The 54,255-nt window shown below is 74.4% G+C and carries 58 protein-coding genes and 1 tRNA gene (2 of these 59 running past the window's edge); 33 read left to right on the forward strand and 26 right to left on the reverse strand.

Features of this window, described 5'->3' with window-relative positions:
- Positions 1 to 929 carry the 5' portion of an FAD-binding oxidoreductase gene (locus ACFPBZ_RS03480; RefSeq protein WP_378034608.1) on the reverse strand. It extends 457 nt beyond the left edge of the window, so the window shows 929 of its 1,386 coding nt (coding positions 1–929); the start codon lies at positions 927 to 929; the stop codon falls past the left edge of the window.
- A gap of 29 nt (positions 930 to 958) precedes the next feature.
- Here ACFPBZ_RS03480 and ACFPBZ_RS03485 point away from each other — a divergent pair, with 29 nt between their 5' ends.
- Positions 959 to 2,230 carry a CoA transferase gene (locus ACFPBZ_RS03485; RefSeq protein WP_378034609.1) on the forward strand — a complete coding sequence of 424 codons (1,272 nt, stop codon included), beginning with the start codon at positions 959 to 961 and terminating at the stop codon, positions 2,228 to 2,230.
- A gap of 42 nt (positions 2,231 to 2,272) precedes the next feature.
- Here ACFPBZ_RS03485 and ACFPBZ_RS03490 read toward each other — a convergent pair whose 3' ends face one another.
- Genes ACFPBZ_RS03490 through ACFPBZ_RS03505 form a run of 4 tightly spaced genes read right to left on the reverse strand, consistent with a single transcriptional unit; the run spans position 2,273 to position 5,590 of the window.
- Entirely contained in the window at positions 2,273 to 2,695 is a 423-nt protein-coding gene (locus ACFPBZ_RS03490) for a nitrile hydratase accessory protein (protein WP_378034610.1), read from the reverse strand.
- Entirely contained in the window at positions 2,692 to 3,312 is a 621-nt protein-coding gene (gene nthA / locus ACFPBZ_RS03495) for a nitrile hydratase subunit alpha (protein ID WP_378034611.1), read from the reverse strand. Before nthA ends, ACFPBZ_RS03490 begins: the two co-directional genes overlap by 4 nt.
- Complete coding sequence (gene nthB / locus ACFPBZ_RS03500; RefSeq protein ID WP_378034612.1) at positions 3,309 to 4,013, reverse strand: nitrile hydratase subunit beta; 705 nt, start codon at positions 4,011 to 4,013, stop codon at positions 3,309 to 3,311. The genes nthA and nthB overlap by 4 nt, the downstream gene beginning before the upstream one ends.
- Before the next feature lie 35 nt (positions 4,014 to 4,048).
- A complete protein-coding gene (locus ACFPBZ_RS03505) occupies positions 4,049 to 5,590 on the reverse strand; it encodes an amidase (RefSeq protein WP_378034613.1) in 1,542 nt (513 codons plus the stop codon).
- Positions 5,591 to 5,809: 219 nt separating this feature from the next.
- Here ACFPBZ_RS03505 and ACFPBZ_RS03510 point away from each other — a divergent pair, with 219 nt between their 5' ends.
- Positions 5,810 to 6,931, forward strand: a complete 1,122-nt coding sequence (locus tag ACFPBZ_RS03510) for a HoxN/HupN/NixA family nickel/cobalt transporter (RefSeq protein WP_378034614.1) — start codon at positions 5,810 to 5,812, stop codon at positions 6,929 to 6,931.
- Here ACFPBZ_RS03510 and ACFPBZ_RS03515 read toward each other — a convergent pair.
- Together ACFPBZ_RS03515 and ACFPBZ_RS03520 are read right to left on the reverse strand one after the other, a co-directional pair.
- A complete protein-coding gene (locus ACFPBZ_RS03515) occupies positions 6,877 to 8,301 on the reverse strand; it encodes an ABC transporter substrate-binding protein (protein WP_378034615.1) in 1,425 nt (474 codons plus the stop codon). The genes ACFPBZ_RS03510 and ACFPBZ_RS03515 overlap by 55 nt on opposite strands.
- A 21-nt stretch (positions 8,302 to 8,322) precedes the next feature.
- Positions 8,323 to 8,679 carry an ArsR/SmtB family transcription factor gene (locus tag ACFPBZ_RS03520; RefSeq protein WP_378034616.1) on the reverse strand — a complete coding sequence of 119 codons (357 nt, stop codon included), beginning with the start codon at positions 8,677 to 8,679 and terminating at the stop codon, positions 8,323 to 8,325.
- 83 nt (positions 8,680 to 8,762) lie between these two features.
- Here ACFPBZ_RS03520 and ACFPBZ_RS03525 point away from each other — a divergent pair, with 83 nt between their 5' ends.
- Positions 8,763 to 9,551 (forward strand): siderophore-interacting protein, encoded by a 789-nt coding sequence (locus ACFPBZ_RS03525; protein WP_378034617.1) that lies wholly within the window; start codon positions 8,763 to 8,765, stop codon positions 9,549 to 9,551.
- Positions 9,552 to 9,944: 393 nt separating this feature from the next.
- Here ACFPBZ_RS03525 and ACFPBZ_RS03530 read toward each other — a convergent pair whose 3' ends face one another.
- Genes ACFPBZ_RS03530 through ACFPBZ_RS03540 form a run of 3 tightly spaced genes read right to left on the reverse strand, consistent with a single transcriptional unit; the run spans position 9,945 to position 11,571 of the window.
- Entirely contained in the window at positions 9,945 to 10,796 is an 852-nt protein-coding gene (locus tag ACFPBZ_RS03530) for an alpha/beta fold hydrolase (RefSeq protein ID WP_378034618.1), read from the reverse strand.
- Positions 10,797 to 10,820: 24 nt separating this feature from the next.
- Positions 10,821 to 11,207, reverse strand: a complete 387-nt coding sequence (locus ACFPBZ_RS03535) for a hypothetical protein (RefSeq protein ID WP_378034619.1) — start codon at positions 11,205 to 11,207, stop codon at positions 10,821 to 10,823.
- A complete protein-coding gene (locus ACFPBZ_RS03540) occupies positions 11,200 to 11,571 on the reverse strand; it encodes a hypothetical protein (RefSeq protein WP_378034620.1) in 372 nt (123 codons plus the stop codon). The genes ACFPBZ_RS03535 and ACFPBZ_RS03540 overlap by 8 nt, the downstream gene beginning before the upstream one ends.
- Positions 11,572 to 11,645: 74 nt before the next feature.
- Between ACFPBZ_RS03540 and ACFPBZ_RS03545 the strand changes: the two genes are divergently transcribed.
- Entirely contained in the window at positions 11,646 to 13,349 is a 1,704-nt protein-coding gene (locus ACFPBZ_RS03545) for a P-loop domain-containing protein (protein WP_378034621.1), read from the forward strand.
- 158 nt (positions 13,350 to 13,507) lie between these two features.
- Entirely contained in the window at positions 13,508 to 13,654 is a 147-nt protein-coding gene (locus tag ACFPBZ_RS03550; protein ID WP_378034622.1) for a hypothetical protein, read from the forward strand.
- Positions 13,655 to 13,658: 4 nt separating this feature from the next.
- Here the strand turns inward: ACFPBZ_RS03550 and ACFPBZ_RS03555 are convergent, their stop codons facing one another.
- Entirely contained in the window at positions 13,659 to 14,837 is a 1,179-nt protein-coding gene (locus ACFPBZ_RS03555; RefSeq protein ID WP_378034623.1) for a CaiB/BaiF CoA transferase family protein, read from the reverse strand.
- Between the two features lie 18 nt (positions 14,838 to 14,855).
- On the opposite strand from ACFPBZ_RS03555, the gene ACFPBZ_RS03560 reads away from it, so the two are divergent.
- On the forward strand, positions 14,856 to 15,857 hold the full coding sequence (locus ACFPBZ_RS03560) for a CobW family GTP-binding protein (protein ID WP_378034624.1): 1,002 nt from the start codon (positions 14,856 to 14,858) through the stop codon (positions 15,855 to 15,857).
- Positions 15,858 to 15,867: 10 nt separating this feature from the next.
- Here the strand turns inward: ACFPBZ_RS03560 and ACFPBZ_RS03565 are convergent, their stop codons facing one another.
- From ACFPBZ_RS03565 to ACFPBZ_RS03575, 3 genes are read right to left on the reverse strand one after another with little or no spacing between them, the layout of a single operon-like run.
- The gene (locus ACFPBZ_RS03565; protein WP_378034625.1) at positions 15,868 to 16,644 is read right to left on the reverse strand and encodes a pirin family protein; all 777 of its coding nucleotides are present in this window, start codon (positions 16,642 to 16,644) and stop codon (positions 15,868 to 15,870) included.
- Positions 16,641 to 17,606, reverse strand: a complete 966-nt coding sequence (locus ACFPBZ_RS03570; RefSeq protein WP_378034626.1) for a DUF5996 family protein — start codon at positions 17,604 to 17,606, stop codon at positions 16,641 to 16,643. The genes ACFPBZ_RS03565 and ACFPBZ_RS03570 overlap by 4 nt, the downstream gene beginning before the upstream one ends.
- A gap of 28 nt (positions 17,607 to 17,634) precedes the next feature.
- Positions 17,635 to 18,165, reverse strand: coding sequence for a VOC family protein (locus ACFPBZ_RS03575; RefSeq protein ID WP_378034627.1), 531 nt, complete (start codon positions 18,163 to 18,165; stop codon positions 17,635 to 17,637).
- A gap of 115 nt (positions 18,166 to 18,280) precedes the next feature.
- Between ACFPBZ_RS03575 and ACFPBZ_RS03580 the strand changes: the two genes are divergently transcribed.
- The 4 genes from ACFPBZ_RS03580 to ACFPBZ_RS03595 all read left to right on the forward strand — a co-directional run bounded on the left by ACFPBZ_RS03580 (position 18,281) and on the right by ACFPBZ_RS03595 (position 20,560).
- Positions 18,281 to 18,691, forward strand: coding sequence for a MarR family winged helix-turn-helix transcriptional regulator (locus ACFPBZ_RS03580; RefSeq protein ID WP_378034834.1), 411 nt, complete (start codon positions 18,281 to 18,283; stop codon positions 18,689 to 18,691).
- Between the two features lie 51 nt (positions 18,692 to 18,742).
- Entirely contained in the window at positions 18,743 to 19,705 is a 963-nt protein-coding gene (locus ACFPBZ_RS03585) for a DNA polymerase domain-containing protein (RefSeq protein WP_378034628.1), read from the forward strand.
- Between the two features lie 177 nt (positions 19,706 to 19,882).
- On the forward strand, positions 19,883 to 20,083 hold the full coding sequence (locus ACFPBZ_RS03590) for a hypothetical protein (RefSeq protein ID WP_378034629.1): 201 nt from the start codon (positions 19,883 to 19,885) through the stop codon (positions 20,081 to 20,083).
- Between the two features lie 42 nt (positions 20,084 to 20,125).
- The gene (locus ACFPBZ_RS03595; RefSeq protein ID WP_378034630.1) at positions 20,126 to 20,560 is read left to right on the forward strand and encodes a PPOX class F420-dependent oxidoreductase; all 435 of its coding nucleotides are present in this window, start codon (positions 20,126 to 20,128) and stop codon (positions 20,558 to 20,560) included.
- Between the two features lie 6 nt (positions 20,561 to 20,566).
- On the opposite strand, the gene ACFPBZ_RS03600 is transcribed toward ACFPBZ_RS03595, so the two are convergent.
- Entirely contained in the window at positions 20,567 to 20,854 is a 288-nt protein-coding gene (locus ACFPBZ_RS03600; RefSeq protein ID WP_378034631.1) for a hypothetical protein, read from the reverse strand.
- Between the two features lie 134 nt (positions 20,855 to 20,988).
- Between ACFPBZ_RS03600 and ACFPBZ_RS03605 the strand changes: the two genes are divergently transcribed.
- From ACFPBZ_RS03605 to ACFPBZ_RS03615, 3 genes are read left to right on the forward strand one after another with little or no spacing between them, the layout of a single operon-like run.
- Complete coding sequence (locus ACFPBZ_RS03605; protein ID WP_378034632.1) at positions 20,989 to 21,600, forward strand: chemotaxis protein CheB; 612 nt, start codon at positions 20,989 to 20,991, stop codon at positions 21,598 to 21,600.
- The gene (locus tag ACFPBZ_RS03610; protein ID WP_378034633.1) at positions 21,597 to 23,453 is read left to right on the forward strand and encodes a CheR family methyltransferase; all 1,857 of its coding nucleotides are present in this window, start codon (positions 21,597 to 21,599) and stop codon (positions 23,451 to 23,453) included. The genes ACFPBZ_RS03605 and ACFPBZ_RS03610 overlap by 4 nt, the downstream gene beginning before the upstream one ends.
- The gene (locus ACFPBZ_RS03615; RefSeq protein ID WP_378034634.1) at positions 23,450 to 23,839 is read left to right on the forward strand and encodes a hypothetical protein; all 390 of its coding nucleotides are present in this window, start codon (positions 23,450 to 23,452) and stop codon (positions 23,837 to 23,839) included. The genes ACFPBZ_RS03610 and ACFPBZ_RS03615 overlap by 4 nt, the downstream gene beginning before the upstream one ends.
- A gap of 25 nt (positions 23,840 to 23,864) precedes the next feature.
- On the opposite strand, the gene ACFPBZ_RS03620 is transcribed toward ACFPBZ_RS03615, so the two are convergent.
- On the reverse strand, positions 23,865 to 24,662 hold the full coding sequence (locus ACFPBZ_RS03620; protein WP_378034635.1) for an SDR family NAD(P)-dependent oxidoreductase: 798 nt from the start codon (positions 24,660 to 24,662) through the stop codon (positions 23,865 to 23,867).
- 84 nt (positions 24,663 to 24,746) lie between these two features.
- Between ACFPBZ_RS03620 and ACFPBZ_RS03625 the strand changes: the two genes are divergently transcribed.
- On the forward strand, positions 24,747 to 25,157 hold the full coding sequence (locus tag ACFPBZ_RS03625) for an AAA family ATPase (protein WP_378034636.1): 411 nt from the start codon (positions 24,747 to 24,749) through the stop codon (positions 25,155 to 25,157).
- 4 nt (positions 25,158 to 25,161) lie between these two features.
- Here the strand turns inward: ACFPBZ_RS03625 and ACFPBZ_RS03630 are convergent, their stop codons facing one another.
- Positions 25,162 to 25,419, reverse strand: coding sequence for a DUF2795 domain-containing protein (locus ACFPBZ_RS03630; protein ID WP_378034637.1), 258 nt, complete (start codon positions 25,417 to 25,419; stop codon positions 25,162 to 25,164).
- 107 nt (positions 25,420 to 25,526) lie between these two features.
- On the opposite strand from ACFPBZ_RS03630, the gene ACFPBZ_RS03635 reads away from it, so the two are divergent.
- From ACFPBZ_RS03635 to cydC, 5 genes are read left to right on the forward strand one after another with little or no spacing between them, the layout of a single operon-like run.
- On the forward strand, positions 25,527 to 25,700 hold the full coding sequence (locus ACFPBZ_RS03635) for a cytochrome ubiquinol oxidase subunit I (RefSeq protein WP_378034638.1): 174 nt from the start codon (positions 25,527 to 25,529) through the stop codon (positions 25,698 to 25,700).
- On the forward strand, positions 25,697 to 26,959 hold the full coding sequence (locus ACFPBZ_RS03640; RefSeq protein ID WP_378034639.1) for a cytochrome ubiquinol oxidase subunit I: 1,263 nt from the start codon (positions 25,697 to 25,699) through the stop codon (positions 26,957 to 26,959). Before ACFPBZ_RS03635 ends, ACFPBZ_RS03640 begins: the two co-directional genes overlap by 4 nt.
- A gap of 3 nt (positions 26,960 to 26,962) precedes the next feature.
- Positions 26,963 to 27,997: a cytochrome d ubiquinol oxidase subunit II gene (gene cydB / locus ACFPBZ_RS03645; RefSeq protein WP_378034640.1), complete on the forward strand. Its 1,035-nt coding sequence runs from the start codon at positions 26,963 to 26,965 to the stop codon at positions 27,995 to 27,997.
- 2 nt (positions 27,998 to 27,999) lie between these two features.
- Positions 28,000 to 29,646 carry a thiol reductant ABC exporter subunit CydD gene (gene cydD, locus ACFPBZ_RS03650; protein WP_378034641.1) on the forward strand — a complete coding sequence of 549 codons (1,647 nt, stop codon included), beginning with the start codon at positions 28,000 to 28,002 and terminating at the stop codon, positions 29,644 to 29,646.
- On the forward strand, positions 29,643 to 31,268 hold the full coding sequence (gene cydC, locus ACFPBZ_RS03655) for a thiol reductant ABC exporter subunit CydC (RefSeq protein WP_378034642.1): 1,626 nt from the start codon (positions 29,643 to 29,645) through the stop codon (positions 31,266 to 31,268). The genes cydD and cydC overlap by 4 nt, the downstream gene beginning before the upstream one ends.
- A gap of 23 nt (positions 31,269 to 31,291) precedes the next feature.
- Here cydC and ACFPBZ_RS03660 read toward each other — a convergent pair whose 3' ends face one another.
- Both ACFPBZ_RS03660 and ACFPBZ_RS03665 read right to left on the reverse strand, forming a co-directional pair.
- A complete protein-coding gene (locus ACFPBZ_RS03660; protein WP_378034643.1) occupies positions 31,292 to 31,750 on the reverse strand; it encodes a nitroreductase/quinone reductase family protein in 459 nt (152 codons plus the stop codon).
- Positions 31,751 to 31,804: 54 nt separating this feature from the next.
- Positions 31,805 to 32,590 carry a zinc-binding dehydrogenase gene (locus tag ACFPBZ_RS03665; RefSeq protein ID WP_378034644.1) on the reverse strand — a complete coding sequence of 262 codons (786 nt, stop codon included), beginning with the start codon at positions 32,588 to 32,590 and terminating at the stop codon, positions 31,805 to 31,807.
- A gap of 362 nt (positions 32,591 to 32,952) precedes the next feature.
- Between ACFPBZ_RS03665 and ACFPBZ_RS03670 the strand changes: the two genes are divergently transcribed.
- Complete coding sequence (locus ACFPBZ_RS03670) at positions 32,953 to 33,564, forward strand: TetR/AcrR family transcriptional regulator (RefSeq protein WP_378034645.1); 612 nt, start codon at positions 32,953 to 32,955, stop codon at positions 33,562 to 33,564.
- 21 nt (positions 33,565 to 33,585) lie between these two features.
- Here the strand turns inward: ACFPBZ_RS03670 and ACFPBZ_RS03675 are convergent.
- The 3 genes from ACFPBZ_RS03675 to ACFPBZ_RS03685 form a co-directional block, all read right to left on the reverse strand.
- Positions 33,586 to 33,660: transfer RNA gene (locus ACFPBZ_RS03675), tRNA-Arg, on the reverse strand.
- A gap of 42 nt (positions 33,661 to 33,702) precedes the next feature.
- Positions 33,703 to 35,076, reverse strand: coding sequence for a glycosyltransferase (locus tag ACFPBZ_RS03680; RefSeq protein WP_378034646.1), 1,374 nt, complete (start codon positions 35,074 to 35,076; stop codon positions 33,703 to 33,705).
- Positions 35,077 to 35,114: 38 nt separating this feature from the next.
- The gene (locus ACFPBZ_RS03685; protein WP_378034647.1) at positions 35,115 to 36,356 is read right to left on the reverse strand and encodes a PP2C family protein-serine/threonine phosphatase; all 1,242 of its coding nucleotides are present in this window, start codon (positions 36,354 to 36,356) and stop codon (positions 35,115 to 35,117) included.
- An 85-nt stretch (positions 36,357 to 36,441) separates the two neighbouring features.
- On the opposite strand from ACFPBZ_RS03685, the gene ACFPBZ_RS03690 reads away from it, so the two are divergent.
- Positions 36,442 to 37,149: a spermine/spermidine synthase domain-containing protein gene (locus ACFPBZ_RS03690; RefSeq protein WP_378034648.1), complete on the forward strand. Its 708-nt coding sequence runs from the start codon at positions 36,442 to 36,444 to the stop codon at positions 37,147 to 37,149.
- Here ACFPBZ_RS03690 and ACFPBZ_RS03695 read toward each other — a convergent pair.
- On the reverse strand, positions 37,146 to 37,850 hold the full coding sequence (locus ACFPBZ_RS03695; RefSeq protein WP_378034649.1) for a DUF305 domain-containing protein: 705 nt from the start codon (positions 37,848 to 37,850) through the stop codon (positions 37,146 to 37,148). The two genes, ACFPBZ_RS03690 and ACFPBZ_RS03695, sit on opposite strands and share 4 nt — an antisense overlap.
- On the reverse strand, positions 37,847 to 38,602 hold the full coding sequence (locus ACFPBZ_RS03700) for a DUF3105 domain-containing protein (protein WP_378034650.1): 756 nt from the start codon (positions 38,600 to 38,602) through the stop codon (positions 37,847 to 37,849). The genes ACFPBZ_RS03695 and ACFPBZ_RS03700 overlap by 4 nt, the downstream gene beginning before the upstream one ends.
- Positions 38,603 to 38,779: 177 nt before the next feature.
- Here ACFPBZ_RS03700 and argS point away from each other — a divergent pair, with 177 nt between their 5' ends.
- The 6 genes from argS to rho all read left to right on the forward strand — a co-directional run bounded on the left by argS (position 38,780) and on the right by rho (position 47,972).
- Positions 38,780 to 40,432 carry an arginine--tRNA ligase gene (gene argS, locus ACFPBZ_RS03705; protein ID WP_378034651.1) on the forward strand — a complete coding sequence of 551 codons (1,653 nt, stop codon included), beginning with the start codon at positions 38,780 to 38,782 and terminating at the stop codon, positions 40,430 to 40,432.
- Between the two features lie 4 nt (positions 40,433 to 40,436).
- Complete coding sequence (gene lysA, locus ACFPBZ_RS03710; protein WP_378034652.1) at positions 40,437 to 41,891, forward strand: diaminopimelate decarboxylase; 1,455 nt, start codon at positions 40,437 to 40,439, stop codon at positions 41,889 to 41,891.
- A complete protein-coding gene (locus ACFPBZ_RS03715) occupies positions 41,888 to 43,264 on the forward strand; it encodes a homoserine dehydrogenase (RefSeq protein WP_378034653.1) in 1,377 nt (458 codons plus the stop codon). The genes lysA and ACFPBZ_RS03715 overlap by 4 nt, the downstream gene beginning before the upstream one ends.
- A gap of 65 nt (positions 43,265 to 43,329) precedes the next feature.
- Positions 43,330 to 44,346 (forward strand): threonine synthase, encoded by a 1,017-nt coding sequence (thrC, locus tag ACFPBZ_RS03720; RefSeq protein ID WP_378034835.1) that lies wholly within the window; start codon positions 43,330 to 43,332, stop codon positions 44,344 to 44,346.
- Entirely contained in the window at positions 44,346 to 45,248 is a 903-nt protein-coding gene (gene thrB, locus ACFPBZ_RS03725) for a homoserine kinase (RefSeq protein ID WP_378034654.1), read from the forward strand. The genes thrC and thrB overlap by 1 nt, the downstream gene beginning before the upstream one ends.
- Positions 45,249 to 45,656: 408 nt before the next feature.
- Entirely contained in the window at positions 45,657 to 47,972 is a 2,316-nt protein-coding gene (rho, locus tag ACFPBZ_RS03730) for a transcription termination factor Rho (protein ID WP_378034836.1), read from the forward strand.
- Between the two features lie 78 nt (positions 47,973 to 48,050).
- Here rho and ACFPBZ_RS03735 read toward each other — a convergent pair whose 3' ends face one another.
- Together ACFPBZ_RS03735 and ACFPBZ_RS03740 are read right to left on the reverse strand one after the other, a co-directional pair.
- Positions 48,051 to 48,686, reverse strand: coding sequence for a class F sortase (locus tag ACFPBZ_RS03735; RefSeq protein ID WP_378034655.1), 636 nt, complete (start codon positions 48,684 to 48,686; stop codon positions 48,051 to 48,053).
- A gap of 70 nt (positions 48,687 to 48,756) precedes the next feature.
- A complete protein-coding gene (locus ACFPBZ_RS03740) occupies positions 48,757 to 49,572 on the reverse strand; it encodes a hypothetical protein (protein ID WP_378034656.1) in 816 nt (271 codons plus the stop codon).
- 255 nt (positions 49,573 to 49,827) lie between these two features.
- On the opposite strand from ACFPBZ_RS03740, the gene rpmE reads away from it, so the two are divergent.
- The 6 genes from rpmE to ACFPBZ_RS03770 form a co-directional block, all read left to right on the forward strand.
- Positions 49,828 to 50,046: a 50S ribosomal protein L31 gene (rpmE, locus tag ACFPBZ_RS03745; protein ID WP_378034657.1), complete on the forward strand. Its 219-nt coding sequence runs from the start codon at positions 49,828 to 49,830 to the stop codon at positions 50,044 to 50,046.
- 109 nt (positions 50,047 to 50,155) lie between these two features.
- Complete coding sequence (prfA, locus tag ACFPBZ_RS03750) at positions 50,156 to 51,253, forward strand: peptide chain release factor 1 (protein WP_378034658.1); 1,098 nt, start codon at positions 50,156 to 50,158, stop codon at positions 51,251 to 51,253.
- Positions 51,250 to 52,089: a peptide chain release factor N(5)-glutamine methyltransferase gene (gene prmC, locus ACFPBZ_RS03755; protein ID WP_378034659.1), complete on the forward strand. Its 840-nt coding sequence runs from the start codon at positions 51,250 to 51,252 to the stop codon at positions 52,087 to 52,089. Before prfA ends, prmC begins: the two co-directional genes overlap by 4 nt.
- 11 nt (positions 52,090 to 52,100) lie before the next feature.
- A complete protein-coding gene (locus tag ACFPBZ_RS03760) occupies positions 52,101 to 52,745 on the forward strand; it encodes an L-threonylcarbamoyladenylate synthase (RefSeq protein WP_378034660.1) in 645 nt (214 codons plus the stop codon).
- 24 nt (positions 52,746 to 52,769) lie between these two features.
- Positions 52,770 to 53,267: a tRNA (adenosine(37)-N6)-threonylcarbamoyltransferase complex ATPase subunit type 1 TsaE gene (gene tsaE, locus ACFPBZ_RS03765; RefSeq protein ID WP_378034661.1), complete on the forward strand. Its 498-nt coding sequence runs from the start codon at positions 52,770 to 52,772 to the stop codon at positions 53,265 to 53,267.
- Positions 53,264 to 54,255, forward strand: partial view of an L-threonylcarbamoyladenylate synthase gene (locus ACFPBZ_RS03770; protein ID WP_378034662.1) — the 5' portion only. 316 nt of this gene lie beyond the right edge of the window; the window shows 992 of its 1,308 coding nt (coding positions 1–992); the start codon lies at positions 53,264 to 53,266; the stop codon falls past the right edge of the window. Before tsaE ends, ACFPBZ_RS03770 begins: the two co-directional genes overlap by 4 nt.

Below are 54,255 nucleotides of genomic sequence, written 5' to 3' on the forward strand. Positions count from 1 at the left end.
TCGGGCGCCCCGAGCTCGGTGAGCAGTTCGCCCAGCTCGGCCAGGTCCTCCTCGACCCGCTCGGCCCGCCGCCCCACCAGCTCGACGACGAGGTAGGCGTCGGCCGCGCCCCGGACCTCGTCGGGAATCCCCAGCGACAGGTCGGCCGCGGCGCAGATCGCGTCCATCGTCGGGTCGTCGAGGTACTCGCACAGCGCCGGCGCGAGCCCGCTGCCGACGATCCGGGCGACGGCGGCGGTCGTCGTGGCCAGGTCGCCGAACGGCGCGAGGACGGTGCGCCGCACGGGCATGCGCGGCTGCAGGCGCACGGTGACCTCCGTGACGAGCGCCAACGTCCCCTCCGAGCCGGTCAGCAGCTGGACGACGTCGTAGCCGCTCGACACCTTCGCGAGCCGCCCGCCCGCGCGCACCACCGTCCCGTCGACCAGGACCGCCTCCAGCCCGACGACGTGCGCCCGCGTCACCCCGTAGCGCACCGCGTGCATCCCGCCGGCGTTCGTCGCGACGGTCCCGCCGAGCGACGCCGACTGCTCGCCGGGCCGCACGGGGTAGGTCAGCCCGTGCTCGCGGACGGCCGCGTCGAGCGCCTCCAGCGTGACCCCGGGCCCGACGACCGCCACGTGGTCGACGTCGTCGATCGCGTGGATCGTGTCCATGCGGTCGAAGCACACGACCACCGCGCCCTCGGGCGCCGCCGCCCCGCCCGAGAGGCCGGTGCCCGAGCCGCGCGCGACGACCGGGGTCGCGGCGGCCCGGCACGCCTCGACGATCCCGACGACGTCGGACGTGTCGCCCGGGTGCACGACGAACGCCGGGACGCCGTGCTCGACCGCGAGGGCCTCGTCGTGCGCGAGGTCGAGGGCGGTGTCGCCGTCCGAGACGTGCCCGCCCCCGAGCAGCGCGGCCAGCCGGTCACCGAGGTCACTCATCCTCCGATGGTCGCACCCCCCGGAGCACCATGACCCCGGTGAGCACCGCGGCCCTGCACGACCTCTGGACCCGCCTCGACGCCCCCGGCCCGCCGCCCGCGATGACGTGGCGCGGCCGGTCGACCGGGCTGGCGTCGCCGCTGCCCGTCGAGGCGCTGGCCCTCGGGTCGGTCGGCGCGGCGGTCGCGCTCGCGGGCGGGTCGGAGGTCGACCTCGCCCGCGTCGGCAGCTCCCTCCGCGCCGACCAGCTCCTGCGCGTCGACGGGGAGAACCCCGGCGGCTTCGCGCGGCTGTCCGGCTTCTGGGCCACCACCGACGGATGGCTCCGCACCCACGCCAACTACCCGCACCACCGCGCCCGGCTCCTCGCGGCCCTGGACCTTCCCGACGATGCCGGCCGGGAGGACCTGGCTGCGGCGCTGGCCGGGCGCGGCGCGCTCGAGGTGGAGGAGGCGGTCGTCGGGACCGGGGGGATCGGGGTCGCCGTGCGCGACCGGGCGACGTGGCTCGACACCCCGCAGGGCGCGGCCGTCGCCGCGGAGCCGCTGGTGGACGTGCGCCGGACCGACGTCCCGGTCGATCCGCCGCAGAGACGTCCCCGCGTCCTCGACCTCACCCGCGTCCTCGCCGGCCCCGTCGCCACCCGGACCCTCGCCCTCGCAGGCGCCGACGTCCTGCGCGTCGACCCGCCGGGGATACCGGAGATCGCTGCCCAGCACGTCGACACCGGGCTCGGGAAGCGCACGACGATCCTCGACGCGGCCGACCCGCGGCTGCGCGAGCTGGCCGACGCCGCCGACGTGGTGGTCACCGCCTACCGCCCGGGCGCGCTCGACCGCTTCGGTCTCGGGCCCGACGACCTGCTCGCCCGCCACCCCGGCCTCGTCGTCGTGCGGCTCGACGCGTGGGGCTGGACCGGGCCGTGGGCGGGTCGTCGCGGGTTCGACAGCATCGTGCAGGCGGCCGGCGGGATCGCCGTCGCGTCCAGCACCGGGGAGAGGCCGGGCGCGCTGCCCGCCCAGGCGCTCGACCACGCGACCGGCTACCTCGCGGCCGCCTCCGCGCTGCTGGGCCTGCGCGAGCGGTCGAGCCGCGGGGGGTCGGTGCGCGACCTGGCGCTGGCCCGCACCGCGGAGTGGCTGTGGGCGCACCCGGAGCTGGTCACCGAGGCGCCGCCCGTGGAGCCGGTGCGCCAGACGATGGGCCGGGTCGAGGTGCCGCCGCCGGTGCTCGGGGACGCGTGGGCGGGGCCGGCGCACGAGCTGGGTGCCGACGCTCCGAGGTGGGCGGAGCCCCTGTGAGCACTAATCCGCCTCCAGACACGGATTAGTGCTCACAGGTGTTCACCTCGCCGGGTCGATCGCGACCGGCTCGCGGTGCGCCTCGTGGTGGTTCGCCGTGCGCGGGGTGGCCAGCACGGCCTTCGTGCGCTCGTCGAGGTTCGCCTCGGACAGCAGGCCGCTGCCGGCGAGGACGGTCTCGAGCGCCGTCAGCCAGTGCTCGTAGTAGCTCCACGGCTCCTGGCCCTCGTGGGCCCCGTCGGCCTCCCAACGCCGGATCGAGGCGATGAGCGAGAGCTGGAACTCCGACCACTCGTACTGGCCCGCGTGGTACGCCGCGACGGCCAGGGCGAAGGCCCGGAGCTCCCACGGCTCGCGGAAGGCCTGCTCGGCGTCGGCCGGGCTGCCCGGGGTCTGCGCGATGAGGGTCTCGACCCGGCGGCGGGCGTCGCCGAGCTCGGTCGCCTCGCGGATCGGGGTGCTCATGCGGCCGCCACCGGCCCGACCCCGATCATGGAGTCGCGGGTGACCAACGCCGCGAGCTCCTCTTCGCCCAGGCCGTCGGTGCCGGCGGGGCGCTGGGGGAGCACCCAGTACCGCAGCTCCGAGCTGGAGTCCCAGACGCGGACCTCGGTGCTGTCGGGGACGTCGTAGCCGAACTCCTCGCGGAGCACCTTGCGGGGCTCGCGGACCATCCGGGCGCGGTAGGCCGGCTGCTTGTACCAGTTCGGGGGCAGCCCGAGCACCGGCCACGGGTAGCAGGAGCAGAGGGTGCAGACGATGACGTGGTGGACGTCGTCGGTGTCCTCGACGGCCACCATCTCCTCGCCCTGCAGGCCGCCGATGCCGAACTCGGCGCACGCCGCGGTGGCGTTGTCGAGCAGGCGGGCCTTGAACTCGGGGTCGACCCAGGCCCGCGCGACGACCTTCGCGCCCAGCTGGGGCCCGACCTCCTTCTCGTAGATCTCGGCGACCCGGTCGACCGCCTCGGTCGACATGAGCCCCTTCTCGATCATGATGGCCTCGACGGCCTTCACGCGGGCGGCGACCCGGGCCTGGTGCTCCGCGGTCGCGGCGGCGGCGACGGTGAAGGGCACGGTCATGCGGCACTCTCCTGCGCGGCGGGGACGATGTAGGGCTCCCAGACGTCGAAGGTGACCGAGCCGTTCGGCTCGGCCGCCTCCTCGCCCCAGAGCTCGGTGTTGGTGAACAGCACGCTGTAGACGTGCTCGGGGGCCTCGCCCCGGCCGTTGCCGGCCGCGTCGGGGTAGATCATCTCGCCGTGGGCGAGCACGATCTCGCCGGTCTTCCCGCGGATGTACGAGGCCTTGCGGGTGTGTCCGCGCGGGGCGTCGGCGACGACGGTGACGCGGTCGCCCACGGCGAACCTCGCGACCTTGCCGGTGTCCCGGCTCGCGTTCAGGCCGGTGGCGACGGCGGCGTCGATGAACTCGACGAGGGCCGGGTCCTGGGTGTCGGGCAGCGGGGCGTCCGGGTTGTCGAGGTAGTGCTGCGTGCGCCGCTCGATGTCGTCGGGGTCGAACGCGCCGGCCCGGACGCCGTAGTGCTCGACGGCGTGCAGCCAGTGCTCGTAGTAGGCCGAGGTCAGGTACTCGACGGGCTCCATCTGCTCCATCGCGGAGCGGAACTCGTCGAGCCCGAAGTGCCCGGCCCGGAAGGCCAGCGGGAACATCGCGTGGGCGGCCTTCTCCCACTCGGCCTTCCACACCGGCTCGGCGCCGGGCGGGGGCGGGTCGACGGCGCCGAGCCCGTCCTTGCCGCCGAGATCGTGGATGCCGTTCATGGAACCTCCGGGGATCGGGCCGAGGGGGAGGGCGCTCAGGCGGCGGCGGTCGCCGCGGCGGGGGCGGGGAAGCCGCCGACGGCCTGCTCGTAGGCGTGCGCGGCGCGCAGCACGGTGGCGTCGTCGAACTGGCGGCCGACGATCGACATGCCGACCGGCACCCCGTCGACGAGCCCGGCCGGCACCGAGCAGACCGGGTGCCCGGTGACGTCGAACGGGCTGGTGTTGGCGAGCATCTCCAGCGCCCGCCCGAGCCGCTCGACGACGGGCGCGTCGCGGCCGGGGCGCACGCTGGCCCGCATCGCCATCGTCGGGAGCACGAGCAGGTCGACCTCGGCGAACCGGGCGTCGTAGGCGGCGGCCAACTTCGGGGCGAGGTTGCGGGCCATCGCGTAGTGCCGGCCGTGGGTGGTGTTCAGCCCGTACTTCCCGGCCAGCAGGACGAGCTTGACGGTGTCGGGGAACCGGGCGCCGTCCTCGGACCAGCGCCGCCCGTACTGCTCCATGAGCTCCGGGTCGTAGAGGCCCTTCCAGTTCAGGCCGTACCCGGAGTTCTCGATCATCTGCGAGGCGGCGCCCTCGGTGGCGATGACGTCCCAGATCTTCGAGCCGTGCAGGTGCCAGGGCACCGACACCTCGCGCACGTCCATCCCCGCGTCGGCGAGCCCGCTGACGGCGGCGCGCACGGCGTCGTCGACCTCGGGCTCGGACTCGGGGAGACCGAAGCCCTCGCGGAGCACGCCGACCCGCAGCCCGGCCGCGTCCCGGGAGAGCGCGCCGAGGTAGTCGTCGGCCGCGATGCCGGTGGGCTGGCGGGGATCGTGCCCGTCGGCCCCGGCGATCACCGAGAGCATGAGGGCGGCGTCGGTGACGGTCCGCGTGATGGGGCCGAGGTGGTCGATGCTGGCCTCGATGGGGAACGCCCCGGTGTAGGGCACCAGGCCCCACGTCGGCTTGTGCCCGACGAGGCCGCAGTTCGCGGCGGGCATCCGGATCGACCCGCCCTGGTCGCCGCCGGTGGCCATGTCGACGATGCCGCCCGCGACGAGGGCCGCGCTGCCGCCCGACGATCCGCCGGCGCTGCGCGTCGCGTCCCAGGGGTTCTCCACGTCGCCGGTGTTGGCGGTGATCGAGGCCCCGGAGAAGCACAGGTCCTCGCACACGGCCTTGCCGGCGATCGTCGCGCCCGCGTCGAGCAGCCGCCGGACGATCGTCGCGTCGGTGCTCGGGACGTACCCGTCGAAGGTGTCCGAGCCGTTGGTCATCGGGACGCCCGCGACCGCGGTGTTGTCCTTGACCGCCACGGTGCGCCCGGCGAGCGGCCCGTCGGAGGCCTCGGTGATCGAGGTCGTCACGTACCAGGCGTTGTAGGGGTTCTCCGCGCCCTCGGGCCGGGTCCATGCCCGCTCCGGGGCCTGCGGGGCCTCGGCGGCGTAGAGCTCCTCCACGGCGTCCCACGACCCGAGCAGGCCCGCGACGGCCGGGGCGAACTCGTCGACCGCGGCGTCGGAGAGCCCGAGGCCGTAGCCGGCCGCGACCGCGGCGAGGTCGTCGTGCTCGGGGGGAGGCAACGGCATGGTTCGGGCTCCTCGCTCGGGGTGTCCACGGTCACGTCCGCGACCGGTGCGGGGAACGCTAGGAAGACCGCCCGGACATGTCAATGATCACCGACGTATCAACATGTTTCGATCTTGTGTCCCTCCCCGCCCTTCCGACGACGACTGTCGACATGACCAGGCTTCGGCGCCTAGCGTCCTGCGCGGCCCGGCGCACGGGGCCGGGCGGAGGGAGACGGCGTGACGGTGGCGACGGCGACGACGGCGGCGACGGGCTGGTCCCGGGCGGAGCGGTGGCGGCTCTCCGGGGTGGTCGGGGTGATCGCCCTGCTGCACCTCGTGGGCTGGTCGCTCTTCCTCGCGCTCGCTGCCGGGCCGCTCGGCGCGGGACTGTTCGCGGGGGCCGGGCTGCTCGCCTACGTGCTCGGCATCCGGCACGCCTTCGACGCCGACCACATCGCCGCCATCGACGACACCACCCGGCTGATGGTGCAGCGGGGCCGGCGCCCGGTCGGGGTCGGCTTCTTCTTCGCGATGGGCCACTCCTCCGTGGTCGTCGTGCTCTCGCTGGTGGTGGCCCTCGTCGCGGGGGCCGCGGCGTCGGCGCAGTTCGACGAGTTCCGGGTGGTCGGCGGAGCGGTGTCGACCGTGGTGGCCATGCTGTTCCTGGCCCTGGTCGCCGCCCTCAACGCGACCGTGCTGGTCGGCATCGTCGGGCTCTGGCGGGACATGCGCCGGGGCCGGCTGGACGAGGCCGAGATGGAGCGCCGCCTGCTCGGGCGCGGCCTGGTCAACCGGCTCCTCGGGGGCCGCGCCCAGGTCTGGATCCGGCACTCGTGGCACATGTTCCCGCTCGGCGTGCTGTTCGGGCTCGGGCTCGAGACCGCCTCCGAGGTCACGCTCCTGACCCTCTCGGCGACGACCGCCGCGGGCGCCGGGGCGACCGCGGGCGCGCCGTCCCTGCTCGCCGCCCTGACGCTCCCGCTGCTGTTCGCGGCCGGGATGAGCGCCTTCGACACCGCGGACGGGCTGCTCATGTCCGTGGCCTACTCGTGGTCGAACCGCCGCCCGGCGCGCCGGCTCTTCTACAACATCGCGACCACCGCCGCGACGGTCCTCGTGGCCGCCTTCGTGGCCGCGGTGTACCTCGCCGGCGTGCTCTCCGAGCACCTCGGGCTCACCGCCCTCGCGGGCTTCGCCGGGCTGGCCGAGGACTTCGAGACGCTCGGCTACGTCGTCGTCGGGATCTTCGTGGTGGTCTGGGGCGGCGCCGCGCTCGTCTGGCGGGTCGGCGGGCTCGACCGCCGCTACGACGTCTCGCCCACCACCGCGAACCCCGAGTCCGAGACCTCCGCGACGTAGAGCCGGGGCCGGACCAGGGTCCGCGCCCCGATCACGTCCCGACGACCTCCCTGGCTCCCGCGCAGGGCGCGGGCCTGGAGCGCGGCGGAGGAGTCCGGGTCGGCGTGCAGGACCCGGGCGTACTGGTGGATCGCCTCGTAGACCGTCTCGGAGAGCGCGGTGACCGCCGGGGCCCACACCCCGTAGGCGTCCCGGTAGCGGCGCTGCAGGTCCGCGTTGCCGGGGGTCGGCGCGTCCTGGAAGTAGCCGAGGGCCGTGCGCAGCCCGCGCGCCGCGGCCGGCCCGATGTGGGCGACCGTGGACTCCTCGAGGACCAGCGAGACGGTCCGCGTGGTCTCCCGCAGGCCCGCCGCGAAGCTCTGCCGCTCGAACGCCACCTCGTCGGCGCCGACCAGTGAGCTCAGCACGAGGTCGGCCCCCGAGCGGCGGATCCGCTCGATCACGGCCCCGAAGTCGCTGGTCCCCAGCGGCGCGAGCGCCTCGCCCACCACCTGCCCGCCGGCCCGGTCGACCGCCCGCCGCGCGGCCCCGTGCGCCCCGTGGGACCAGACGTAGTCCTGCCCGACGAGGAACCAGTGCCGCGACCCGTCCGCCATGGCGGGGGCCACGAGGGCGTCGAGCTGGGCGCCCGGGCGCTCCCCGAAGCGGACCACGGTGCGGCCGGCGCCCCCACCCTCGTTGATCACGGTGTGCACGACGAGGACCCCGCGGCCGTCGAGTCGTCGCCGCACCGCCTCGAAGGCGTCGGAGGTGCTGTTGACGAACACCGCCCGGCACCCCAGCCGGACCATGCGGTCGGCCTCGTCCGCGGCCCGGGCGGCCTCGGTCCCGTCGTCGGCGCTGATGAGGCGCACCGGGCGTCCGCCCACCCCGCCGTCCGCGTTGATCTCGGCGACCGCGAGCTCGGCCATGAGCTCCGCGGACATCGAGTAGACCGCCCCCGGGCCCGACGCCGTCGTGATCGCGCCGAGGCGCACCGCGCCGTCGTCGACGGGCTCGGGCAGGGGGAGCCCGCGCCGGTGCAGCAGCCACTCCACGCCCGCGCGGGGCACCCGCGCCCGGACCTGCACCCGCGTCCCCCGGGGCCCGTCGGGCGCGAAGCGCAGCCCGATCCGGCCGCGCCACGGCTGGGTGTGCTCGATGTCGATGGCGGCGTCCGGGACCACGGAGCCGAGCCGCCCCAGGACCTCGACGGTGTGCCCGCCCCGGTCGTCGAGGGGCAGCCGCATGCTCACTGCGGCACCGGGCCGCATCTCGTCGCACCGGGCCCCGAACAACCAGCCCGCCCCGCGCGACGTGCCGAACACCGCGAAGAGCTCCCACGGGGCGAGCGCGACCGTGCGACTGACGGCCACCGTGGTGCAGTCCATCGTCGTCCTCGGGCCGGGGGGTCAGCCGATCCGGCGCCGGTCGGCCGGGTCGTCGCCGCCCTCGACGGCGGCCGGCCGGACCGTGCCGACGTCGTCGACGGCCTGTCCCAGGATCGACTGCAGGTAGACGAAAGCGTCCCGCACGGCCCCGTCGAGGTCGAGGGAGTAGTAGCGGTGACGTCCTTCGCGCCGCTCGTGCACCAGACCGGAGGTGCGCAGGACGCGCAGGTGGCTCGAGACGGTCGTCCGGCCGACGGCGTCGACCTGCGCCGCGAGGTCGCCCACGGTCAACTCGCCCTGCTCCCCGAGGACGCTCAGGATGCGGCGCCGGACCCGGTCGGACAGGGCGTCGAACGCGAGGTTCTCGTTCGGCTCCACGCCCGCAAGCTAGCACGCGTCGACGACGGTCGACACGTCATGCGCGGGACGCCCGCCGAGGTCACCGGATAGCGTGGCCGGTCATGGTGGTCCGCAACGCCCCGGTGATCTCCCAGCAGATCCACGACGACGTCGAGCCGGTCCGCGTCGAGGTCGTCGGCTCGGTCGACGTCACCCCGCGCATGCGCCGTGTGCGGTTCGCCGGCGACGTCGCCGCCCTCCCCGCCGAGGGCCCCACCGACCACGCCAAGATCTTCTTCCCGACGATGCCCGGGACCGAGCCGGAGCGTCCGGAGATCGGTCCGCGCGGCCTCCTGGCCCCGCCGCCCGGCCGGTCGCGGCCCTTCCGCGAGTACACGCTGCGCTCGGTGGCCGACGGCGTGGTCGAGGTCGACTTCGTGCGGCACGGGTCGGGGCTCGCCGGCTCGTGGGTGGAGGACCCGGCCGGGGCGCTCTGGCTCTACGGCCCGCGCTCGTCGCTGGTCGCCGACCCCCGCGACTGGTATCTCCTCGGCGGCGACGAGACCGCCCTGCCGGCCCTGACCCGCTGGCTCGCCCGTCTCCCCGCGACCGCCGCCGCCACGGTGTTCGTCGAGGTCGCCGACGCCGCCGAGGAGCAGGAACTGCCCTCGCCCGCCGCGGTCGACGTCCACTGGCTGCACCGCGACGGCGCCGAGCCGGGCACGACGACGCTGCTCGGCGACGCCGTCGAGGCCTGGTCCCGGCCCGAGGGGGAGGGGCTCGTGTGGATGGGGGCCGAGGCCTCGGCCCTGCGGCCCGTCCGGCGTCGGCTGCGCGACCTGCTGCCCACCGAGTGGATCGACCTCGACGGCTACTGGCGCCGCGGCGTGGAGGGCACCGGCCTCGGCTGAGTCCCGCGACCGCCGGCCCGTCGCACCGTCGAGGCGTTGCGCGACGCACACAGCCAGGTCGAGCCGCGCTGCTCTCGTGGCGCGTTGCGTCGCGCAACGTGACGCTGCGCGCCTGGTCGACCCGCGCCGAGCGTGTGCGTACCGCGCGCGGCCACGTCGTCCGCTGCTGTTCCCGGGCGCGTTGCACGGCGCACACAGCGAGGCCGTCTCGCGCTGCTCCTGTGCGGCGTTGCGTCGCGCAACGTGGTGCTGGAGCCGGGCGTTCCGTGCCGGCGTGCGCGCGGCACAACGCGATGCTGGAGCTGGGCGATCCGTGCCGGCCGTGTGCGCGGCGCAACGCGGTGCTGGGGCCGGGCGATCCGTGCCGGCCGTGTGCGCGACGCAACGCCGACGTCAGGACCCGAGGACCTCGCGCAGCCGCGCGGCGAACGCCGTCGCCTGCCCCGGCCACGGCCCGTCCTCGGCGGCGAATCCGCCGTGGCCGCCCGGGAAGACGACGACCTCGTCGCCGAGGAGCTCCGCGGTCGCGCGGGCGGTCCGCCCGGTGAAGGTGTCGCCGGTCTCCTCACCGACCGCGAGGAGCACCCGGGTCGGGGCGGCCCGGAGGGCGTCGACGTCGGGGTGGTACCGGACGACCGCCAGGGACCGGTCGCTGAGCAGCGGGTCGTCGCGGGAGCCGTCGTCCTCGGTCGGCATGCCGAACATCGCCGGGTCGGGTGCCGGCTGCGCGAAGTACTCCTCGGTGTACTCGCCCGACCAGGACGTGTACGCGATGAACGCGGCCATGCCCGCGCCCCAGCCGCGCTCGGCGTAGGCCCGGCGGAAGCCGTCGTAGCCGCGCTCCGCGGCCTCGGTGTCGGGCAGCACGCCGATGAGCGGCGGCTCGTGGGCCACGAGAGTCACGATGTCGTCGGGAAAGGCCGCCACCCACGCGAGCGCCGTGACGGCCCCGCCGCTGGAGGCGAGCACGTCGACGGGGCCGCCCCCGAGCTCGGTGACCAGCGCGTGCAGGTCGGAGGCCTGGACCTCGGGCGCGCTCGTGACGATCCCGTCGGAGCGCACCGAGCGGCCGAGTCCGCGCGGGTCGTAGGTGATGACCGTGCGGTCGGAGAGGTGCGAGGCGAGGGCGTAGAAGCCGTCGGCGGACATCGGCTGGCCGATCATCACCAGCGGCCGCTCTCCGCCCGAGCCGTGCACGTCGTAGACCAGCTCGACCCCGGGCAACGACAGCGTCCGCGTCTCCACGACGCGGTACGGTAACAGGACCGACTAGTCCTGGGAACGCCACAGCCAGAGCAGGCCGAGCACCGGCAGGATGAGCGGGAAGAAGCCGTACCCGATGCCGAAGTCGGTCCAGACCGTGTCGTCCGCGAAGTCCTCGGGCGCGAGCAGCGTGAAGAGCCCGACCCCGATCACGCCGACCAGCTCGATCCACACCGCGGTCAGCGCGAGGGTGCGCCGCCGGAACCCGATCGCGAGCGCCGCGACGATGTAGACGGCCGCGGAGAACGCGGAGAGCAGGTAGGCGAGCGGGGCCACCGAGAACTGGGTCGCGAGCTGGTAGACCGACCGCGCCCCGGCCGAGATCGCGAACAGGATGTAGACCGCGAGCAGGACCTTCCCCGGCCCGCTGTTGATGCGACGGACCTCAGGCACCGGTCGCCTCCCACACCTGGGTCGTCCGCAGCACCAGGACCGCCACCGTGAACCCCGCGATCGCGAGCACCACCGAGCCGTACCGGTTGCGCTCGCCGTAGGCCAGGGCCGCACCGATCGGGAGCACCACGAGCAGGGCGATCAGGTATCCGACGATCTCCGCCACGGCCCCGCCGGTCCGCCCGCCCTGGACGACGAGCAGCACCACCGCGATCACGGCCTGCACCAGCGCGACGACCTCGATCCCGACGAGGGCGAGCCGGTGGTGGTACGTCGGCGCCTGGTCGACGAGGGCCGACACGGCGCACCACAGCGCCCAGGCCAGGCTCGCGAGCCCGAGCACCCAGGCGACGGGAACGATCACGCCCCCAGTATGGCCGCGGTGGGCGTCGGGCACTCGGGTCGGGGCGAGCGGAGCGACGGGGAGAGGATCAGTCCGTGCCACCCCAGGATCTCGCCCGCACCCTGCGCGACCTCGACGGTCAGAGCTACGCCCGCTACAAGTCGCTCTCCGGGACCTGGCCCCTCGACGGGGGCTCGCTCGAGATCGTCCGGGTCCAGGCCGACCCGTTCGCCCCGCCCTCGCGCGTCCGGGTCACCCTGCCCGGCGCGGCCCCCGAGGCGGCCACCCGCACGCCCGACCGTCGCCGAGCCCATGCCACGTTCCTGCTGCGCCGCCTGCGCCGCGCCCTGCGCGACACCCCGCTGCACGTCGACGCCGGCGGCCCCGAGGTGCTCGACCGCAGCGCCGGGCGGGTGCTTCGGGCGAGCGCAGCGACGGGGGATGGTGCTGCCGACGGCACCGTCGTGATCGAGCTCGGCGCCCCGCTGCCCGGGCCGCGGCGGCGCATCCTCGGGAAGGAGGCCGCGACGCTGTTCGGGGAGACGTTGCCGGCCGCGGTCGAGGCCCTGCGCTGGGAGAACCTTCCCGACGATGCCAAGCGTTCGGCCACGGCGTTCGTCGAGACCGTGGAGGACGCGGTCGCGCTGCGGGACGGCCTGGCGGAGCGGCGGATCGTCGCGTTCGTCGCCGACGGGGCGGTGCTGCCCCGGCGCTCCGGCGTCGACGACCGCCCGCTCGAGGACGCCACCGCGTTCGTCGCGCCGCCCGAGCTGCGCGTGGAGATCCCGACGCCGAACGCGGGGACGGTCGTCGGGATGGGCGTGCCGGAGGGCGTGACGCTGATCGTCGGCGGGGGCTACCACGGCAAGTCGACGCTGCTGCGCGCGATCGAGTCGGGGGTGTACGACCACGGGCCCGGCGACGGCCGCGAGCGGGTGGTGGCCCGGGCCGACGCGGTGAAGGTGCGGGCCGAGGACGGGCGCAGCGTGGTCCGCAGCGACGTCTCGGCGTTCGTCTCGCACCTGCCCAGCGGCGCGCCGACGGAGGACTTCTCGACGACGAACGCGTCGGGCTCCACCAGCCAGGCCGCCTCGATGGTGGAGGCGGTCGAGGCCGGGGCGGGGGTGCTGCTGGTCGACGAGGACACCTCGGCCACCAACATGATGATCCGCGACGCGCGGATGCAGCAGCTCATCGCGACCGAGCCGCTCGTGCCCTTCGTCGAACGCATCCGGCCCCTGCACGCCGAGCTCGGGGTCTCGTCGGTGCTGGTGATGGGCGGGTCGGGCGACTACCTGGGTGTGGCCGACACGGTGATCATGATGGACGCCTACGCCGCGTCCGAGGTGACCGCGCGGGCGCACGAGATCGCGGCGGCCTCACCGGGGCGGGTCGCCGAGCACAGCGGGTTCCCGGCGGTCGCGCGGCGGGTGGTCGATCCGTCGTCGCTCGACCCGACCGGCCGCAAGGGTCGCTCCCGGGTGACCGCCCGCGGGCTCGACACCCTGACCTTCGGCGAGGACGAGGTCGACCTCGACGCGGTGGAGCAGATCGTCGACCGCTCCCAGGTGACCGGCATCGGGCGGGCGCTCGCCCTGCTCGGGGATGGGGTGCTCGACGGGACGATCCCGCTGGGCGAGGGGCTCGACCTGCTCGACGCCCAGATCGCCCGCGAGGGGATCGACGCCCTGCGCGAGGGCCCCCGCGACGCCACCGACCTCGCCCTGCCGCGCCGGCACGAGGTGGCCGCGGCGCTCAACCGGCTCCGGTCCGTCCGGATCCGGTCGTTGCTGCGCTGACGGTCCGTACACAGACAGAACGAACAGCGCTGGGCCGAACGAGTGGAGACCGGCCGGTAGGTCGCACGCAATCTGTCCCTGCGTACCGATGCTGTGGGAGGTTCGGGCGTCACGGGACCGACCGGGGGAGGTCGGGCCGCGAGGACGAGGGACACCCGATGACCGACGACCTGATGGTGCGCACGGACGACGAGCGGCGCTGGGACTTCTACCGGGCCGCGCTCGATGCGTGGGTCGACGCCGCCGGGCGCGCGCCGCTGCCGCGCGACCCGGCCGACGACGAGCCGCCCCGCACGCGGCGCTGACGCCTCAGAACTGCGCGATCTCCTCGTCGGAGTAGCCGACCTCGCGGAGCACCTCGACGGTGTGCTGGCCGAACGTCGGGGGAGGGCCGGACGGCGTCGCCGGGGTGTCGCTCGCCTTCACCGGGAAGCCCGTCCCGTAGTAGGTGCCCACGCCGGGGTGGTCCATCTCCACGTGGTGGCCGCGCTCGTACGACCAGTCGGTGGCGTAGAGGTCGTCGAGCGAGTTGATCGGCCCGGCCGGGACCCCCTCGACGTCGAACGCCGCCGCCCAGTGCGCCGCCGGCTTCGTCGTCATGACCTCCTCGACCAGCGCCATGAGCTCCTCACGGTGCTGGGCGCGGTCGGCGTTCGTCGCGAAGCGGGCGTCGTCGAGAAGGCTCTCGAGACCGAGGACGCCGCAGAACCGCTGCCACAGCCGCTCGCTGCCCACGGCGACCACCAGCGGCCCGTCGGCGCACGCCATCGCCTGGTAGGGCACGACCGTGGGGTGCGCGACGCCGAGGCGGCGGGCGCGGCGCTCGTCGTGGAACACGGCCTGGGCGGCGTAGGTGTGCCAGACGGTCTGGGCGTCGAGCAGGGAGACGTCGAGGTACTGGCCGCGACCGGTGACGTCGCGGGCGCGCAGGGCCATGAGGACCCCGACGATCGCCCACGTCCCAGCGTTGAGGTCGGCGACCGGCAGCCCGATCTTCGTGGGCGGTCCGTCCGGCTGTCCGGTGAGGCTCATGATCCCGCCCATGGCCTGGGCGAGGACGTCGTAGCCGGCGCGCTCGCGGTAGGGCCCGGTCTGGCCGAAGCCCGAGATCGCGAGGTGGATCAAGCCGGGGTTGTCCGCGGACAGCGTCGCGAAGTCGAGGCCCCAGCGCTCCAGCGTCCCGGGGCGGAAGTTCTCGACGAGCACGTCGCTGCGTGCCGCGAGCCGGCGGACGGCGTCGCGGCCCTGCTCGGTCTTGAGGTCGAGGACGACGCCGCGCTTGTTGCGGTTGGTCGAGAGGTAGTACAGCGACTGCCGGTCCTCGTCGCCGATGAACGGTGGGCCCCAGCCGCGGGTGTCGTCGCCGGCGGGTGGTTCGACCTTGACGACGTCGGCCCCCATCTCGCCCAGCCACTGCGTGGCGAACGGGCCGGCGAGCACTCGCGACAGATCCAGGACACGGATGCCCTCCAGAGGACGCACGATCACCGACCCTATGCTCGATCGATGCGCACGGTCCCGGTGGTCCTCGTCGCCGGACACCTCGGCGTCGGCAAGTCCTCCCTGGTCAACCACCTCCTGCGCCACGCGGACGGGGTGCGCATCGGGGTCGTCGTGAACGACTTCGGGGCGCTCGGGATCGACGCGATGCTGGTGGCGGGGCAGGCCTCGTCGGTCACCTCACTGGCCGGCGGGTGCCTCTGCTGCGTCACCGACGCCGACGGCCTCTCGGCCGTGCTCGCCGACCTGGTCGCGCCGGCCACCGGGCTCGACCTCGTGGTGGTCGAGGCCAGCGGGCTCGCCGAGCCGCGGGAGCTGGTGCGGCTGCTGCTCGCCTCGCCCGACCCGCACGCCGTGTACGGCGGCCTCGTCTCCGTCGTCGACGCCCGCGATCCCGACCTCGACCACGCACGGCTCGCCGACCTCGTCGTCGTGAACGGTCTGGACCTGTGTCCCTCGGCGCCGGCGGCCCTCGAGGCGGTGCGCTCGGTGGCGGCGGGGGCGGTCGTCGGGACCTCGCACGGCGCACTCGACCCGGCCCTGCTCGTCGACCCGGTACGACGACCGCAGCCCGCGCAGCTCACGTTGGACGCCCTGCTGCGCGAGGCCGACGGCGAGCACCCGCACGTGGGGGCGGAGACCGTGTCGTTCACCTCCGAGCAGCCGCTCGACGCGGGTCGGCTCGCGGCGTTCCTCGAGTCGGGCCCGCGGGGAGTGGTGCGGGTGAAGGGGATCGTGCGCCTGCCCGACGGCGGGGCGGCGGTGCCGTCGGAGGAGGTGCCCGACGTGTGGGAGGTCCAGACCGTCGGCACCGCGATCCGCGTCCGTCCGGCCCCCGGGCGCCTGACGACGCGTGGGGCGCGGCTCGTGCTCATCGGCACCGGGCTCGACGAGGCCGCGCTGTGCGACGGCTTGTCGGCGTGCGTGGTGGGGGAGGACGAGGCGCCGCCGTCGGAGCACGCGGCGCTCGCCCTCACCCGGTACCGGATCGACCTCGCCACCGCCTGACGGGTCGAGCTCAGCCGGGGATGGTCGCGTGCATCTCCCAGACCAGCACCTCCGCGTCGCGCGAGGCCGTGAGGCGCTGGCCGCCGGTCGCGGTGAACCGCACGGCGTCGCCCGCGCCGAGCTCGCCGACACCCTCGAGGTCGACGGCGCCGTCGGTGACGAACAGGTGCAGGAACGGCGCGTCGGGCAGCTCCAGCGACGTGCCGGCACCGGGACGGGCGGCGTGCAGGGCGGCGTAGCGGTTGTGGATCGAGATCGCGGTGTCGCCCGCGTGCTGCGGCATGCCCGAGGCCACCGGGACGAGACCCCCGGAGAGCAGCTCGGCGTCGACCTCCTGCTGCTGGTAGCCCGGGGTGACCCCGGCCTCGTCGGGAAGGACCCACATCTGCACGAAGTGCACGGGCTCCCGGGCGGCCTCGCCGTGCGCGGCGTCGAAGCGCCAGGAGTCGTTCTTCTCCGAGTGCAGGATCCCGGTGCCGGCGCTCATCCGCTGGGCCAGCCCCGGGTAGATGACCCCGGAGTGGCCGCTCGAGTCCTGGTGCACCAGCGACCCGCGGACCACCCACGTGACGATCTCCATGTCGCGGTGCGGGTGGGTGTCGAAGCCGGTGTCGGGGTCGACGACGTCGTCGTTGTTGACCAGCAGCATCCCGTGGTGGGTGTTGCGCGGGTCGTGGTGGCGGCCGAAGGAGAAGGAGTGCTTCGAGTCGAGCCAGCCCCACTGCGTGGAGAACCGGTCGGCGGCGCGACGGACGTCGACGCCGGGCGTGAGGGTCACCGTGCTCACTGCTGCTCCTGGCGGGTCTGGGTGGGGTTGAGGACGGGGTCGGTGGTGCCGACGCCGCAGTCCGCGGCCTCGACGTCCCAGCCGGCCCGGGTGGCGCCGGCGCGGTAGGCGCTCTCGTAGAACGCGAGCGCGGCGGCGATCGGGTCGCCGGTGGCCTGCGCCTCGGACAGGCGCAGCACCGCCAGGTGGGCGCCCCGGGCCGGGACCCAGCGCGCACCGGTCGGCTCCAGGGCCGCCTCGGCGAGGCCGGCGGGCTCGGGGGCGGTGTAGGAGTAGAAGGCGGGCTCGGGGGTGTCGGGGTCGCCGAACCAGAAGCCCGAGCTGATCACCTCGCGGGAGTAGGCCTCCCGGGTCACCGGGTCGGTCTCGGCCGTGAAGTGGACCGGTCGCTCGGCGAAGCGGGTGACGGCGATGTCGAAGGTGTGCCAGAAGTGGTGCACCGGGCTGGTCTTGCCGGAGTAGCGCGCGGCGAACTGCTCGAGCAGCAGGTTCACCTGGCTCAGCAGGGTCCAGTAGCGCGTGACCGCCGCCGGGTCATAGGTGGCGTGCTCGGTGTCCTCGGCGAAGGGGCGGTCCGCGTCGGGCAGGTCGAAGGGCGTGGGCGCCGCGATGCGCACGTCGAGGTCGAGCGCGGCGAGACCGGCGTGCAGGTCGGTCCAGAAGGTCGCCACCGAGTGACCGGCGAGGGGGAACGACCAGCGCCCGCCCTCGATCGTCGTGAGGTCGAGGCGGTGGTCGACCAGGTCGAGGTCGATCGTGAAGACGCGGACGCCGTCGGTGCTCATCGGGCGGGTGGTCAGTCCGCGGCCGGTGAGGTGCAGCGGCACGTTCCACCAGTGGTTGCGTCGCGGGCTGGCCGCGAGCCGCACCTTGCCGACGATTTGCACGAACCGGTGCAGCGTCTCGCGGGTGCCGGTCCAGGAGTCGTAGGGCAGGGCGGGGAACGGGGTCGTCGTGCTCATCGGGGCCACCTCGGGTGTCGGCGCGGATCTACAGGACGTGCTGGCCGTACATCTCACCGAGCGGGTCGGCGATGAGCTCGATGCGGGCCCCGTCGGGGTCGCGGAAGTAGACCGACACGCCGCTGTGCACCACGTGCTCCACGCCGGCCGCCTCGAGGCGGCCCACCAGCTCCGCCCATCGCGCCTCGTCGACGCTGATCGCGAGGTGGTGCAGCCCGCCGAGGACCTCGGCGTAGGGCCCGACCTCGAGGCCGGGGAAGTCGAAGAAGGCCAGCAGGTTGCCGTTCCCGAGGTCGAAGAAGAAGTGCGACGAGCCCGGGTAGTCGCGGTTCTCGATCAGCTCGGTCAGCGGGAAGCCGAGCACGTCCTGGTAGAAGCGCACGGTCCGTTCCACGTCGAACGAGATCAGCGCCGTGTGGTGGATGCCGCGCGCGGTCGACGCCGGACGCGACGCCGCCGGGCGCAGGTGCGCCTCCCGGATGCGGGCCCGCTCGGCCTCGTGGTGCTCGGTGCTCTCGACGGTCTCGGTCACGGCGTCCTCCCGAAGTAGATGACGCATCAACTATCCCTGGCTGTGGTGGACGTGTCAACTACCCGGCTACGCTGGGGTCGTGGGCGAGGGGACGCGTTGGCTCGACGACGCCGAGCAGCGGGCGTGGCGGGCCTACCTCGCGATGCAGGCGCGGCTGCAGGCGCAGCTCAACCGGCGCCTGCAGGCCGGTTCGGGCCTCTCGCTGTCCGACTTCGACGTGCTGGTGGCGCTGACCGACCACGGGTCGGACCCGATCCGGGTCGGCGAGCTGTGCGACCTGCTGCAGTGGGAGAAGAGCCGGCTCTCGCACCACCTCGCCCGCATGCAGCGCCGTGGGCTGCTCGCCCGCGTGGAGTGCGCCGACGACGGCCGCGGCGCCGAGATCGTCCTGACCGACGAGGGGCGCGCGGCGATCGACCGGGCCGCACCGGCGCACGTCGCCGACGTCCGCGAGCTGGTGTTCGACGTGCTCGACGACGAGCAGGTGCGGGCCCTCGAGGCCATCGGGCGCTCGGTGGCCGAACGCGTGGACGACCGGTCCCGCCCGGCCTGACCGGGTGCGCCCGGCTTGACCGGGTGCGACCGGGCGGCCACGGTCTGCGGGATGGCCAGCACGCCGGACGAGACCCGTGACGGGGTCGCCCTCACTCATCTCGACCAGGAGCTGCTGGCGGGGGACGCCGTCACCAAGCGCGCCCTCGTCGACCACCTCGACGCGGTCGCCGACCGGATGCTGCCGCTGCTGCGGGGCCGGCCGCTGTCGGTGGTGCGTGCCCGCGGCGACCAGCGGTTCATGCAGAAGAACCTGCCCAAGGGCGCCCCGGACTGGATCCGCAGCGTGACGTTCTGGTCCGAGAGCTCGCAGCGCGACGTCCACTACGCGCTCGCCGACGACCGCGCGACCCTCCTGTGGTTCGCCAACCAGCGCTCGATCGAGTACCACGTCCCGCTGACCACCGCCGAGGAGCCCGGCGTCCCGACCCACCTCGTCCTCGACCTCGACCCGCCCGAGGGCGCCGACCTCGCGCCTGTGATCACCGCCGCCCGCGCCGTGCGCGAGGTGCTGCGCGAGGCGGGGTTCGACCCGGCCGTGAAGACCTCGGGCGCGAAGGGCCTGCACGTGGTCACTCCGATCCGTCCCGCGGCCATGGAGGACGTGCACGCGGCCACGCGCGCGGTCGCCGCACGCGCCGAACGCCTCGAACCGGCCGTCACGACGACCGCCTTCATCCGCGCCGACCGCGGCGGCAAGGTCTTCCTCGACGCCACCCGGGCCGGCGGGGCCACCGTCGTCGCCGCCTACAGCCCGCGGGTCCGCCCCGGACTCCCGGTCAGCTGCCCGGTCGACTGGGACGACCTCGACGCCGTGGTCCCGGCCGAGATCACGGTGGCGACGCCGCGGCGCCTCCTCGACGGCCCGAGCTGGGCCGAGCGCCTCGGCGAGGCCCGCGACATCCCGGCCGACCTGATCGAGGAGGGCCGCACGATCCCGGTGGCCCGGGTCGCGGCGATGCACGAGGGCAAGCGCCGCAAGCGGGCCGCCGCGAAGGAGGACCCGGCGGGCTGACGGGCCCCGCTGCTGCGGGGTCCGGGGTGTGCGAGCGCTGCGGCGCGCGACACCTCGCCCTGCTCGGCGAGCCCGACCGGTTCGCGGCCGCGCTGGAGCCCCTGATGGGTTGCCTCGACAACGCGCCGCACTGACCGGTACCGTCGGTACCTAGTACACCGACGGAAGGACACTCACATGCTCGGGGACATCGCCGGTATCGGGCCGGTCAAGGATGCGCTGATGACCACCAACGCGCTGCTCGAGAAGGTGCTCGAGGAGCTGCAGCGGACCAACCAGAGCCAGCTCGAGGCCGTCGTGACCGAGCTCGTCGCGGTGCGCGAGTCGGTCGACCGGCTGGTCGCCGGCCAGGAGTCGCAGGCGGCGGCCGCGGCCTGAGGTCGGCGGGTGGCGGCCACGGGTACCGGGCACCCGGCGCCCATGGCTGACACCCGCAACGGTCCCGACCTGCACCCCATGACCGAGGAGCTGGCCTCCGGCGCCAACTTCGCCTCGGTCGCGACGATCCTGCCCAGCGGGCTCATCCAGACCCAGGTCCTGTGGGTCGGGATCAAGGACGGCCGGCTCGTCCTCAACACCGAGACCCACCGCAAGCGCTACGAGAACCTGCGGCGCGACCCGCGGATCACGGTGCTGATCCGCGACGAGTCCGACCCCTACCGCTACGCGGAGGTGCGCGGGCACGTCACCGACTTCACCACGGGCGACGAGGCCCGCAAGCACATCGACGAGGTGGCGCAGCGCTACACCGGGCAGGACTACCCGCCCGAGGCGATCAAGTCCGAGCGCGTGATCCTGTGGATCACCCCGGAGCGCCAGACGATCATCGACCAGAACGTCGACACGAGCGACTGAGTCACCTCAGTCCTCCTCGTGCACGCCCTCCGGGCCCTCCGCCCGGAGCCGGGCGGCGTGGTCGCGCTCGTGGCGCGCGAAGCGCCGGGCCTCGTCGGCGGCGCCCCGCAGGCGATCGGCGGCGTCCGGGCGCTGCCGGGCCGCGTCCTCGTAGGTCCGCGCCACGCCGTCCTCGGACTCGGCGATCGACTCGGCCAGGCGGGCGATACGGCCGGCGAGATGGTCGCCGTGCTCCCGCGCCCGGGCCAGCGCGACCTCGACCGGTTCGGGGTCGGGGGTCGGTTCGTCCGGCATCGGGCCTCCGCGGGATGGGGCGTCGGGGCCGCACCCCTCCTACGATGGCGCGACCGTCACGCACCGGTTTCCCGGAATCGCGTCCCGCGTACTCGTCGGGCCTCGGCAGGGCGGGTGACGGGGCGGGGGAGGGCATGGACGGGACCGGGCTCGTGGGTGTCGGCGCCTCGGCCGGCGGGGTGGAGGCGCTGCTCGAGCTCGTCGAGGGTCTCGCCGCCGACCTGCCCCTGGCCCTGCTGGTGGTCCTGCACCAGGCGCCGACCGCGCCTACGGTGCTGCCCGACATCCTCGACCGACGGTGCGCCCTCGACGTCGTCGCGGCCCGCGACGGCGACCCGCTCCGCGCGGGCCGGGTGCTGGTGGCACCGCCCGACCGGCACCTGCACGTCGACGACGGCCACGTCCGGCTCTCCCCGGACCCCCGGGGCAGCCCCCACCGGCCCAGCGTCGACGTCCTGTTCCACTCGCTGGCCGTCGCGGCCGGGCCGCTCGCCACGGGCGTCGTCCTGAGCGGGATGCTCGACGACGGCGCGGTCGGGCTCGCCGAGATCGTGGACCACGGGGGGACGGCGCTCGTGCAGGACCCCGACGACGCGCTCCACCCCGGGATGCCGCGCGCCGCCCTGGGCCGGGTGCCCGACGCGCTCGTCGTGCGACCCGCGATGATCGGCGCGGCGCTCGCGGAGATGGCCGCGACCGCGCCGCGGCCCGAGGACGACGTCGACGGTGGGAGCAGGACCCGGTGAGTGACTCCGACGACGCCGACTTCGCGGCCCTCCTGCAGTTCATCAGGGACGTCCGCGGGTTCGACTTCACCGGCTACAAGCGCTCGAGCGTCCAGCGCCGCGTGGAGCGCCGGATGCAGCAGCTCGGGGTGGACACGTTCGCCGACTACCTCGACCGGCTCCAGGTCGACCAGGACGAGTTCACGGTGCTGTTCAACACCGTCCTGATCAACGTCACCGCCTTCTTCCGCGACCCGGAGGCCTGGCGCGAGCTCCAGGACGAGATCCTGCCGCAGCTCCTCGCGGCCAAGTCGGGCGACGACCCCGTCCGGGTGTGGTCCGCCGGGTGCGCCAGCGGCGAGGAGGCCTACGGACTCGCGATCCTGCTGGCCGAGGCCCTCGGCCCGGAGGCCTTCCGCCGGCGCGTGAAGGTCTACGCCACCGACGTCGACGAGGACGCCCTCGCCACCGCCCGCCAGGCGACGTACTCCGACAAGGAGCTCGAGGGGCTGCCCGCCGAGCTGCGCGAGCGCTACTTCGAGTCGAGCGGCTCCCGCTCCACCTTCCGCACCGACCTGCGCCACCGCGTGATCTTCGGGCGCAACGACCTCGTCCAGGACGCCCCGATCGGCCGGCTCGACCTGCTGGTCTGCCGGAACACGCTGATGTACCTCAACGCCGAGACCCAGGCCGAGGTGCTTCGACGCTTCCACTTCGCGCTCGCCGGGCAGGGGGTGCTGTTCCTGGGCAAGGCCGAGATGCTGCTCAGCCACACGCGGCTGTTCCTGCCGATCGACCTCAAGCGCCGCTTCTTCCGCAAGGCCGACCAGATCGACCCGACCCGGCGGCCGCTCGCGCCCGGCGGCCGGACGGGCGAGGGCCGGGAGTCCCGGCTCGAGGACGAGACCCTCCTGCTCAGCCCCCTCGCCACGCTCGTCGTCGACGGCGACGAGGTGGTCACCCGGGCCAACCAGCGGGCCGGGGCCCAGCTCGGGATCACCTCCCGGGAGATCGGCCACCGCTTCCCCGACCTCGACCTCTGCCAGCGCATCGGGGGGCTGCGGGCCGCCTACGAGGACGTCCGCCGCCTGCGCACCCCCGTGTGGCAGCACGAGGCGCGCTACGCCCGCTCGTCCACCGAGACGCTCTTCTTCGACGTCCAGCTCGTCCCGCTGTCCCCCGCCCCCGACGGCCCGTCCGTGGCGATCTTCTTCTCCGACGTGACCCGCCACCAGCGGATGACCGAGGAGCTCCAGGTCGCCCACCGGCAGGTGGAGACCGCCTACGAGGAGCTGCAGTCCACGGTCGAGGAGCTGGAGACGACCAACGAGGAGCTCCAGTCGACGGTGGAGGAGCTGGAGACGACGAACGAGGAGCTCCAGTCCACGGTCGAGGAGCTGGAGACGACCAACGAGGAGCTCCAGTCCACCAACGACGAGCTGCAGTCGATGAACGACGAGCTCCGCGAGCGCACCGGCCAGCTCGACGAGGCCAACGACTTCCTGGAGTCGGTCCTCGGCAGCCTGCGCACTGCGGTCGTCGTGGTGGACACGGAGCTGATCGTGCGGGCCTGGAACGGACAGGCCGACGACCTGTGGGGCCTGCGGGCCGACGAGGCGGTGGGGCAGCACCTGCTCAACCTCGACATCGGCCTGCCCACCGAGCGGCTCCGCCCCCTCGTCCGGGAGGCGCTCAGCGGGGAGATCGGCCACGACGGCGTGCTGCACACCGAGGCGGTCAACCGACGGGGGCGCACCGTCGCGCTCGCGGTGTCGGCCTCCCCCCTGACCCTGCGCAGCAGCGGCCCCACGGGCGCGATCGTGCTCATGGACCAGCTCGACCGCCCCGTCGCCGGGGCCACGGGCCCGTCGTGACCGGGCCCGACGAACGCGACGCCGAGCTGGTCCGGCGCGAGGCCGCGGGGGACACCCGGGACGCCGCGGCCGACGACCGGGACACCGCGGCGGACCGGCGGGAGGCCGAGGCGGACGCCCGCGAGGAGCGGGCCGACGAGCGGGAACGGCGGGCGGACGCGCGGCAGGCGGCCCAGGACGAGGCGCGCGGCGGGCCCGGCACCGGCCAGGCCGAGCGGTGGCGGTCGGCCGAGGAGGCGCTCGACCGGCGCGATGAGACGGTCGAGCGCACGGCGGAGAGCCTCGAGCGTTCCCGCGAGGCGCTCCGGCGGTCCCGCCGCGTCGTCGACCGTGAGCAGGGGGAGATCGACCGGGAGTCCGACGCGAGCCGGCGCGACCGCCCCTGAGGGGGCTCCGCCCGTGCTCGGGGCGTCAGCCGCCCGGCCGCGCGAGCTCGCCCTGGCGGCGGGCCTTCTCCGGCTCGGACGTCGCGCGGTTGTCGACCACCTGCTGCTTCGTCGCGGCGTCCCCGCCCACCACGTGGTCGTCGCCGGCGAGCAGGGCCTCGATGCCCTGCCGGGCCACCTCGGTCCGGTCGTTCTTCCAGCTGTTGTCGCCGAACACGGTGTCGCCCATGCCGGCGTTCGCGTGGAAGTCGGAGTCGGTGGCCCCGGGCAGCAGGGCGGTCACGACGATGCCGTGCTCGCGGAGCTCCTCGCGGATCGACTCCGCGAACGAGAACCCGAAGGCCTTCGTCGGGCCGTACACCGGCTCGTAGGGGGTGGGTGTGGTGGCCGAGGTGGAGGAGACCACGAGGATGCGGCGGTCGCCCGCGCCGTCGGCGAGCATCGCACGGACCACGCGCTTCGCGAGGTGCACGGTGCCCGCGCAGTTGATCGCGATCATCCGCAGCTCGTCGTCGAGGTCGGTGTCGGCGAACGCGCCGCCCACCCCGATCCCGACGTTGAGGCAGGCCACGTTCACCGGCCGCCCGAGACCCGCGACGAAGGACCAGAAGCCCTCGACGCCCTCGTAGGTGGCGAGGTCGGCCTGGTGGGGGTACGCCTCGGCGCCGAGCTCCCGGAGCCGGTCCGCGGCCTCGAAGACCCGCTCGCTCGACCCGGAGATCGCGACGTCGTAACCGCGGCGGGCGAGCTCGGCGGCCAGCTCGTGGCCGATGCCCGACGAACCACCGCTGACGAGGGCCAGGGGACGGGTACTGGTATCCATGGTCGCGGGGTGCCTCCGGCTCGTGAGCACTAATCCGTGCCTGAACACGGATTAGTGCTCACAGGCCGGAGGCACCCCGCGACCATGCCGGAGGTCGTGCTCCTCATCGGGCTGCAGGCCTGCGGGAAGACCACCTTCTACCGGGAGCGGCTCGCCGCGACCCACGCGCTCGTCTCCAAGGACGCGATGTCGCGCTCGGCGCGCCGCAAGGAGGACCGCCAGCGCCGGGAGCTCGCGGCGCTGCTGGCCGAGGGCCACGACGTGTGCGTCGACAACACCCAGCCCTCGGCGGCCGAGCGGGCCGGGGTCATCGCCGTGGCCCGGGCGCACGGCGCCCGGGTGGTCGGGTACTGGTGGCCGCCCGACCCGGAGCTCTCCCTGCGCCGCAACGCCGCCCGCTCCGAACCCGTGCCCGAGGTCGGCCTGTACGCGGCGCTCGCCCGATGGGAGGAACCCCGTCCCGACGAGGGCTTCGACCGCCTGGTCCGGCGGTGACCGGTCAGTCGTCGTCGCTGATGATGTCCATCGGTGCCGAGGTGGGGGAGCCCCCGTCCTCGCCGCGCTCGTGGTCGGCCGCCAGCCCGGCCGCCACCTCGTCGAGCGAGGAGTAGACCCCCTCGGGCAGCACCGTCAGGGCGTGCAGCACGTCCTCGTCGGCGTCGCCGTGCTCGGTGGCCCGTTCGAGCAGGGTGTTCCGCTGCGCGGGGAACTCGGTGTCGCTCAGGGCCTCACGGGCACGGTCGATGACGCTGGACATGCCCGGTGAGTTGCCGGTGGACGAGGCCGGGCAAACCCGGGGGCCCGGCGGGACGACCTCCGCAGCTCCTGGATTGCCCGGCGGGGGGACGGGCCATCCCCGGGCTCATGGCCACTGAGTTCGACGTCGTCGACCTGTCGCGGTTCCAGTTCGCGACGACGAGCATCTTCCATTTCTTCTTCGTCTCGTTGACCGTCGGACTGGCCTTCCTCATCGCGGTGATGGAGACCTTCGCCTACGTCGACCGCAAGCGCGGGGCCACGGCCACTACGACCGCATGACCAACTTCTTCGGGCACCTCTTCCTCATCAACTTCGCGGTCGGCGTGGTCACCGGGATCGTGCAGGAGTTCCAGTTCGGCATGAACTGGAGCGAGTACTCCCGGTTCGTGGGCAACATCTTCGGGGTGCCGCTCGCCCTCGAGGTGCTCATGGCGTTCTTCCTCGAGAGCACGTTCATCGGGCTGTGGTGGTTCGGCAAGGACCGGCTGCGGCCGTGGATGCGGCTGGGGTCGATCTGGCTCGTCGCGATCGGCACCCAGGTCAGCGCCTTCTGGATCGTCCTGGCGAACGCCTGGATGCACCGCCCGGTCGGGTACCAGATCCTCGACGGGCAGGCGGTGCTCACCGACTTCGGCGCGGTCGTGTTCAACCGGAAGGCCTGGCTGTACTTCGCGCACGTCCAGGGCAGCGCCTGGACGGTCGCCGCGTTCTTCGTGCTCGGGATCTGCGCCTTCCACCTGCTGCGCCGCCGCGACGTCGAGGTGTTCGCCCCCGCCCTGCGGATCGCGCTGGTCTTCGCCGCGGTCGGCACCGTGTTCTCCGCGACCAGCGGGCACACCGAGGCGCAGGCGGCGGTGGTCGACCAGCCGATGAAGTTCGCGGCGATGGAGGCCCAGTGGGAGACCTCGGAGTCGCCCGCGCCGTGGTCGCTGTTCGCGGCGATCAACCAGGGCGCGCGCCGCAACGACGTCAGCGTCGAGATCCCCTACGTCGGGTCGCTGCTGGCCTACAACTCCCTCGAGGGCCGCTACGAGGGCCTGAACCAGATCGACGAGCGGTACCGCCAGCTCTATGGGCCCCGGGACTACGTCCCGCCGGTCGCCTGGGTCTACTGGTCGTTCCGGATCATGGTGGCGATCGGGTCGCTGCTGCTGCTCACGGCCTTCGTCGGGCTGTTCCTGTGGTGGCGGCGGCGGGAGCGGCTCGTCGAGACGCGGTGGTTCCTCCGGGCGCTGGTCTACCTCGTGCCGCTCCCGTGGATCGCGAACTTCACCGGCTGGATCACCACCGAGATGGGCCGTCAGCCGTTCATGGTCCAGGGCCTGCTCACCGTCGACCAGGGCGTCAGCGCCAACTCCGCCGGGGAGGTCCTGGCGGGTCTCGTCGGGCTCTGGGTCGTCTACCTGGCGCTGATCGGCCTGGACGTCTACCTGCTCTCGACGACGGCGCGGGCCGGGGTGAGCGGGCGGCCCGCGGCCGAGCTGCAGGCCGCGCCCGCGCCGGACTACGCGAACGCGACCTACGGCCGGGAGGACTGAGCCGTGGACCTGGTGACCCTGTGGTTCTGGCTGATCGCCGGCACCTTCACCCTCTACTTCTTCCTCGAGGGCTTCGACTTCGGCGTCGACCTGCTGCGCCCGGTCCTGGCGCACACCGAGGCGGAGGAGCGGGCGCTGACCGGCACCATCGGGCCGTTCTGGGACGGCAACGAGGTGTGGGTGCTCGCCGCGGCCGGGGTCATGTTCTCGACGTTCCCGGTCTGGTACGGCGCCCTGTTCTCCGGGATGTACCCGCTGTTCGTGCTCGTCCTGCTGGCTCTGCTGCTGCGCGGGGTGTCCTTCGAGTACCGCAACCAGGTCGACCGGCAGCGCTGGCGCGACACCTGGGACTGGGTGAACTTCGGCGGCAGCCTCGTGCCCTCGTTCCTCTGGGGCGTGATCATGGCCAAGCTCATCGAGGGCCTCGCGCTGGACGGCGAGCGCCGGGTCCTCAGCGGGTTCGGCGACCTGTTCACCCCGTTCTCGGTCGTCGGCGGGATCGCGACGCTGCTGCTGTTCGTGCTGCACGGGGCGAACTTCCTGCTGCTGCGCCTGCACCCCGACTCCGCGCTGCACCGGCGGGCCCGCACCGCCGCGCTGCGGTGGGGGGCGCTCGCGACGATCGCGATCCTCGCGTTCGTGGTCATGGGCTACGTGACCGAGGGACTGTTCGCCGACTTCGGGGTGCTGCCCTGGGTGTTCCCGCTCGCCGCGGCCGCGACGTTGGCGACCATCTGGTTCGCGCTCACCCGCCGGCTCGACCGGCTCGCCTTCGCCATGAGCGGGCTGACGATCGTGTTCTCGACGATCACGATCTTCGTCGCGCTGTACCGCCGCCAGGTCGTGCTGCCCTCCACCCTCGACCCGGCCTTCGACCTCACCCTCGCCGGATCGGCCAGCCGGCCGCTCACCCTCGAGCTCATGACCTGGGTCGGCGCGATCTTCCTGCCGCTGATCATCGGCTACCAGGTCTGGAACTACTACGTGTTCCGCGAGCGCGTCCGCCCCGACGAGGGCAGCCTCGCGAAGGGGTACTGACCGTGGCCCCCGGGCCCACCGCCCGCCTCCTGCGCCTGCCCCCGGTCCGCCGCCTCGCCGTCGCCACTGCGGTGCTCGCCGTGCTGGTGTGGGGGCTGCTGCTCGTGCAGTGGTCGCTGGTCGCCGCCGTGGTCGTCGGGATCGTCGAGGGCCGGACGACCCCAGGCCCGTCTATCGGCCTGCTCGCCGGGGCGCTGGCCGCGTGGGCCGCCCGGGCCGCCGTGGTGGGGCTGCGCGACCTGCTGGCGGCCCGCACGTCCTCCCGCGTGCGGCGCGACGCCCGCCGCGACCTGGCGGTGGCGCTGCTGCGGCGGGGCCCCGAGGGCGTCGACGGTGAGCGCGCCGGGGAGCTGGCCACCACCGCCGGGGAGGGCGTCACCCGGCTTGACGGCGTCGTCGCCCGGTTCGTGCCCGGGGCGGCGACGGCGGCGGTCGTGCCACCCCTGGTGGCGGCGGCCGTGCTCGTGCTCGACCCGGCCGCCGGCGCTCTGCTCCTGCTCGGCGGGTTGCTCGTCCTGGTCTTCCTGTGGCTGGTCGGCACGCGGGCGGCGCAGTCCTCGCGGGAGCAGTGGGAGACCCTCGGCCGGCTGGGCGCGCTGCTGGTCGACACCCTGCGGGTGCTGCCGGTGCTCGTGTCCACCGGACGGGCTCGCGGCAGCGTCCGCTGGCTGGCCGGGATCAGCGAGGGCTACCGCGCCGCGACGATGCGCGTCCTGCGCACGGCGTTCCTCTCCGGGTTCGTGCTGGAGTTCGGCGCGACCCTGTGCACGGCGCTCGTCGCGGTGACCGTCGGGGTCCGGCTGTTCGAGGGGCAGGTGCCGTTCGCGACGGCGCTGCTGGTGCTGCTGCTGACCCCGGAGTTCTTCGCGCCGCTGCGCGCCCTCGGGGCCGACCACCACGCGAGCCTCGAGGGCCGCCCGGCCGCGGAGCGGCTGTTCGCGCTGCTCGACGAGGCCGGACCCGCCCCCGGCGGACGGCCGGTGCCCCCCGGGGTGCCGGCGGTGCGCCTCGCCGGCGTGGTGCTGCGCCGCGAGGGGCGCACCGTCCTCGACGGGCTCGACCTGGACCTCCCGCCGGGCTCGCGCACCGCGCTGGTGGGGCCGAGCGGGGCGGGCAAGACCAGCGCCGTCCGGCTGCTGCTCGGGTTCGGCGACCCGGACGCGGGCGCCGTGCTCGTCGGCGGGGTGCCGCTGACCGAGCTCGACCGGGAGGCGTGGCGCGCCCGTGTCGCGCACGTGCCCGAGCGCCCCTGGCTGCTCCCGGGCACGGTGGCCGAGAACGTGCGGCTCGGCCGGCCCGATGCGACCGACGAGGAGGTCGCGACCGCGCTGCGCCGTGCGAACGCGTGGGCCTTCGTCGTGGGGCTGCCGCGGGGCGTCGACACCCCGCTCGGCGAGGACGCGGCCCGCCTGTCGGGCGGGGAGCGCCTGCGGCTCGCGCTGGCCCGCGCGTTCGTCAAGGACGCGGCCCTGGTGGTGCTCGACGAGCCGACGTCCCAGCTCGACGCGGCCGGCGAGGTCGAGGTGCTCGGCGCCGTCGACGAGCTCGCCCGCGGCCGCACCCTGCTCACCGTCACCCACCGCGAGGCGCCGCTCGCCCTGCACGACCGGGTCGTGGAGATCGCGGCGCCCGACCGGGTGGCGGCGTGACCGCGCCGCTGCTCGGTGTCCTGCGCCTGGTGCCGCGCGGGCGGGCCGCGCTGGGCGTGGTGCTCGGGGCGCTGGTGATCCTCTGCGGGGCCGCGCTGCTCGCCGTCTCCGGCGCGCTGATCACCGGGGCCGCGCAGCGCCCGGAGACGCTCCTCGTGCTGCTGCCCCTCATCACCGCCGTACGACTGTTCGGGGTCGCCCGGCCCGTGCTGCGCTACGCCGAGCGCCTGGTGACCCACGACCTCACGTTGCGCCTCGTCGGGCGGCTGCGCGCCGGGCTGCTCGCCACGCTCGTCCCGCTCGCCCCGGCCGCGCTCACCGGGGCCCGGGGCGGGGACCTGCTCGCCCGGGTCCGCGCGGACGTCGACGAGCTGCAGGGCGTGGTCGTCCGCCTCGTCGCGCCCGCCGTCGTCGCCGGGCTGGCGGGCACCGTCGCCGTGGCGCTCACCGCGCTGGTCTCGCCGCCGCTCGCCGGGGTGCTGGGCGTGCTGCTCGTCGTGCTCGGGGTCGTCGTTCCCGTCGCCGCCCGCCGCGCCGGCCGGAGCGGCGCGACCGCCGCGGCCGCCGCCGACGCCTCGCACGGCGCCGACGTGCTCGACCTCGTCCGCGGGCTCGCCGACCACGCCACCGGCGACGGCGGCGCCACCGCCCTGCGCCTCCTCGACGCGAGCCTCGACGACCAGGCCCGCGCCGAGCGCTCCGAGGCCCGGCTCACCGCGGTGACGACGGCACTGCGCGAGGGCGTCCCCGCGCTCGGTCTGCTGGCGGCGCTCTGGCTGGTTGGCCGGGATGTCGCGGCGGGTACCACCGCCCCGCTCCTGCTCGCCGCGGCCGCCCTGGGGGTGCTGGGCGCGTTCGAGGCCGTCGGCGGGCTGGGCGCGGCATACGCCGCGGCCGACGGCGTCCGCGCCGCCGCGGGCCGGGTCGCCGAGCTCGGGGCGCGGCGTCCTGCCGTCACCGACCCGCCGTCCCCGCGTTCCCGACCGGACGACCCCGCCCTCCGGTTCCGCGCGGTCACCCTCACCTACCTCGGCGCGGGCACGGCCGCGCTCGGCGGGCTCGACCTCGACGTCGGCGCCGGGGAGAAGGTCGCCCTGACGGGACCGAGCGGCGTCGGCAAGAGCAGCGTGCTCGCCCTGGCCCTGCGTGCCCGCGACCCCGACGTCGGGACCGTCACCCTCGGCGGGGTCGACCTGCGCGAGCTCTCCCTCGCCGAGGTGCGGGCGGCGTCGGCGTGGGTGCCGCAGGCACCCACGCTGCTCGGGAGCAGCCTCGCGGCGAACCTGCGCCTGGGCCGCCCCGACGCCACCGACGCCGAGCTGGTCGAGGTGCTGCACACCGTCGGGCTCGACGCCCTCCTCGACGCCCCCGGGCTCGACGGGTGGGTCGGCGAGGGCGGCTCCCGGCTGTCGGCCGGCGAGCGCGCCCGGGTCGGCCTCGCCCGCGCCCTCCTCGCCCCGGCGCCCGTGCTACTGCTCGACGAACCGACCGCGCACCTCGACGGGCCGCTCGCGGCCCGCCTCCTCGACCACCTCGCCGGCCTGGACCGCGGCGTGCTGCTGGTCACCCATCGTCCCGACGCGCTCGACGGGCGGTGGCGGACGGTCTCCCTCACGGCCTGAGCGGGCGGGCGAGCCGGGCGTGGTCAGGCCCCGGCGGGCTCGAGCAGGAACAGCGGGACCTCGCGGCCGGCCGCGGAGGCCTGCTCGCGCAGACCCGCGAAGAACGGGTAGAGCTCGTCGGCGTAGGCGAGCCAGCTCTCCCGCTCGTCGCCCTCGGCGACGCGGGCGGTCCGGAGCGATCGGTCGGCGCCGTCCTGCAGCTGCACCGTCGGGTTCGTCGTCAGGTTGTGGAACCAGCCCGGCTGGCGGGCCTGGCCACCGGCGGCGGCACCGATCGCGTAGACCCCGTCGCGCTCGATGCGCATCAGGGCGACCTTGCGGAGCTTGCCCGAGCGCGCCCCGCGCATCGTCACCACGACCACGGGTTCGCCCTGCATCGTGGCGCCCTCGCGGCCGTCGGTGCGTTCGTAGAGCTCGACCTGGTCGCGGGTCGTCGGATCGGAGCTGGGGACGTACTCGCCGTCGAGCAGGGTGCCGGTCATGTCGTTCGCTTCCTTCCAGCAGGGGGGTGTCGGTGTCGAGGGGTCGAGCCGATCTCAGAGGGCGATGACCGTCTTGCCGACGCTCCGGCCGGACTCGACGAGCGTGTGCGCGGTCCGCATGGTCGCGGCGGTCAGGCCCTCGAGGGTGGTCGTCACGATCGGCCGCAGGCGGCCGGCGGCCACGTCGTCCGCCGCCCGGGCGAGGATCCGGCCCTGGCTGCCGGCGTCGCCGGCGAGGATCCGGCTGAAGACCATCTCGGCGTGCAGCGACAGCGACTTCCCGACGATCGCGCCCAGGGCCATCGGCCCGGGGTCGTCGATGAAGGCCAGGTGACCGAAGGGTCGCAGCACCTCGACGATCGACGCCAGGTTGCCGCCGGTGCCCGAGGTGGAGAACACGAGGTCGACGGCGTCGATCCCGGCCGCGCGCAGCTGCGGGGCCAGGTCGGCGTGGTGGTCGACGACCAGGTCGGCCCCCATCGCCGTGGCCCACTCCCGCGACTCGGGCCGCGAGGCGGTGCCGACCACGAAGGCGGACGTCCGCTTCAGCAGCTGTGTGGCCATCGAACCCACCCCGCCGGCCGCGCCGACGACGAGGACGCGTCCGACGCCGGCCGGCAGGGTGTCCTGGTCGCGGAAGACCGCCTCCCAGGCGGTGAGGACGCCGATGGGCAGGGACGCGGCGTCGGCGAACGTGAGCCCGTCGGGGATCGTGGCGACGACCCGGTGGTCGACCGCGACGCGCTCGGCCCAGCTCCCGTCCCGCGTGACGTCCCCGGTACCCATCACCCGGTCGCCGATCGCGAACCCGGCGGACGCGGAGCCGGTCGCGAGGACCACGCCGGCGAACTCCCAGCCGAGGACGACCCGGCCGCCGGGCTCGGCGCTGCGGGTCCTCCGGATCGCGGCCTCGCCCGGGTGATGCCGACCGCGCGGACCTCGACCAGCAGGTCACCGTCACGGAGCTGCGGTTCGGCGACCTCGACCAGGTCGACGGCGAAGGCGTCGAGCGTGTGCGCCTCCTCGTAGGCGAGTGCTCTCACGACGGGCCTGCCCCTCGGCTGCAGTAATGATGACGGGTGACATCACAAGCCCGCGCTCCGGGAGCTGTCAAGGGTGTGGCGGACCTTTTGATGGTGAGCGTCATCGAAAACGGCTAGAGTTCGCGTCAGGACGGGTCTCCGGCCGGGAGGGTGGGCGACGTGCCTCGCATCACGCAGGAACAGAAGCGGCTCAACCGCGAGAAGATCGTCACCGCGGCGGGCGAGGGCTTCCGGCAGCGCGGCATCGACGGCGTCGGCATCGAGGCGCTGATGAAGGCGGCCGGCATGACCCACGGCGGCTTCTACAACCACTTCGCCTCGAAGGACGCCCTCGCCCTCGAGGTCCTCCACCAGGGCTTCACCGACTCGCTGGCGACGCTCGACGCCATCCGCGGGGCGCACCCCGGCTCGGCGCGCGCCGCCCTGCACGCGATGGTCGACCAGTACGTCGACGCCGGGCACCGCGACCACCCCGAGGCCGGGTGCCCTTCGGCGGCCCTCGTCGCCGACGCCGGCCGCCACGGGGTCGCCGCCCAGGCCGAGTACCGCCGGGGACTCGACGGCTACTTCGACGCCATCGCCGAGATGCTGGTCGACTGCGGCCGCGAGTCGGGCACCGAGCTCGCCCCGGCCGAGGCACGGGAGCGTGCCGTGGCGCTGTTCAGCCAGATGGTCGGAGCGCTGCTGCTCTCCCGCGCCATCGCCGACACCGCGCCGGAGCTGTCGGACGAGGTCCTGGAGGCGAACCGGAGACGGCTCGGGGCCGTGTGACCGCGTGCCCGGGCCGGTGGATGGTGCCCCCGGCAGGATTCGAACCTGCGCCACCGCCTCCGGAGGGCGGTGCTCTATCCCCTGAGCTACGGGGGCGGTACCGGGGACGAGCCTAGCCCATGCCCGCCACCGGGATCGTCAGGAGGGGTGATCGCCGCCGGTCAGCCGGTCGACCTCCCTGAGCAGGTCTGAGACCTGCCGGACGACGCTGAACCTCTCCCGCGCGTAGGCGGCCGCCCCCGGGCCCCTCGCCTGCTTCCAGCCCTCGTCGAGCGCCCGGTCGATCGCGGCGACGAGCGAGTCGGCGAGCGCGGCGTGGTCGTCGGTCTCGGGCACGAGCACGCCGACCTCGTCGGTGACGAAGTCGCGCGGGCCGCCCGAGTCGGCGCCGATCACGGGGGTGCCGCAGGCCATGCACTCGAGGAACACCAGGCCGAACGGCTCGCGGTAGGACGGGAAGACGCCGACGTCGGCGACCGCGAAGATCGTCGCGAGCTCCTCCTGCTGGCGCGGGCCGAGGAAGTAGGTGCGCTCGAGGTCGAGTTCGGCGGCGAGGGCGTGCATCGCGCGCTGCTGCTCGAGCGGCCCCGACCCGGCGACGAGCGTGACGATGCGGCGGTCCTCCTTCTCGTACACCGCGGCCGCGCGGAGCAGGGTGTCGAGGCGCTTCCAGTCGGCGAACTTGCCGCAGAAGGCGACGACCGCGTCGATCCCTCCCTCCGGGGTCACGGGCACGCCCTCGCCGTCGGGCGGCATCGTCGTGAAGCCCCGCAGGACCGACTCGCGGTCCGCGTACAGCTCGGGGGCCTCCTGGAAGACGCGGTCGTTGTAGCCGTTGTGCGAGAGCACGACGCGGTCGCGCGGGAACTCGGGGAAGACCGCCTCGAGGGCGTCGATCTGCTCGCTGGAGATGGAGGCGACGACGTCGACGCCGTGGTCGGGGTCGGCGTAGTCGAAGATCTTCTCTTCCTGCATGAACGGCAGGAAGCGGTAGGGGAACTCGTCCTGGTCGTCGCCGGCCTGCTCGCGCGCGAACATCTTGAGCTCGGTGCCGTGGGCGAACGCGAGCAGCGGCATGCGCGGCAGGCCCCGGTCGACGCGCGCCCGGATGACGTCGCGCATCACCACGGTGTTCATGAAGGCGTGGTGGGCGATCGCGAGGGTGAAGGTGTCGCCGGTCGACTCCTCGACCTCGTCGATGAACGCCGTGACCTCGCGGGTGAGCCGGGCGCGGTAGGCGTCGACCTCGTCGGGGTCCATGGCGTGCCAGCGGTAGCTCGAGACGGGGGAGATCGACTCGCAGATGGGGATGTCGTGGTCGAGCTCGAACACCCGCACGTCGTCGGAGCGGAACCGCTGGGTCCGCGACGGGAACATCGAGTAGCAGCGCACGCCCTCGAGGTCGTTGTACGCGCGGTGGTGGGCCTCGTGGAGGATCCCCGAGCCGGGGGCGAACTCCCCGTTCCGCTGCCAGTTGTTGGTGCCGAGCTGGAAGATCAACCGGTCGCCCATGGCGTGATCCTAGGGCCGCCGACCTCGGGCGACCCCCGCTACGTCGACGCGCGCTCCCGGCTGGCGCCGTGCTGGGTCACCCGTCCCGACGAGCCGCCGTACCAGTCCACGCAGAACACGGTGGCGTCGTCGCGGAGGTTGCCGCCGCACACCCGCAGGACGGCCGCGCCGAGCGCGTGCACGACCTCGCGGGGGTGCAGGTGCGCGGTGTCCCGGAGCGTCCGGTGAACGTCCAGCTCGGCCGCGTGGCGCTCGAGCATGCCGTCGGTGACGAACACGATGCGGTCGCCGGGCTCGAGCGCGAGCGGCTGCACCTCGAACGTCCGGCCGGGCTCGAGGCCGAAGGGCCGGTCGATCCCGAGCTCGATCTCCTCGACCCGGCCGTCGCGCAGGCGCAGCGGGTTGGGGTGACCCGCGTTGACGATCTCCGCGGTCCGGTGGTCGAGGTCGATCCGGACGACCTGCCCCGTGACGAACGCGCCGGCCGACGAGTACTCGGCGAGCTGGTCGTTCGCGGTGACGACCTGCGAGTGCAGGTCCTGCCCGCGCCGCCGCGCGTTGCGCAGGGCGCCGACGAGGACCGTGGCCAGCATCGCCGCCTCGACGTCGTGGCCGGTGGCGTCGGTGATCGACAGGTGCAGGGTGCCGCGGTCGAGCGCGTAGTCGAAGGTGTCGCCGCCGACCGTGCTGGCGGGCTCGAGCCAGCCGGCGAAGGTGAACTGCCCCGCCTCGCAGGTGAACGCGGGCGGCAGGAGCCGCCGCTGGATCTCGGCGGAGAGCGACAGCGCCGTGGTGCGCTGGCCCCACTCGAAGAGGTCGGTGTAGCGCCGGTTCACGACGACGACGTGGCCGAGCAGGTGTCCGACGGCTGCGATGTCGTCGATCTGCTCGGGGGTCGGGGGCGCGGTCAGGACGAGGTCCATGGCGCCGATGACGTCGCCGCGGACGGTGACGGGCGCGGTCACCCGGGTCCCGCCGTCGTCGAGCTCGTGCACCGCCACCTGCTGGCGGCGCAGCACCTCCTCGTACAGGGTGCCCGCCACCGACACCGACTCGGCGGTCTCGGTGCCCTGCGTCCGCCCACCCGTCCCGTTCCGCGTGCGTCCGAGCCGGACGAGGCCGCGCCCGCTGTAGTCGGCGATGAGGAGGTCGACGTCGCGCGCCCCCAGCCTCGCGGCGAGCTCGTCGGCGGCCACGTCGATCGCGTCGACCGGCGAGACCGCCTCGACCCGCTCGAGCAGCGCCGACAGCTCCGAGGCCCGCAGGTCCGTGTCCGGCATGGGGGTGAGCATAGAGATCGCCCGCTCACGGCCGGTCACGGCGAGCCGCAGGGCGGTACTACGGTCGCGTGATGGCGGCGTCCCGGTGAGCGCACGGTTCGAGGAGCTCGACTGGCGACCGACGGCCATGGGGGAGCTCGTGCTGCGCCGCCGGCGGACCCCGTCGTCCGACGTGGACGTCTACGAGGTGAAGCTCGGCGACGAGTTCCTGATGTCGAGCATGTTCACCGTCGCCGAGGTGGAGATGGCCCGCCTCGCGCTGCGGGAGGTGTCGGGCACCGACCTCGACGTGCTCGTGGGCGGGCTCGGGCTCGGCTACACGGCGCGGACGGTCCTCGAGGACCCGCGCGTGGGCCGCCTCACCGTGGTCGAGGCGCTCGCCGAGGTGATCGACTGGCACCGGCGGGGCCTCGTGCCGGCCTCGACCTCGGAGTCCTCCGACGGGCGGTGCACGCTGCACCACGGCGACCTCTTCGCGATGCTCCGGGCCGACGACCCGTTCGGCGGCCGCCGCTTCGACGCCTTCGTCGTCGACATCGACCACTCGCCGCGGCACGTCCTCGCGCCCGGCCACGCCGACTTCTACACCCCGTCCGGGACGGCTCGGCTCGCCGCGCACCTGAGCCCGGGCGGGGTGTTCGCGCTGTGGTCGAACGACCCGCCCGACGAGGCGTACACCGCGGTCCTGGCGGAGGTATTCGCCACCGCCGTGGCCGAGGTCGTCCGCTTCCCCAACCCGCTGCAGGGCCGCGAGGCGACCAACACGGTCTACGTCGCGACGACGCCGGGCTAGGTCGCCGGGAGGGGGGCCGCGCCGCGGGCGGCGAGCAGCTGGGTCATCGTCGTCACCTCGGCCGTCTGGGACGTCGTCATCGAGCGGGCCAGGGCCGTCACCACGGGGACCTGCCCCTGCGCGGCCTCGGTCTGCATCATCGACACCCCGCCCTGGTGGTGGCGGAGCATGAGCTGCAGGAAGGCGACGTCGAGGGCCTGGCCCGACGAGGCCCGGAACCGCTGGAGATCGGCCTCGGAGGCCATCCCCGGCATCGTCGTCATGGGCATCCCCATCCAGCCCATGAACTGCCCGGGAGCCGTCTCGGTGGGCTGCTGCCAGAGCTGCAGCCAGCCCTGCATCATCCCGAGCTGCTGGGTCTGCGAGGACTCGATGTCGAACGCGAGCTGGCGCAGCGCCGGGTCGGTGGTGTTCGACCGCTCCCACACCGCCATCTGGATCGCCTGGCGGTGGTGCACGCTCATGTCCTGCAGGAACCCGACGTCGATCGCGCCGGCCGGCGGCCCGTACGACGGGGCCGTGCGCTGCCCGACGAGCGCGCCGGCGAGACCGCCGACCAGCAGCAGGATCAGCACGGCCACCGCGGCGACGACGACCTTCGCCCAGCCGTGGGAGGCCGACCACCAGCCGCCGCCCCCGTCGTCGTGGTCGTCCTCGACGTCCGGGGGCTCGGGCGGGGAGGTCACCGACGACGCGGTCACCCGGCACCGCCCGTGGCGCCGGCGCCCGACGTCCCCTGGTAGTCCATCGGCAGCGCGTTCGGGGGGTAGGGCGGCGGGTCGAACCGCGGCGGGTCGGCCGGGTCGAAGGCGCCCGCGCCGAGGGCGTCGCAGCTGGCGCCGACCTCGGGGAAGACGCCGAAGGGGTTGCCCTTGAGCGAGGTGACGAACTGGTCGAGCCGCGGGTCGGTGGGGTCGGTCAGCTTGAGCTGGTGGCCCCACGACTGCAGCGAGATCGGCTGGTCGAGCCCCGGGTACGGCGAGATCATCATCTGGTTCTGGCCGCTGACCTTGGCGGTCAGGGTGTCGAGCGCGGCCCCGGAGACGCGGGCCGGGTCGTAGGCGATCCAGACGGCCCCGTGCTCGAGCGCGTGCACCATGTTCTCGTTGCGGACCGGCTGCGGGTAGACCTGCCCGTTGCACGCCGCCCAGTAGCCGTCGTGCGGCCCGCCGAACGGGGGCAGCCGGTCGTAGGCCACCCGCTGCTCGGGGAGCACGTGGTGCTGGCCCTCGTAGGCCGCGGTGACGATCCCCGGGATCGCGAGCGACGGATCGCGGTTGTCCTCGCTGGGACGCCACGGGCTGATCTGGGACGACCGGTCGAACAGGAAGAAGCCGATCCCGCCGACCAGGGCGAGGATCACGACGAGCGACCCGATCAGCAGCCAGGGCACCTGACGGTTCTTCGGGGCCGCCCGGCCCGCCGAGGTGGTCCGCTTCCGTGCACCGGCCACGGGGTTCTTGCCCCGTTGCGGAGGACGGGCGCCCTTGCCACGCTGGGATGTCCCGGTGGAGCGTCCACTCGCCATGGCCCGATTCTAGGGATGAGCTGTGTGTGAGGTCCGCCTACCCGGGGTGATCGCGAACCACCTCGTCCCGGGTGTCGGTGGTGCTCCCTAGACTCGGATGACGTGACCCCCGCTGCGCTCGCCGACCTGCTGCACGCCGTCGCCGTCGACGTGCTCACCGAGCGCGGGCTCGACACGTCGTCGCTGCCCGACGAGGTCACGGTCGAGCGGCCCCGCAACCCCGAGCACGGCGACTACGCCACCAACCTCGCGATGCGCAGCGCCAAGAAGGCGGGCGTGAAGCCGGCCGACCTCGCGGGCTGGCTGGCGACGGCGCTGGAGACCACGCCGAGCATCCGCACCGCCGAGGTCGCGGGTCCCGGATTCCTCAACCTGCGCCTCGCCGCCGACGCCCAGGCCGGGATCGTCAGCGAGATCCTGGAGAAGGGCGCCGCCTACGGGCACACCGACGCCTTCACCGGGCTCGCCGTGAACCTCGAGTTCGTCTCCGCGAACCCCACGGGCCCGATCCACCTCGGGGGCACGCGGTGGGCCGCGGTGGGCGACGCGCTCGGGCGCGTGCTCGAGGCGCAGGGCGCGGCGGTGACGCGGGAGTACTACGTCAACGACGCCGGCGCGCAGATCGACCGGTTCGCCGAGTCGCTGATCGCCGCCGCCGAGGGCCGCCCGGTCCCCGAGAACGGCTACGGCGGCGCGTACGTGGCGGAGGTGGCCGCGAAGGTCGTCGGGACGGAGCCCGGCCTGCTCGAGCAGCCGGAGGCCGAGAAGCTCGCCGCGTTCAAGCGGATCGGCGTCGAGGTGATGCTCGACGAGATGCGGAGCTCGCTCGAGTCGTTCGGCACGCACTTCGACGTCTGGTCCTCCGAGCAGGCCCTGCACAGCTCGGGCGCGGTCGAGTCGTCGGTGCAGAAGCTCAAGGACGACGACGCGCTGTACTTCGCCGAGGGCGCCTGGTGGCTGCGCTCCACCGACCACGGCGACGACAAGGACCGCGTCGTCATCAAGTCCGACGGGCGCCCCGCCTACATCGCGGGCGACATCGCCTACTACCGCGACAAGCGGTCCCGGGGCGCCGACCTCGCGATCTACATGCTCGGCGCCGACCACCACGGCTACATCCACCGGCTCAAGGCGGTCGCGGCCGCGTTCGGCGACTCGCCCGACACGGTCGAGGTGCTCATCGGCCAGCTGGTCAACCTGATCCGCGACGGCGAGCCCGTGAAGATGTCCAAGCGCGCGGGCACGATCATCACGCTCGAGGACCTCGTCGACGCCGTGGGCGTCGACGCCGCGCGCTACACGCTGACCCGCTCGAGCGTCGACCAGGTGCTCGACATCGACCTCGACCTGATCAGCCGGCGCACCAACGAGAACCCCGTGTTCTACGTGCAGTACGCCCACGCCCGGCTCTCGGCGCTGGCCCGCAACGGCGCCGACCTGGGGGTCTCCGCCGCCGACCCCGATCTCGCGCTGCTCACCGAGCCCCGCGAGGGCGACCTGATCCGCACGCTCGGCGAGTACCCGCGGGTGCTCACCTCGGCGGCGCAGCTGCGCGAGCCGCACCGCGTCGCCCGGTACCTCGAGGACCTCGCCGGCACCTACCACCGCTTCTACGACACCTGCCGGGTGCTGCCCCAGGGCGACGAGGCCCCGGGTCCCCTCCACACGGCGCGCCTCGCCCTCTGCGACGCCACCCGCACGGTCCTCGCCTCGGGCCTCGGCCTGCTCGGTGTCTCCGCCCCGGAACGGATGTAGACCCATGACCCGCGCCCACCCCGCCGGGCCCCGGCACTCCGACGTCCTGCCCGCCCACGAGGCGGCCGGGCCCGTCCCCGTCGGCAGCACCGAGCTCGACGCGCTGCCCGCCGCCGTGTGGCCCCGCCACGCCGCCCGGCACGACGACGGCGTCGTCCGGCTCGCCGGGATCGACGTCCGCGAGCTCGCCGAACGGCACGGCACGCCCCTGTTCGTCGTCGACGAGGCCGACTTCCGGTCCCGCTGCCGCGACCACGCCGAGGCCTTCGGCGACCCCGCGCTCGTCCACTACGCCTCGAAGGCGTTCCTGTGCACCGAGGTGGCCCGCTGGGTCGCCGACGAGGGCCTCGGGCTCGACGTGTGCAGCGAGGGCGAGCTCGCCACCGCCGTGCGCGCCGGCTTCCCGGGCGGGCGCATCGCGATGCACGGCAACAACAAGTCGGTCGCCGAGCTGTCGGCGGCCCTCGACGCGGGCGTCGGCAAGATCGTGGTCGACTCGTTCGCCGAGATCGCGCGCCTGGACGACCTCGCGCGTCGTCGGGACGTCACCGCCGACGTGATGGTCCGCGTGACCGTGGGGGTCGAGGCGCACACCCACGAGTTCATCGCCACGGCGCACGAGGACCAGAAGTTCGGGTTCTCCCTCGCGGGCGGCGACGCGGCCGAGGCCGTCCGGCGGGTGCTGAAGTCGCGCGGGCTGCGCCTGGTCGGCCTGCACTCCCACATCGGCTCCCAGATCTTCGACTCCGGCGGCTTCGAGCTGGCCGCGCGCCGGGTGGTGGGCCTGCTCGCCGAGGTGCGCGCCGAGCACGGCGACCTCGCCGAGACCGCGAGCGGCCTGATCGACCTCGGCGGCGGGATGGGCATCGCCTACACCGCCGCCGACCAGCCCCGCTCGGCCTCCTGGCTCGCCGGGGAGCTGCACGCGATCGTGCGCCGCGAGTGCGAGCGGGCCGGCATCCCGGTGCCGCGGATCGCCGTCGAGCCCGGGCGGGCCATCGCCGGGCCCGGCACGGTCACGCTCTACACCGTGGGCACGATCAAGGACGTCGAGCTCGGCGGGGGAGCGCGGCGCCGCTACGTCAGCGTCGACGGCGGGATGAGCGACAACATCCGCACGGCGCTCTACGACGCGGCCTACGACTGCCGGCTCGTGTCCCGCTCCGCGGAGGGGTCGCCGGGCGCCACCGACCCGGGCGGCGACCGCCCCACCCTGTGCCGCGTGGTCGGCAAGCACTGCGAGTCGGGCGACGTGGTGGTCCGCGACTGCTGGCTGCCGGCCGACCTCGCCCCGGGCGACCTGCTGGCGGTCGGCGCCACGGGCGCCTACTGCTACGCGATGGCCAGCGCGTACAACAAGGTCCCCCGACCCGCGGTGGTCGCCGTGCGCGACGGCGTCGACCGCACGATGCTGCGCCGCGAGACCCTCGACGACCTGGCGCGCCTGGAGGTGCTGTGAGCAGCCCGATCAGAGTGGCCCTGCTCGGCTGCGGGGTGGTCGGCTCCCAGGTGGTGCGCCTGCTCTCCGACCAGGCCGACGAGCTCGCCGCCCGCGTCGGCGCCCCGCTGGAGCTGGCCGGCATCGCCGTCCGCCGCCCGCAGCGCCACCCCGAGGTCCCCGCCGAGCTGCTGACCACCGACGCGTCCGCGCTGGTGGCACGGCCCGACGTCGACGTCGTCGTCGAGCTCATGGGCGGCATCGACCCGGCGCGTGAGCTGCTGCTCGACGCGCTGAAGAACGGCCGCTCGGTGGTGAGCGCGAACAAGGCGCTGCTGGCCGAGGAGGGCGAGGCGCTGGCGAACGCGGCGCGCGAGTCGGGCGCCGACCTCTACTACGAGGCCTCCGTCGCGGGCGCGATCCCGCTGCTGCGGCCCATCCAGCAGTCCCTGGCCGGCGACCGCATCCGCCGGGTCGCGGGCATCGTCAACGGCACCACCAACTTCATCCTCTCGGCGATGGAGTCCACCGGCGCGGGCTACGCCGACGCGCTCGAGGAGGCCGGCCGGCTGGGCTACGCCGAGGCCGACCCCACGGCCGACGTCGACGGCTACGACGCCGCCTCCAAGGCCGCGATCCTCGCGAGCCTCGCCTTCCACACCCGGGTGACCGCCGCCGACGTCTACCGCGAGGGCATCCGCGACGTCACGGCCACCGACATCGCCTCGGCGCGGGCGCTGGGCTGCAGCGTGAAGCTGCTGGCGATCTGCGAGCAGGTCGAGTCGCCCTCGGGCTCCTCGGTGTCGGCCCGGGTCTACCCGGCGATGATCCCGAAGGCCCACCCCCTGGCGTCGGTGTCGGGCGCGTTCAACGCCGTGTTCGTCGAGGCCGACGCCGCCGGGCCGCTGATGTTCTACGGCCAGGGCGCGGGCGGGCCCCAGACGGCGAGCGCGGTGCTCGGCGACCTCGTCGCCGCGGCCCGCAACAAGGTCATCGGCGGCCGCGGCCCACGCGACTCGGCCTACGCCCACCTGCCGATCCAGCCTATGGGCGACGTCCGCACCCGCTACCACGTCAACGTCGACGTCCACGACCGCGCGGGCGTGCTCGCTGCCGTGGCCACGGTGTTCGCCGAGCACGACGTCTCGATCGCGACGGTGAAGCAGGAGGGCGGTCGGACCTCGGGTCGGGCCGACGGCGGGGATGACGAGGGTCACGGCGCCGCGACGGGCACGGACGCCACACTGGTCGTCGTGACCCACGAGGCCTCCGACGCGGCCCTGCGGGCCACCGTGGAGGCCCTCACGGGACTCGAGGCCGTCCGCGGTGTCGCCAGCATCCTGCGCGTCGAGGACCTCGGCCGCCCCGTGAGCGCCCTCGGAGGAGTCCAGTGACTGCCGGTCGGTCGGTCGTCCCGCGCGTCGAGTGGCCCGGGATCATCCGCGCCTACCGCGACCGGATGCCGCACGTGAAGGACGACTGGGACGTCGTCACCCTGCGCGAGGGCGGGACGCCGCTCCTGCCGGCGCCGCACCTCTCGGCGCTCACCGGGTGCGAGGTCCACCTCAAGATCGAGGGCGCGAACCCGACGGGCTCGTTCAAGGACCGCGGCATGACCGTGGCGATGACCGAGGCCGCCGCGAGCGGGGCGAAGGCCGTCATCTGCGCCTCCACCGGCAACACCTCCGCGTCCGCGGCGGCCTACTCGGCGCGCACCGAGATGACCTGCGCGGTCCTCGTCCCGCGCGGCAAGATCGCGCTGGGCAAGCTGGCGCAGGCCACCGCGCACGGCGCGCTCATCCTGCAGCTCGACGGCAACTTCGACGCCTGCCTCGAGCTCGCCCGCAAGGCCGCCGAGGAGTACCCCATCGCGCTGGTCAACAGCGTGAACCCGGCGCGCATCGAGGGCCAGAAGACCGGCGCGTTCGAGATCTGCGACCAGCTCGACCGGGCGCCCGACCTGCACGTGCTCCCGGTCGGCAACGCCGGCAACATCACCGCCTACTGGCGCGGCTACACCGAGTACCACCGCGACGGCGTCGTCGACACGACGCCGGAGATGCACGGCGTGCAGGCGGCGGGCGCGGCCCCGCTGGTCTCCGGCGCCCCGGTGGCCCAGCCCGAGACCCTCGCGACCGCCATCCGCATCGGCTCGCCGGCCTCCTGGAGCGGCGCGATCGCCGCCCGCGACGAGTCCGGGGGCCGCATCACGGCCGTCGACGACGACGCGATCCTCGACGCCTACCGGCTGCTGGCCTCGCGCGAGGGCGTCTTCGTCGAGCCCGCGTCCGCGGCGTCCGTGGCGGGCCTGCTCGCGCGGGCCGCGGCGGGGGAGCTCACCGCGGGCAGCCTCGTCGTCTGCACCGTCACCGGGCACGGCCTGAAGGACCCGGGCACCGCCCTGGCCGACGTGCCGGAGCCCGTCGTCGTGCCCGAGCGGGTCGACGCGGTGGCCGACGCCCTCGGCCTCGCGTGATGCGGCCCGAGAGGGCCGCGGGGGCCACCGCGCAGGTCCGCGTGCCCGCCACCTCGGCCAACCTCGGTCCGGGGTTCGACTCGCTGGGGCTCGCGCTCGCGGTGCACGACCACGTGCGCCTCACCGAGCTCGACGGCGGGCCCAGCGTGGTCGACGTCCAGGGCGAGGGCGCCGGCCGGGTGCCGCGCGACGAGCGCCACCTGGTGCTGCGGGCCGCGTGCGCCACCTACGAGCTCGCCGGCGTCGACCGTCCGCCCCTGCACCTGGCCTGCGACAACACGATCCCGCACAGCCGGGGCCTCGGGTCCTCGGCGTCCGCGGCCGTCGCGGGCATCGTCGCCGCCTGCGCGCTGCTCGGCCCGGGGAAGGCCCCCGACGAGGCCGCGGTGCTCGACCTCGCCGCCCGCTTCGACGGCCACGCCGACAACGTCGCCGCGTGCCTGCTCGGCGGCCTCGTGGTCACGTGGTGCACCGAGGGGTCCTACCGCGCCGCCCACCTCGAGCCCGACCCGGCCGTGGTCCCCGTCGTGTTCGTCTCCGAGCACTCCAGCTCCACCGAGGCCACCCGCGGCCTGCTGCCCGACCGGGTGCCCCACGGCGACGCCGCGTTCACGGCGTCGCGCGCGGCGCTCGTCGTGCACGCCCTCACCCGGGCCCCCGGCCTGCTGCTGCCCGCCACCGAGGACCGGCTCCACCAGCCCTACCGCCGGCCCGCCTACCCCGCCACCGGCCGGCTCGTCGACGCGCTGCGCGAGGCCGGGATCGCGGCGGTGGTCTCCGGGGCCGGTCCCACGGTGCTGGCGCTGACCACGGGCGACCCGCTGCCCGACGACCTCCCCACCAGCGGTTTCGAGACACTGCAGGTCCCGATCGACACCGACGGCGCCGTCGTCACGGTCTGAGCGGGTCCGGCTCGCACGGAACCACCCTGTTGTTGCCCGCGTGTCCTCGTGGGTCTACTCTCGGCACCGACAGCGACCAGCGTGTGTTCCGCGCCGGTGCCACGTACCCGGGTTCCCCGGGACGGTCTTCCCCCCGCTCCGCTCGGAGCGCTCCCACGTGGGTCGTTGGCTCCTCCATATCGGCAACGTGCCGTGGTCTCGGGACGCCGTTCTTCCCCCAGTCCTCCCGCGTCGGCGGAGACGTTGCCGTGCTCCCGCGCGCGTAACCAGGCGCGCGGACACGTCCGCTGGCCCGGGCACGAGGCTCCCGGCCGGTCAGGAAGGACCTGCGTGACCGAATCCGACGTCATCACCCCGGACGCCGCCCCCGCCAGCTCCGAGCGTCGCCGTCGCGGTGGCGTGTCCGGGATGGTGCTCGCCGAGCTGCGCGAGCTCGCCGTGACGCTGGGCGTCACCGACACCACCGGCATGCGTCGTGGTGACCTCATCAACGAGATCAAGAAGCGCCAGACCGAGGTCGGCGCCGGCGCGGCCCAGCTGCCGCTGGGCGACTCGGCCGCGGCCGACGACGCCGCGGCCACCGCCGAGGCGGCGCCGACCGACACGGCGCCCGACACGGCGCCCGCCGGGTCCGCGCCCGCCGACACGGCTCCGGCCGACTCCGCGCCCGCCGAGGCCGCACCCGTCGAGGCTTCACCCTCCGAGGCCGCCGCCGACGAGAAGCCCGCCCGCCGCCGGGCCAGCCGCCGCCGCGCGACCACGCCCGAGGACACCACTCCCGGGGACACCGCGCCCGAGCCCACCCCGGCCGAGGCCGTCACGGCGACCACCGACGCGCCCGTGGCCGACGCCGACGCCGCGGTCGCGACGCAGGCCGAGGCGGGGGAGGCGACCTCCACCGAGGCCGCGCCCACCGAGGACGCGCCCACCGAGAATGCCGCCCCCGCCCGCCGCTCCCGGCGCAGCGCGCGCCGCGACGCCGGCCCCGGCGCCTCCGACGGCGCCGACACCCGGTCCGAGACCGACGAGGCCCCCGCCGAGGCGCCGACCGAGACGTCCCCGGAGGACGGCGGCCGCCGCGACCGCGGCCAGCAGCAGGACCAGGCCGACTCCGACGACGACGCGGGCCGCGACGGCGACCGCGGCGGTCGCCGCCGTGGCCGCCAGCAGGACCAGGGCCGCCAGCAGCAGGACCAGGGCCAGGGCCGCCAGCGGGACGACCGCCAGCAGGACCAGGGTCAGGGCCGGCAGCGCGACGACCGTCAGCAGGACCAGGGTCAGGGTCGGCAGCGCGACGACCGCCAGCAGGGTCAGCAGCGCGACGACCGCCAGCAGGGCCAGCAGCGGGACGACCGTCAGCAGGGCCCGCGCGACGACCGCCAGCGCGACGACCGCCAGCAGGGGCAGCGCCCCGACGCCAACGCGGCCGGCAACCAGCAGTACGACGACGACGACGAGGACGGCAACGGCCGTCGTCGGGGTCGCCGCTTCCGCGACCGTCGGCGCAACCGCAACGAGCGGGGCCCGGGCGGCCAGGGCGAGGGCCAGCAGCAGGACACCCGCGAGCCGGAGGTCCGGGACGACGACGTCCTGATCCCGGTCGCCGGCATCCTCGACGTGCTCGACAACTACGCGTTCGTCCGCACCTCGGGCTACATGTCCGGGCCGAACGACGTCTACGTGTCGCTCTCGCTGGTCCGCAAGTACGGGCTGCGCCGCGGCGACGCCGTCACCGGGCAGGTCCGCCAGCAGCGCGAGAACGAGCAGAACCGGCAGAAGTTCAACCCGCTGGTCCGCGTCGACTCGATCAACGGTCTCGACCCGGAGCAGGCCAAGCGGCGCCCCGAGTTCACGAAGCTGACGCCGCTCTACCCGAACCAGCGGCTGCGCCTCGAGACCGAGCCGCACCTGATGTCCACCCGCGTGATCGACCTGGTCATGCCGGTCGGCAAGGGGCAGCGCGCCCTGATCGTCTCGCCGCCCAAGGCCGGCAAGACGATGGTGCTGCAGGCGATCGCCAACGCGATCACCACGAACAACCCCGAGGTCCACCTCATGGTCGTGCTCGTCGACGAGCGCCCGGAGGAGGTCACCGACATGCAGCGGACCGTGAAGGGCGAGGTCATCGCCTCGACCTTCGACCGGCCGCCGTCGGACCACACCTCGGTCGCCGAGCTCTCGATCGAGCGGGCGAAGCGCCTCGTCGAGCAGGGTCACGACGTCGTCGTGCTCCTCGACTCGATCACCCGCCTCGGCCGGGCCTACAACCTGGCCGCGCCGGCGTCGGGCCGCATCCTCTCCGGCGGTGTCGACTCGACCGCGCTCTACCCGCCGAAGCGCTTCCTCGGCGCCGCGCGCAACATCGAGGACGGCGGCTCGCTGACGATCTTCGCCACGGCGCTCGTCGAGACCGGGTCGACGATGGACACGGTGATCTTCGAGGAGTTCAAGGGCACGGGGAACGCCGAGCTCAAGCTCGACCGCAAGCTCGCCGACAAGCGCATCTTCCCGGCGATCGACCCCGACGCCTCGTCGACGCGCAAGGAGGACCTGCTCCTCTCGCCCGACGAGATGGCCGTGACGCACAAGCTGCGGCGCGTGCTGGCCGCGCTCGACTCGCAGCAGGCCATCGAGCTGGTGCTCGACCGGCTGCGCAAGACGCGGACCAACATCGAGTTCCTGATGTCGATCGCGAAGACCATGCCGAGCAAGGACGACGAGTAGTCGTTCCCGGCCACGCACGACGACGGGGCCCTGCCGCACCAGCGGCAGGGCCCCGTCGTCGTCGGTGGGGGAGGTGGGTCAGGACCCGACGAGGTTCGCGAAGACCACCGTGTTGTCGAGGTAGGAGCGGGCCGCGGAGTCGAACGGCCCGCCGCAGGTGATCAGCCGGAGCTCGGAGCGCGGCGTCGGACCGTAGACGGCCTGCGACGGGAACGCATTCTTCGGGTAGCTCTGCACCGAGTTGACCTTGTAGACCAGGGTGCGGCCGTCGGCGCGGGTCACCGTGAACTCGTCGAGCGGGCGCAGCTCGGAGAGCCGGTAGAACACCGACGGCCCGTTGGCCGCGGAGTCGATGTGCCCGAGGACCACCGACGGGCCCTCCTGGCCGGGGGTGGCCGAGCCCGTGTACCAGGCCGCCTCGTCGTACCGGGGCCCTGGCGCGGGCACCTCGAGGGTGCCGTCGGGGTTCAGGCCGCTCGCGTTGACCGCGGTGTCGACCCCGATGGCCGGCACGACGAGCCGCGTGGGGGGCGAGGCGGGCAGGTCCACCGGCGCCGGAGCCGGTGCGGCGGCGACGGTCACCGGGGCGCGGTCCACCTGGGCCACCGGGGCCGCGGTGGAGGGGCCGTCGCGCCCGGAGAGGCCGAGGACCAGCAGGACGACGCCGACCACGGCGAGCACCGCGATCGCGGAGAGCAGGGGGACACGGCGCACGGGCGCTCCTTCTTCCGACGCGTCGACGCGGGGACCGCAGTGCGGTCCCCGCGTCGACGACGGGTCGTGATCAGGCGTTGTCGGTGGCCCGACGACGGACGATCACCAGGGCCGCGCCGCCCGCGAGGACGAGCGCGAGGACCCCGCCGCCCACGAGGGTGGCGTCGACGCCCCCGGTGGCGGTGCTGCCGGCACCGGTCTCGGCGCCGCCCTTCGGCATCGAGCCCGGCATCGCCGCGCCGCCGTCGGTGCCCGGCAGGTTCACGACGATCGTCGCGATGCCGACCGTGGTGCCGCCCTTGAGCGCGTCGGTGGAGAACGCCTTGTTCAGCGCGGCCGCGGCGTCGGAGGACAGCCTGACCGTGGTGCCGGTCAGCGTCGCCGTGCCGGCCGACGCGTCGGTGGTGATCGGCTTCAGCGTGGAGCCGTCGAGGTCGAACAGGGTGACCGAGTCGGCGAGGACGTCGTTGCCCGCGAGCACCTTGCCCTTGAGGGTGGCGGGCTGGCCCGGGTCGATGACGAAGTTCTCGAGGGTGACCTTGGTGCTGCCCTTGGTCAGGGACAGGCCCGACCCGTCGTGCATGATCGTCCCCTGCACGTAGGGGGTGACCTCGCCCGGCTTGTAGACCGTGACGTTGCCGCCGGTGATCGGGAACTTCGCGGTCCCGTCGGTCACCGAGCCGTTGCCGGTGGGGGCCGGGGTGACGTCGAGCGACTTCAGGGCGTCGGTGAAGCCGGAGTCCAGCTTCACGGAGGTGCTCTGGCCGGTCAGGCTGGGGATCGTCGCCACGGGCGGGGGACCGGACTGGGCGAGGGCCAGGCCGGAGCCGAGACCGGTCAGGGCCAGGGCGGTCGCGCCCGCCAATGCCATGCTGCGGAGCTTCATGGGGTTCCCCTCAGGGGCTCAGTCCCGGCGACAGCGCCGGAATCACCCCACCATCGGGTGCCGCGGCCGAAGGGTTCGACAGGGTTCCCGACGCCCCACACCGACCTCACACCGGCCGGGAATGGATCGCCCCCGGGGTCGGTTGAGGACACCAGCAGGCGGTCCTGAGAGAATGACCGCCGGCAACCAGAGTCTCCGGTTCACCCCACCAGCACCAGCAGGGGACCCGGCGGCCACGATGAGAGGACCAGCCAGATGAAGACGGGAATCCACCCCGAGTACGTCGACACCGAGGTCAACTGCTCCTGCGGGAACCAGTTCACCACCCGGAGCACCAAGGGCAACGGCTCGATCGTGGTCGAGATCTGCTCCGCCTGCCACCCGTTCTACACGGGCAAGCAGCGCATCATGGACACCGGTGGGCGGATCGCCCGCTTCGAGGCCCGGTACGGCAAGCGCCCCGGCCGCAGCTAGCACCCACGACGCCCGCCCCGCCTGCTCCGCAGGCGGCGGCGGGCGTTCGTGCGTTCTGGGCGAGCGCAGCGACGGGAAGGCTTCGGCCGGATCGGGAGTGGAGAAGACGATGACACAGGTCGCGGGCAGTTCGGTCCGGGCGCTGATCGAGGAGCACGCCGGGCTGGAGGCGCGCCTCGCCGAGCCCGACGTGCACGCCGACCAGGCCGTCGCCCGCCGGCTCGGGCGCCGCTACGCCGAGCTCGCGCCGATCGTCACCACCGCCGGCGAGCTGGAGCGCACCGAGGCCGACCTCGCCGACGCCCAGGAGTTCGCCGGGGAGGACCCGGCGTTCGCGGCCGAGGCCGAGACGCTCCGGACCTCGGCCGAGGCCCTGCGCGCCCGTCTCTCCGAGCTGCTGGTCCCGCGCGACCCGGCCGACGGGAGCGACGTCGTCGTCGAGGTGAAGTCGGGCGAGGGCGGCGAGGAGTCCGCCCTGTTCGCCAACGACCTGCTGCGGATGTACTCCCGCTACGCCGAGCAGCGCGGCTGGCGGGTCGAGGTGCTCTCCGCGACCGAGTCCGACCTCGGCGGCTACAAGGACGTCACCGTCACCGTGTCGGCCCCGGGCACCGACCCGGACGGCGTCTGGGCGTGGCTCAAGTACGAGGGCGGGGTCCACCGCGTGCAGCGGGTGCCGGTCACCGAGTCGCAGGGCCGCATCCACACCTCGGCCGCCGGCGTGCTCGTGTACCCGCAGGCCGAGGAGGCCGCCGACGTCGAGATCGACGACAAGGACCTGCGCGTCGACGTGTTCCGCTCCTCGGGCAAGGGCGGCCAGGGGGTCAACACCACCGACTCCGCCGTGCGCATCACCCACCTGCCCACGGGTGTCGTCGTGAGCTGCCAGAACGAGCGCTCGCAGCTGCAGAACAAGGCGCGCGCGATGGACGTCCTGCGCTCGCGGCTGCAGGCGATGGCCGACGAGCAGCAGGCCGAGCAGGCCTCCGCCGACCGGCGCAGCCAGATCCGCACGGTCGACCGCTCGGAGCGGGTCCGGACCTACAACTACCCGGAGAACCGGATCTCCGACCACCGCATCGGCTATAAGTCCCACGACCTCGACCGGGTCCTCGACGGCGACCTCGGCAACGTCCTCGACGCGCTGCGGACCGCCGACCGGGCCGAGCGGCTGGCCACCGCGGCCCAGGAGGAGGCGCGCTCGTGACGTCGACGAGAGTCCGGGTCGCCGCGGCCGCCGCGCGTCTGGCCGACGCCGGCGTCGCGAGCCCGCGGGTCGACGCCGAGCTGCTGGCCGCCCACGTCCTCGGCGTGCCGCGGACCCGGCTGGTCCTGGCCCCCGACCTCGACGAGGAGTCGTCCCGCTCCTTCGAGGCGCTCGTCGACCGCCGGGCCGCCCGCGAGCCGCTGCAGCACCTCGTGGGCAGCGCCGTGCTGGGGCCGGTGTCGGTGGCCGTCGGGCCCGGCGTGTTCGTGCCGCGCCCCGAGACCGAGCTGCTGCTCACCGAGGCCGTCGCCGCGGTCCGCGGGCTGTCCGCCCCGCGCGTGGTCGACCTGTGCACCGGGTCGGGCGCCCTCGCGCTCGCGATCGCCACGGCGCGCCCCGACGCCGAGGTCCACGCCGTGGAGGCCGACCCCGACGCCGTGGCCTGGGCCCGCCACAACCTCGCCGACTCCGGGGTCCACCTCGCCGAGGCCGACGTGACCGGCTCCGCCACGCTCGCCACCCTCGAGGGCTCCGTCGACCTCGTCGTCGCGAACCCGCCCTACGTCCCCGACGGCACGGCCGTGGGCCCCGAGGTGGGCCACGACCCGGCCCGCGCGGTGTTCGCCGGGCCCGACGGGCTCGCCGTCATCCGCCCGCTCGCCGCCACCGCGGCGCGGCTGCTGCGTGCGGGCGGCCGGGTGGCCGTGGAGCACGACGAGTCGCACCCCGCCGAGGTCCGCGCCCTGCTCGAGGCCGCGGGGTTCGAGGGCGTCAGCACGCGGGCCGACCTCGCCGGACGCCCCAGGGCCGCCGTGGGGACCCGCGCGGAGCAGTAGGTTCCGGGGTCGTGACCACGTACGACTGCCGTGTTCCCGACACCCGCGCCGCCGGCCTCGCCGCCGCGGTCTCGGCCGTCCGCGCCGGGCGGCTGACGGTCGTGCCGACCGACACGAGCTACGGGATCGGCGCCGACGCGTTCGACCAGACCGCGGTCCGGGAGCTCCTCGCCGCGAAGCAGCGCGACTCCGACACGCCGGTCCCGGTCCTCGTCGGGAGCTGGTCGACGATCGACGGGCTCGTCTCCGTCGTCCCGAGCGCCGCCCGCGACCTCGTCGAGGCGTTCTGGCCCGGCGGCCTCTCGCTGGTGCTGCCGCACGCGCCGTCGCTGGCGTGGGATCTGGGCCGCACCCGCGGCACCGTCGTGCTCCGGATGCCGCTGCACCCGGTGGCCCTCGAGCTGCTGCGCGAGTGCGGGCCGATGGCCGTCACCGGGGCGAACACCGCCGGGGGAGCGGTGCCGCACACGTGCGCCGACGCCTACGCCCAGCTCGGCGACGCCGTGGAGGTCTACCTCGACGGCGGGCCGCTGGAGGCCGACGGCGGCTCGACGATCGTCGACCTCACCTCCGGCGAGCCCGTGGTGCGCCGCGAGGGCGCGATCACCACGGCGCAGCTCGCCGAGGTGCTGGGCCGTCAGCCCGCCCTCGCCTGACCGGCTCGTACGATGGAGACCGCGATGAACGAGACCTGGCGAGCGCAGCAACGGGGGCCGACGGAGGTCACGATCACCTCGAACGGTCCCGACGACACGGCACGCGCGGCCGCCGCCCTCGCCCCGCACCTGCGGGCGGGCGACGTCCTGCTGCTGACGGGGGGCCTCGCCGCGGGCAAGACGACGTTCACCTCGGCGCTCGTCGCCGCCCTCGGCTCCACCGCGGCGGTCACCAGCCCGACCTTCTCGCTGGCCAACTTCTACGACACCCCCGGCCCGCGGGTCCTGCACGTCGACACCTACCGGCTCGACGACCTCGCCGAGTTCCGCGACCTCGGCCTCGAGGAGTACCTCGACGAGGTGATCGCCGTGATCGAGTGGGGCGGGCTGGTCGACGGCGAGTTCGACGAGCCGCTGCGCATCGCGTTCGCCGGGGACGGGACCGCGCGCGAGATCACGCTGCGCGGCGCCGACCGGTGGGCCCCCGTGCTCGAGGCGCTGCGCGCGGAGGTGGCGGCGTGACCGTCACCCTCGCCGTCGAGACCTCCTCGCGCACCTACGGCGCGGCGCTGATCTCCGACGGGACCGTCCTCGCGCAGGCCTCCGCCGACCGCTCCGAGCCCGGCTTCGTCGACGTCGGCGTCCTCGCGGGCTCGGTCGTCGCCGAGGCCGGCCGCACCGTGGCCGACGTCGACCGTCTGGCCGTCGACGTGGGTCCCGGCAACCTCGCCTCGGTCCGCGCCGGGATCGCCTACGTCAACGCCGTCGCCTTCGCCCGAGCGATTCCCGTGGTACCGCTCGACTCGCTCGCGCTGCTCGGCGGCCCCGGCACGCTGGCCCTGCGCCTGGCCGGCGGCTCCCTGGTGTACGCGTCCCTGACCAGGGCCGACGGCCGGGTCGTCACCCGCCTCGGCGACCTCGCGCTCGTCGTCAAGGAGCTCTTCCTTCCCGACGATGCCGCGGTGCAGGTCGTGGAGGAACAGTCGCTCCGGGCACGGTCCCGTCCCGACGATCCCCCGGTGCGGGTCGCCGGGGCACGGCGCCCCCAGGCGATCGCCCTGCTCGCCGAGCTCGGGGTCGACGCGACCGACTCCGGCGTCGACGCCCCCGGGATCGACGCGCTGGTCGAGGCCCTGCGGACCGGGCAGCACGACGAGCCCGTGGTCAGCGCCGCGCCGCTGACCGAGGCGAGCGTCCGGTTCCGCGGCGACGAGTGGGCGGCCGCGCGCGAGGCGCTGCTGCACGGCGGGGTCGCCCTGCTGCCCACCGACACCGTGTACGGCCTGGCCGTCCACCCCCGGCGCCCCGAGGCGATCGACGCGCTCTTCGCGCTGAAGGACCGGCCCCGCACCCGGCACCTGCCGATCATGGTCGCGACGCCCGACGAACTGCCCTCGCTGGGCGTGCAGGTGCCCGACACCGCCCGCCGCCTGCTCGGCACGTTCTCGCCCGGCCCGCTGACCGTGGCGCTCGGCATCGACGACACCGCGCCCTCCTGGCTCGCCGGGCG

This window comes from Actinomycetospora atypica, from assembly GCF_042653685.1.
Lineage (GTDB): Bacteria > Actinomycetota > Actinomycetes > Mycobacteriales > Pseudonocardiaceae > Actinomycetospora > Actinomycetospora atypica.

What these genes read in the sequence shown, in the direction of transcription:
- ACFPBZ_RS03485 (WP_378034609.1), top strand. Translation starts at nt 959, where the DNA reads ATGACCCCGGTGAGCACCGCGGCCCTGCACGACCTCTGGACCCGCCTC.
- ACFPBZ_RS03490 (WP_378034610.1), bottom strand. Translation starts at nt 2,695, where the DNA reads ATGAGCACCCCGATCCGCGAGGCGACCGAGCTCGGCGACGCCCGCCGC.
- nthA (WP_378034611.1), bottom strand. Translation starts at nt 3,312, where the DNA reads ATGACCGTGCCCTTCACCGTCGCCGCCGCCGCGACCGCGGAGCACCAG.
- nthB (WP_378034612.1), bottom strand. Translation starts at nt 4,013, where the DNA reads ATGAACGGCATCCACGATCTCGGCGGCAAGGACGGGCTCGGCGCCGTC.
- ACFPBZ_RS03505 (WP_378034613.1), bottom strand. Translation starts at nt 5,590, where the DNA reads ATGCCGTTGCCTCCCCCCGAGCACGACGACCTCGCCGCGGTCGCGGCC.
- ACFPBZ_RS03515 (WP_378034615.1), bottom strand. Translation starts at nt 8,301, where the DNA reads ATGGACTGCACCACGGTGGCCGTCAGTCGCACGGTCGCGCTCGCCCCG.
- ACFPBZ_RS03525 (WP_378034617.1), top strand. Translation starts at nt 8,763, where the DNA reads ATGGTGGTCCGCAACGCCCCGGTGATCTCCCAGCAGATCCACGACGAC.
- ACFPBZ_RS03550 (WP_378034622.1), top strand. Translation starts at nt 13,508, where the DNA reads ATGACCGACGACCTGATGGTGCGCACGGACGACGAGCGGCGCTGGGAC.
- ACFPBZ_RS03560 (WP_378034624.1), top strand. Translation starts at nt 14,856, where the DNA reads ATGCGCACGGTCCCGGTGGTCCTCGTCGCCGGACACCTCGGCGTCGGC.
- ACFPBZ_RS03570 (WP_378034626.1), bottom strand. Translation starts at nt 17,606, where the DNA reads ATGAGCACGACGACCCCGTTCCCCGCCCTGCCCTACGACTCCTGGACC.
- ACFPBZ_RS03575 (WP_378034627.1), bottom strand. Translation starts at nt 18,165, where the DNA reads ATGCGTCATCTACTTCGGGAGGACGCCGTGACCGAGACCGTCGAGAGC.
- ACFPBZ_RS03580 (WP_378034834.1), top strand. Translation starts at nt 18,281, where the DNA reads ATGCAGGCGCGGCTGCAGGCGCAGCTCAACCGGCGCCTGCAGGCCGGT.
- ACFPBZ_RS03585 (WP_378034628.1), top strand. Translation starts at nt 18,743, where the DNA reads ATGGCCAGCACGCCGGACGAGACCCGTGACGGGGTCGCCCTCACTCAT.
- ACFPBZ_RS03590 (WP_378034629.1), top strand. Translation starts at nt 19,883, where the DNA reads ATGCTCGGGGACATCGCCGGTATCGGGCCGGTCAAGGATGCGCTGATG.
- ACFPBZ_RS03595 (WP_378034630.1), top strand. Translation starts at nt 20,126, where the DNA reads ATGGCTGACACCCGCAACGGTCCCGACCTGCACCCCATGACCGAGGAG.
- ACFPBZ_RS03600 (WP_378034631.1), bottom strand. Translation starts at nt 20,854, where the DNA reads ATGCCGGACGAACCGACCCCCGACCCCGAACCGGTCGAGGTCGCGCTG.
- ACFPBZ_RS03605 (WP_378034632.1), top strand. Translation starts at nt 20,989, where the DNA reads ATGGACGGGACCGGGCTCGTGGGTGTCGGCGCCTCGGCCGGCGGGGTG.
- ACFPBZ_RS03620 (WP_378034635.1), bottom strand. Translation starts at nt 24,662, where the DNA reads ATGGATACCAGTACCCGTCCCCTGGCCCTCGTCAGCGGTGGTTCGTCG.
- ACFPBZ_RS03625 (WP_378034636.1), top strand. Translation starts at nt 24,747, where the DNA reads ATGCCGGAGGTCGTGCTCCTCATCGGGCTGCAGGCCTGCGGGAAGACC.
- ACFPBZ_RS03630 (WP_378034637.1), bottom strand. Translation starts at nt 25,419, where the DNA reads ATGTCCAGCGTCATCGACCGTGCCCGTGAGGCCCTGAGCGACACCGAG.
- ACFPBZ_RS03635 (WP_378034638.1), top strand. Translation starts at nt 25,527, where the DNA reads ATGGCCACTGAGTTCGACGTCGTCGACCTGTCGCGGTTCCAGTTCGCG.
- ACFPBZ_RS03640 (WP_378034639.1), top strand. Translation starts at nt 25,697, where the DNA reads ATGACCAACTTCTTCGGGCACCTCTTCCTCATCAACTTCGCGGTCGGC.
- ACFPBZ_RS03660 (WP_378034643.1), bottom strand. Translation starts at nt 31,750, where the DNA reads ATGACCGGCACCCTGCTCGACGGCGAGTACGTCCCCAGCTCCGATCCG.
- ACFPBZ_RS03680 (WP_378034646.1), bottom strand. Translation starts at nt 35,076, where the DNA reads ATGGGCGACCGGTTGATCTTCCAGCTCGGCACCAACAACTGGCAGCGG.
- ACFPBZ_RS03685 (WP_378034647.1), bottom strand. Translation starts at nt 36,356, where the DNA reads ATGCCGGACACGGACCTGCGGGCCTCGGAGCTGTCGGCGCTGCTCGAG.
- lysA (WP_378034652.1), top strand. Translation starts at nt 40,437, where the DNA reads ATGACCCGCGCCCACCCCGCCGGGCCCCGGCACTCCGACGTCCTGCCC.
- thrC (WP_378034835.1), top strand. Translation starts at nt 43,330, where the DNA reads ATGCCGCACGTGAAGGACGACTGGGACGTCGTCACCCTGCGCGAGGGC.
- thrB (WP_378034654.1), top strand. Translation starts at nt 44,346, where the DNA reads ATGCGGCCCGAGAGGGCCGCGGGGGCCACCGCGCAGGTCCGCGTGCCC.
- rho (WP_378034836.1), top strand. Translation starts at nt 45,657, where the DNA reads ATGGTGCTCGCCGAGCTGCGCGAGCTCGCCGTGACGCTGGGCGTCACC.
- ACFPBZ_RS03740 (WP_378034656.1), bottom strand. Translation starts at nt 49,572, where the DNA reads ATGAAGCTCCGCAGCATGGCATTGGCGGGCGCGACCGCCCTGGCCCTG.
- rpmE (WP_378034657.1), top strand. Translation starts at nt 49,828, where the DNA reads ATGAAGACGGGAATCCACCCCGAGTACGTCGACACCGAGGTCAACTGC.
- prfA (WP_378034658.1), top strand. Translation starts at nt 50,156, where the DNA reads ATGACACAGGTCGCGGGCAGTTCGGTCCGGGCGCTGATCGAGGAGCAC.
- tsaE (WP_378034661.1), top strand. Translation starts at nt 52,770, where the DNA reads ATGAACGAGACCTGGCGAGCGCAGCAACGGGGGCCGACGGAGGTCACG.